Source organism: Marinococcus halophilus (assembly GCF_002265875.1).
GTDB classification, from domain to species: domain Bacteria; phylum Bacillota; class Bacilli; order Bacillales; family Marinococcaceae; genus Marinococcus; species Marinococcus halophilus.
In genome coordinates, this window is record NZ_NPFA01000006.1 from 114248 (window position 1) to 171918 (window position 57671).

Below are 57671 nucleotides of genomic sequence, written 5' to 3' on the forward strand. Positions count from 1 at the left end.
TTACAAAGTTGTAACCAACACGTAACCCCCTGTTCATCCGTGTAATCTTTTGGTTCCTTCCTGGCAGACTAAAAAAGCACGCCGTTTCTGCTGAACAGCGTGCCCCTAAGTATAGATTAGAAGCTTCCAGCTCCTATATAGCGAGGAGCCCAGTATGAATTGCTCATGCTGCTGATAGTCACACCTGTTGAGGACCCTGCGTGAATGAACTGATTATTCCCAATGTATATGCCGTTATGCGAGGCACCAGCTTTGTAGGTGGTGAAAAATACCATATCACCTACCTGCGGGCTTGATACTTTTTTACTCGCAGCATATTGCTGGGCTACCGTGCGTGGAAGGTTTGTGCCATTTTGCTTGTACACATATTGCGTAAACCCGCTGCAGTCGAAGCCTCTCGTCGTTGTCCCTCCCCAAACATAAGGAACGCCTATAAACTGCTTCGCTGTGCTTATCAGTCCTGATACGCTTCCCGAAGAGCCTGAGCTGACCTTTTCCGAAGATGTGCCGCTCCCATTTTTCACCGAAGAGTCGCTTAACGCTTTCCATGTATTAGGACCGACAACTCCGTCAGCGCTTAAGCCGGCTGCGCGCTGAAGGGCCTTCACGGCGCCTGCAGTCTGCGGGCCGAACTGGCCGTCCGCCGGTCCTGAAAGAAATCCCTTGCTTTTAAGTGTCTGCTGCACGCTTTTTACATCGTTGCCCGTATGTCCCTGCCGGAGCGTTTTGGATCCAGTTTCAGAAGCAGAGCTATCTGGTTTGGCAGTACTTGAATTATCTGTTTTATCAGATGCTTTGAAGCTGTTTAACGCTTTGAACGTGTTCGGGCCGGCCACACCGTCGACGCCGATTCCAGCCGCCCGTTGAAATGCGATAACTGAAGATTTCGTCACAGGTCCAAAATCCCCATCCAGCGCCCCGCTATGAAACCCTTTGCTTTTCAGCTTGGCCTGCAGGTCACGGACATCACTGCCTGAAGCACCTATTTTCAATACACTTGAAGACGCGCCTGAAGAGCTTTCAGAGGCTTTAGAGCTCTGAGGGAACGAAGCTTTTTCCCCACCTAGATTCATCTTCGAAAACGTGTTTGATCCGGCTATGCCGTCAGAGGTGATTCCCGCCGAGCGTTGAAAAGCCTGGACAGAACCTGCTGTTGCTGGCCCGTATATCCCGTCAACTGCTCCATTGTGATAGCCGTTTCCCTTTAACCATTCCTGCAGTTCTTTGACTTCCGAACCCTTCGAACCTTGACGCAGTGTTTGATCTCCTAACGCAGCATCCGCTGTAGCAGGAACTGCAAAAACTACCGTGGCTGCAGCAACGATCGTTGCTGGATATGCATAATTTTTCATATACCTTCGCCTAAAGCTTCGGCACCATAATTTACCATATGTGTGATGCAAAAAGCTTCAGCGAATACACCCCCTAATTTGATCATGTGCTGCGATGTCTGATTCTTCTGTTGTGTACAAGTAGTATATAAGTGCCAGGGGTATAGACAATATACTCAATACATTTGTATCAAAACTGTAATATTGGCTTTAACAAGAATAAAATGTAAATTAACAGGGCCTTTAGTTTCAATAAAGCTATTTATCAAGACTTTTGACTGTTTTTATTTTTCACCACTGTATTTCTTCTAATAACAATTACCTATCAACTAATACCTATTTTCAATTTCAGATGTTAAATATTCTTCGACTGCTTTCACTACTTCTTCGGTAGAGGCATTGCCTCCAAGGTCTTTTGTAACTATTCCGTCTTTGATTACATGTTCAATAGCGTTCATTAATGTCTGCGCTGCCTTGTTTTCTCCGAGGTGCTCAAGCATCATCTGAGCTGTCCACAACTGGCCGAGGGGATTAGCCAGTCCTTGGCCTTCAATATCCGGCGCGGACCCGTGCACCGGTTCAAACATTGACGGATATTTTCCGTTAATATTAATGTTGGCTGCCGGGGCAATGCCAATGCTTCCCATTAAAGCAGCTCCGATATCTGTTAAAATATCCCCAAATAAATTGCTCCCGACAACAACATCCATTTTCTCCGGCTTAGTAACAAAAGCCGCGGCCAAAGCATCAATGTGTTCTGCCTTTGTCCCAATCTCCGGATAGCGCTCTTTTACTTCGTTGAACACTTCATCCCAAAAGGGCATAGAAAATACGATGCCATTGGATTTTGTCGCAGAGGTGACGTGACCCTTGCGGGCTTCAGCCATTTGAAAAGCATAATCCATAGCTGCTTTTACTGCTTTTTTGGAAAATACATTGTTTTGAATCGCAATTTCATCCTCACCGCTGTACATCCTACCGCCAACTTCGCTGTACTCGCCTTCACTATTCTCCCTGACCACCATTAAATTAAACTGGTTCGGATTTGCGAGCGGAGAAGTAAGTCCTTCAAACTGACGGGAGGGCCTCACGTTAATCTGCTGCTCGAAGCCGCGACGAATGTTAATCAAAAGCCCCCATAAAGAAATATGGTCCGGTACAAGACTGGGATTGCCTACCGCTCCTAAAAACACGGCGTCAAATGCTTCAAGCTGCGACAAACCATCTTCCGGCATCATTCGACCATGTTCAAGGTAATAGTCACAACTCCAGGGAAAATCTGTAACACGCAGCTCGAAGTCTCCCTGCACTCTCTCAAGCGTTTTCAATACTCTCCAGGCAGCCGGAACTACCTCTTTGCCTATGCCGTCTCCTGCAATTGATGCAATAGTATATGTATTCATTCTGTCATCTCCTTTTTAATGTATGCACTTTCATTTTTCCATTTCTTTTTGTATTTGTCATCTTTTTTTATTTACTTTACGCTTTCAGTAGTAAATATTCATGGTGAACAAAAATAAACCCATAAGCAGTTTTGCAGCACACGAGGCGGGCAAAAAGCTTATGGGTTTTCATTTGTTTCGTTGACTAAAAAATCTCTGCTTAATTTTCTTCCAAAAGGCTTTCTACCTGTTCAGTCAAATTCTCCGCAGCATCATCGGACAGATGACTTTCCTGTTTAATGAGCTTCTGTTTAAATTTTTCCAGAAAATCCAGCGCTTTATCTTCCCTGCCTTTTTCCTGGTGATGGACAGCCTGTTTCAATGTATTTGATAGCTGCTTGGCCGCCGGGCGTCCCACTTCATCATTCTCTATATACTGCTTCAGCGAGGCCTGCAGACTTTCGTATGAAACAGAACTGCTTTCGGCTAGAGGGACCTGCTCCCAGTCCATGTCCGAGCCAAAATAAAAGCTTGGATAGGCGGGCTGATTATAGGCAGTATTCTGCCAGGCGATGCCAGTACGGTACTGCGCATCCTCCATCAGGCTGTACATTTTCGTATCCGTCAAGCTGGTGTTGGTATAAATACGCACGGCAGAGCTGTCCTCTGTTCGTACAAGCAATTCTTCACGCCAGTCCCCGTAGACGTCAGCCACCAGGCCCGGGTTTCCTTTCGTACCATTATTTGTTCTTGTTCCTTCCGCTTCCAGCACTGTTTCCCCGTTTCCATCCACGATCCTTGGCGCCTCTTCTCCGGATCCTTCAATGATCTGGGTGGTACCGTCGCCTGCCCATTTAATATTCATATTTGTACCAGGGGTATCGTCATCCAACACTTCGCCATCCGCAGCCCGGAGATCCACGGCCCACGTTTCCATTCCTCGAGAGCCAGGCACTATATCTCCAATCATTCCACGGCCGGTATCTTTTCCGGTATATTCCCCGTACAGCACTTCTCCATTTTCCGCTGCACGCAGAGCGTAGCCGTAGGGAGCATTAGCAGCCCCTTCAAATACAGAAAAAATTTCAAGACCATCACGTTCCGGGTCGATATCTGCCACATGCATCGCATCCCCGTGTCCAAACTTCGCTTCTGCTCCCGGATCTGCACTCCCTTCTGGAAGCTCGGCGGAAGAGCTGTATAATAGTGAACCATCATTGTCTACGGTTGCTCCCCCGTAAATGATTTCCTGGCTGCCGTCACCATCAACATCGGCAGTGCTGAGTGAATGATTCCCCTGCCCGGCTAAAGCTCCCAGTTCTTCATCGGTACCGTCCGTGCCGTGCGGGGACGCATTAAATGGATTATCCATCGGTGTAAAGCCGCTGTCTGCCTCCCAATGCTTCGTTAAAGAACTGCCATCCCATTCATATGCGGTAATTCCTGTCCGCGTATAATAGCCTCTGGCAAATACGGCGTAAGGCTTGTCCTCTTCTAAATAAGCTGGAGCCGCCAAAAACCGGTCCACACGGTTTCCCGGTTCAATACGCTCCATTGCATAATCCCCCCAGCGCAGCCCATCATCCTCGCGTCCAGGTTCATAATCGACAGTATCCATTTCTTCTCCCGTTTTTCCATTAAATACAGTTAAGTATTCAGGCCCGTCTACAATAAAGCCTTCAAATTCCCGTAAATTATTCCGGTCGCTTCGCTCCGGAGCATATTCATCCATGAAATAGTCTGCCAGTTCTTCAGCTTCTTCACGTTCGAGCGGATAATCGTACCGCTGCTCAATACCGAAGGCTTCTTCAAGTGTTTCCGGCCACTGGCCGCTTTTTACTTCTTCATACTCCGGCCACTCCATAAACATGTCCACCACGTGTTCATAATAATCCTCACTGCTCAGCCGGTAATCATCTTCATGGGAATAACCGGCCTCTTTGTCCTTTTCCGGCATCGTAATAAATTCCTCCGAGACCTGGTTTCCATCTTCATCGTACTGTAGCACCTTGGTGCCAGGCGCTGTCTTCATCATCAGCTCGGCCTGGCCGTTTTCATCAAAATCGTATGCCAAAAACTGCGTATAGTGGGCCCCCGAGCGGATGTTTTTCCCCAAATCCACACGGTAAAGCAACTTTCCTTCCATGGTGTACACGTCAATGTATGTGTTGCCAGTATATCCGTTCTGTGACACGTCCTTAGAATTGGTAGGATCCCACTGAACCACGTATTCATTTTTCCCGTCATTATTCATGTCAGCTACGGCCATATCATTGGCTGTGTATTCATAATCCTCTCCGGCCGGAGTTGTTCCCCCTTCCGGTTTTTGCAGCGGAAGCTCATAGTATCTTTCATTTTCAGGGACGACCGCTTCGCTTTTTTCATCTGCAGCCTCTGCTTTCACTCTATATTCAGCATCGCTGCTTCCTTGTTCATCAACAAAATTAGTGCTGTTTTCCACTTCCGCGATTTTTTCACCGTCGCGGTATACAATAAAATTTTCGCCCTCCAGGCCGTTTTCAGCTGCAGCTGTAGCTTCTTCCTTAAACAGTCTCCAGCTTAAAAAGACTCCTTCTTCCGTTTCGTGGGCAATCAACCCCCGGTCTGTGCTTTGAATTTCCTGCGTGTCCTTCGCAGAGACTGTTTCTCCATCTGTAAAGGCTATAGCGCAGACAGCGGCCGCTGCAATTCCTAATACGCGAAACTTCATCTAATCCCCCCGTAAAATTTGTAATCGCTTACATTATTTATCTTATAATTTCTACGGAGGCGAGTCTTATTATTTAAAGAAATTATTTCTCAATTCAGGAACGATATTCCTCCTATTACTTATAGAGGGTTTTTCAGCCATTTGGGAATAAAAAAGAGCCTTTACTCAGGCTCTTTCGCGTGCAAGATGAATAACGTCTTTCCAGGCGGCAGCGGCTGCTCCTGTTGGTGATGATGCTCCGCCGGAAACGAGAACTGTGCCCATCGTATCCGTGGAAAAAAGCACCGCCTTCTCGGCTCCATCCACGTGGAAGAAAGGATGCTCCGCTGTCAGCAGCTTCGGCTCGACAGACACTGTAGTCCCCTGCTCTGTTTTGCGTGCTTTTCCGACTAATTTCCACTTTGTTTTCCCTTGTTCTGCCTGCTTCCATTCCACAGCGGAGAGCTGGTCCAGACCGCGTATTGTAATACTTTTCCAGTTTATTTCTGGTGTGAGACAGGTTTTTGCCAGAAAATACATTTTCAGCGCCGTATCTTTTCCTCCAATATCCTCAGAAGGATCTGCCTCAGCTTTGCCTTCTTTTTTTGCTGTTTCCCACGCTTTCTGCAGCGTGATATTTTCAGCTGCGACCCTTGTCACAATCAAGTTGCTTGTCCCGTTCAGCAGTCCTTCGATGGTGTGTACTTCCGCCCCGGCTAAGCTATACAGAGCTGTGTCCACGGTAGGAAGAGCAGCAGCTGCCGCTCCGCTGTATTTTATTGTTCTTCCACACGCTTCAGCGAGCTCATGCAGGTCATCCCAGGCGTAGGCAAGCGCTCCTTTACTGACGCAAACCACGTCCAGCCCGTGCTTTAATGCCGACTGTATTAGCGGCAGCCCGGATCCTCCGGTAAGTGTATTTGTTTCTGCTGCATCAATAAATATATCAGCCCGGCTGTCCACCCACAGCTGATCCACATTTCTCGGGGGAAGCGCCCCGTTATCCACCCCGCCGGTTTCCGCTTTCATCTGCAGCAGTTGTTTTAGATCCAATCCACTGCTATGCACTACTGCCCCGCTGCGGTCGAGCACGGCAGTAATTTTTATATGGATTCCATACGTGCGCTCCCATTCCTTTGCTTTATTCATTAATACATGGGTTGCTGCCTGTCCGACAGCCCCGAACCCGGATAATACAATATTCATGCATTTGCACACCTTCCCTGGTTTTAAATAAGGTAATGACGGAAACATAAAAGTATCGAAGCATAAAGGAGACTATTAATTATGGACATGAAAAGCGCCGGCCTGGCCGCCGTACTCAGTTTTTTCATTACCGGGCTGGGCCAGATTTACAACGGACAGTTTATGAAAGGCATTATCTTTATTGTTATTCAATTCATTAATGGTTTGCTTTTATGGGTGGTCATCGGATTTGTCACGATGCCGGTTATGTGGCTGATTGGCATTATTGATGCCTATAAATCAGCTGAAAACCACAATAAACGGCTGACCAGATGATAAGTTCAGGCGCTCTGCTTTTACTGGCAGGGTGCCTTTATTATACTAGAAAATTTTTCGGTATTGAGCACCTTTTTTGAATAACAGCATAGAGGAGGCGTATAATTTTTTATGATTCAATTACCAGCAGGACGTGTCATATAAAGGAGAGATATTCATGCCAGCATTTAAAGATATGCCGCTTTCGGTATTAAATTTGTCCCCAGTAAATGAAGGAGAAACACCTGGGGATTCGTTCAAAAAAAGCCTGGAATTGACCCAGCATGCTGAAAAACTCGGCTACAACCGCTTATGGGTGGCAGAACACCATAACATGGAAGGCATCGCAAGTTCGGCTACATCTGTATTAATCAGCTATCTGGCCGGGGGTACATCAAGCATCCGTCTCGGTTCCGGCGGCATTATGCTTCCCAACCACGCTCCGCTCGCAATTGCTGAACAGTTTGGCACACTCGAAAGCCTCTATCCCGGACGCATTGATTTAGGACTCGGCCGGGCACCAGGCACTGATCAAACGACAGCGGCAGCCCTTCGCCGTCATGTAAACAGCGGAGAAGACTTCCCAGCCCGTCTTGAAGAGCTGCAGAGATATTTCCAGGACCCAGCCAGCATGGCCGTGCCCCCGCAGGTAAAGGCCGTGCCGGGCGCAGGCCTGGATATTCCTATTTGGCTGCTTGGCTCCAGCGGATTCAGCGCCCAGCTCGCCGGACAGCTCGGCCTTCCGTACGCCTTCGCCGGCCACTTTGCGGCTGAGAATATGAAGGCAGCCCTGCAGCTGTATCTGGATTCATTCCAGCCGTCTGAAGTGCTTGATGAGCCTTACGCCATGACCGGCATCAATGTGATTGCCGGCGAAACAGACGAGGAAGCCGATTACCTCGGCACTACGATGAAACAGCAGTTTCTCAGCTTGATCCGCAACCGCCCGGGCAAAATACAGCCACCGGTTGAAGATATGGACGCGCTTTGGACGTCGCAGGAAAAAGCGATGATGGCACGCTGGGAGGCCGGCACGATCCAGGGCGGGCCAGAATCAGTACGCCAGCAGCTTGAAGAATTTTCGTCGAACGTTCCGGTTCACGAAATTATGATTAGCGGCAGTGTGTACGACCAGACTAAACGCCTTCGTTCCTATGAACTTATTAAAGAAGTACAAAAGCAATCAACCGCCACTGCAGCTTCCCTCTAATAAAAAGCCGCAACTGTTTCCTTAAAGCAACAGTTGCGGCTTTTTTCTATTTTGGCCGTTCGAGCGTAAATAACTCCCCCAGCTTTGAATAATCATTTCCAGCCAGGCGGGCTACCGGCTTCAGCTTATCAGGCAAAATATAATTATGTTCCCTGTCATATACACCTTCTGAAACATGAATACATACAATTTCTGCAAATATAACATCCTGGGTAATATTTCCGCCGGCATTTTGAAGCGGCACATGCTTGTGCAGGCGGCATTCAAAGCGGATATTGGCCTCTTCAATCCCCGGTACTTTCACCATTCTGCTTGGCACCGTATGTAACACAGTATGCTCGAGTTCATTTTCCTCCGGCGGAAGCGTTGCAGCCGTAATGTTTAAATCCTCTACAATACCTTCATCGCTTATATGAACTACTAATTCTTCCCGGTCTAAAATATTTTTCGCGCTGTCCTTTAGTTTCCCGTCCTTTCTCGTGATCGATATCATTAATACTGGAGGATCGGGACTCACTGCATTAAAAAAGCTGAACGGTGCTGCGTTTAGTGTTTCGTTCTCTGCCATTGTGGTAACAAAAGCTATCGGACGGGGAATGACCGATCCCGTCAGCAGCTTGTACACTTCTTTTACCGGCAAGTCGCCTGGATGCAGTTCATGCATAGTACGCAGTCTCCTTTTTTCGAATATTTTATACTTATTCCCAGCCTTGCTCCCTTTCAAAAGAACAATTGCAAAATATTTCTTTTGGATTTTTATGCGCAGTTGATATAATGAAATAATGCGCCTAAAGGAGAGTATAAAAATGATAGGAAAAATTGCCTCTACAGCTGTATATGTAGAAGATCAGCAGCGGGCAAAAGAATTTTGGACAGAAAAAATAGGATTTGAGATCCGCAGCGAGGACCCGCTTGGGCCGAATGCCTACCGGCTGGAAGTTGCGCCCCCCGGAGCGGAAACAGCGATCGCTATTTACCCTAAATCCTATGTCCTGAACTGGCAGGAGCTTAAGCCATCAATTGTTTTTGACTGCGACAATGTGCATGCCTCCTACCAGTGGATGAAAGCCCAGAACATTGTTTTTGACGAAGAACCGACAGAAATGAACGGCATTACCTATGCCAGTTTTCGCGATGAAGATGATAACGTGTTTCTGTTAAAAAGCTGAAAGGCGCTGCCATATCCGGCAGCGCTTGTTTTATGCCCGGCCCCATTCGGCTGCAAGCATGCCGTACATATCTACATCCTCATACCGGCTCCATTTCCATACGTCCTGGCGCAGGGTACCTTCGTAACGCATTCCAATTCGCTTTACTACCTTGGCTGAAGCCTGATTTTTACTCATTACGGGGGCAATCAGCCGGTGCGCTTCCAATGAACGGAAACTGAAGTCCCTTACCAGCTCTGCTGCTTCACTCATATAACCGCTGCCCCAGTAGTCCGTGCCGAGCCAGTACCCAAGCTCACCGCGCTGGTGTTCAGGCTGCATGCGCACCGTAATGTTTCCCATTAATTCGCCTTCACCTTTTTTAGTGACAGCAAACGGAAAGCGGGAACCCTCTTCAATCCAGCCTGGATGATGGCCAATCCACCACCTTGCATCTTCTTTTGTATAAGGGTACGGGAGCTCGATGGTGGTTTTCGCAATACGGTAGTCATTTGCAAGCGCCGCTAACTCATCTATATCATTTTCTAAAAATGGCCTCAAAAGCAGCCGGCTGCTCTCTAACTGCACGGTGCTCCCCCCTTCTATGCTTTCCTCATGGTCATCTCGGCCTCGCCGCGGTCAAAACGAAGATTCGCAAACGCCCCGTTAATAAATGTCCACTGCGGAGGCATGTGACCAATATCAGCGTCGTACCACACTGGGAGACGTCCGCCGAATAATTCCCGCAGGCTGTCTTCCATGGTAAAGTCTTCTGTATCGCTATATCCTTCAGGGCGTCCGATAATTAAGCCTGCCGCATTGTCCAGCCAGCCCGCCTGCTGCAGCTGCCACAGAGAGCGATGGATTTCAGCTGCATCCATGCCTGTGGATTCCAGGTACCAAATGAGCTTCTCTGAGCGCCACTGCTGCACCCGGTCCAGAGGAGTACCGACAAGACGTGTCAGCGTATTCAGACATCCTCCGAGCAGGCGCCCGCTCAACTCATCTGTATTCGCTCCCTCTAGGTGTTTCCAGGACGTTCGTGTATCCAGGGCAAAACCCGACCCTGGCTGTTCAAACGCCTTATCCCAGGATGATTGATAATAGGGGCTTGAATGCTGATAAATGGCTTCTTCCAGGGGAGCTTTTAAAGCCTGTTCCCATTTCTTTGTGGTATCATCCCAAATAGGTGCGGCCAGGTCAAACAGGTTTGTGCCATGGGCGGAAGCTGTTCCGGTCATCATCGTATAGGCAAAGGCAAGCGTACTCGTATCAGAATAACCAATGATCCAGGTAGGCGGCAGCTCACGCAGCCACTCCCATTCGAGCAGCGGCAGAATGTCTACGATTCGTTCCCCGCCCCACGGCGGCATCACTACCCGAATCTCCGGGTCTGCAAGGGCCATCATCAGCTCCTCGGCCCTTTGAAAACGATCGGCGCTTGCTGCTTTGTGCTGCATCCATGCTGTTTCCCCCACCCGAACGTGAAACCCTCTCGTTTTAATTCTTTCAACGGCCTGTTGAAGCACCCCATGTAAAGATGCAGGCACTCCGCTCGATGGCGCTGTTACGTAAATTGTATCTCCTTTTTTCAGAGCTTCAGGGTACTTCATGCTCCACCTGCTTTCCTTACTGAATTTTTCAGAACCACTGCGGACCGTCGTCTTATTCAACAGAATATTGGGAAAAATTTTTAGCTGTGATACAATAATCAGATATTGTATCGAAGGGGGTCCACTTAAATGAAAGCTATTTTACTGGGTCTTACAGCTGCCCTCTTCTTTTCCGTAACATTTGTTTTAAACCGCTCAATGGAACTTTCCGGCGGCCACTGGGCCTGGAGTGCGTCGCTTCGTTATTTTTTTATGCTCCCCATGCTCATAGTGATCGTGGCAGCCCAAAACCGGCTGCGTCCTGTTTTCCATCACCTTCGCAGCCGTCCGGCAGAATGGCTTCTTTGGAGTACTGTCGGCTTCGGGCTGTTCTATGCACCGCTTGCCTTTTCCACCGTTTACGGTCCCGGCTGGCTTGTTGCTGCCACTTTCCAGATTACTATCATTGCCGGATCGCTGCTTGTGCCTTTCTTACATAAAACCCCGGGACTTAAGCAGCGTATTCCACTGCAGAGCGTCCTGATCTCTTTAGTGATTTTGACAGGAGTGTTTATTATGCAGGCTGAACATGCTTCGGCCGTTCCGCTTTTAAACGTGTGGCTCTGCGTGCTGCCACTGCTTCTGGCTGCCTTTGCCTATCCGCTTGGCAACCGGAAAATGATGCACATAGCTGGAAACGGGCTCACTACTTTCCAGCGGGTGCTTGGCATGACGATTGCGAGCATGCCCTTTTGGGTTATTTTAGCATTGTATGGGGCTTCCGTACACGGACTTCCCGGCAGATCCCAGATTTCGCAGTCTTTTATCGTAGCTGTTTCTTCCGGCATTATCGCTACAGTGCTGTTTTTTTACGCCACCGAGCTGGTTAAAAACGATACTGCCAAATTAGCCGGCGTCGAAGCCACACAGTCAGGTGAAGTGCTTTTTGCCCTTATCGGTGAAATGCTTCTGCTTCATACCGCAGCACCTTCAGTGTTGACCTTCTCTGGTATGGCGCTCGTGCTCGCAGGCATGATTCTTCACAGCCTCCGTGCTGCTTTAGCCGCAAGAAAAATAAAAACCGCAGATATTTAAGAAGCTTCGCCTGTTTCCAGGTGAAGCTTCCTTATTTAATACAGCCTGATTTTTTTAAGATCAAAGGAAGGGATTAATTCTTCTTCCATCGCCCGCCCGAGCAGCGTCTCTACAGCGGCGTACCCGTCTTCACCAAGATTGCGCGTGAATTCATTGACATAAAGCTCGATATGGGACTGGGCCACCTCCGGTGACATTTCCTGGGCATTTTCCATGACAAAATCACTTGATGCCTCCGGATGCTCCCATGCATATTCCACGGAGCGACGGGCATTATCTGCAAGTGCCTGCGTCTCTAAATGACGGCGGGCAATAATGGCTCCAAGCGGAATCGGAAAGCCCGTGTCTTTTTCCCACCAACTGCCCATGTCTTCTACGAGCGACAGGCCGTAATTATGATACGTAAATCTAGCTTCATGAATGACAAGGCCCGCGTCTATTTCGCCGTCTCTGACCGCCGGCATAATATCCTCGAAGGGCATCACTTTAATTTCTCCGACTCCTTCAGGGATCACTTTGGATGCCCATAAACGAAAAAGCAGATAAGCCGTGGACCGTTCACTCGGCACCGCTACCGTTTTACCAATCAAATGTTCCGGCGTTTTTTCCCCTTTAGTTAACACTAGAGGCCCGCAGCCGTATCCAAGAGCTCCGCCGCTTGGAAGAAGAGCATAATCTTCAAGCACCCACGGAAGAGCCGCGTAAGAAATTTTCATCACTTCCGGCCCTTCTTTGTTCGCTGCCCAGTGGTTGGTAATATCAATATCTGCAAATGTAACCCCCGGAGCGGGAGTATCTTTTAACAATCCATGCGTCCAGGCATGAAAGACGAATGTGTCGTTGGGACACGGAGAAAAAGCTATTTTCATGATGATATAACCTCCTGCAATATAAGTACAGCCGACCGCAGGGACCGCAGGGCTCCCGGGATGTCCCAGGCGTCCCTGTCCCTCGGCCCGACTTCATTTGAGATAGCGCGCAGTTCCATTACCGGAACATTGAAATAGCTGGCGGCTACAGCCACACCATAGCCCTCCATTGCTTCTGCCGCTGCGTCTTCATACAAAAAAGCCCGTTGGTTGACCGTCGCCTGGGTGCCAGTGACAGTAGACACCGAAAGCACGGGGGCTTCCACAGCCGAAACTCTCTGTTCCACAAGCTTCTGGAGTAACTCGGGCGTATACGTTTTTTCTGTCGTAAAGTGTGTCGGTCCCAGGCCGAGCTTTTCAAGCGGCGCAAAGCCTTCTTCCGTTTCTGCACCCATGTCTGCTGCAATAATTTCGCTGGCCGCCACAATATCACCCAGCCAGGCTTTATCCGGAAATGCACCTGCAATGCCGGCGCTTATAACTAAATCATAGTCGCGTTCCGCAAGCAAAAGCGCTGTCTGGGCACTCATCGGCGCTGCCCCCACGCCGCCTACCTGTATGTTCCAGGAATCCCGGGCTTCTGCTGCCGCCATCAGAGCCTCTTTTTCCGCCTCTACAGAAACCATTATCAGTACAGATGGTTCTTTTCCCATACTTTTCCCTCCAAGCCGTAGTCAAGCCGTTACTGCTCTTCATAAAAAAGACAAGAGCACAGCCGGCCCCTGTCTTTTTATTATGAACCTTCCCCTGTAAAATTTCCAGAAATGAGTGTAACAGCTGTCCCCAGCGATCAGCGCAGCTTCTCCCATTCATCTTCGAGCATACTCATCTCCACCAGGGACCAATACGTGTTACCTACGAGACGGAGGTCTCTTTTCAACCCCTCCCGTTGAAAGCCCGCCCGCTCATAGCAGCGCAAAGCGGAAACATTAAAGTCAAAAACTCCCAGCGCCACCCGGTGCAGCTGTAATTCATCAAAAGCGGTGCGGCATACCTCCCTGACCATCCACTGTCCGAGCCCCGTACCGCGCATCTTCTCATCTCCGACGAGCACCTTGCCTATCCGGCCGGAACGATCATGATAATTAATAACTCCAAGTGATATATGGCCGACCGGCTCGCCCGTCGCCTGGTGCAGCGCAGTATAAATGAGCCGTTCAGGCTTATCCCCCTCCTGCTGTTTTCGGTACTCATCGAGCTGTTCTGCAGTCAGTGGGTATGTAAAAGCTTCTCCGCTCCACTGTTTTAAAAAATCAGCCGTTGGCACCCATTCGATTAACTTCTCATAATGTGCCTGTTCAAAGGGAACCAACTCCACCTCAGCCATTGCATTATTCAATTCAAACACCTGCCCCGTGGTAATGTTATCTGTCTATCATATGCGATACAGATAACAGCCCGCAACCATGTACAGACAAAAACCAGCGCACATAGCGCCGGTTTCATTTAAAAAGCTTCTTCTTTGTTTAAGGAGGCGAATACGTCTATCCCCCTTGCCTCGAGACACTCAATTGCTTTTCGTACAGGCAGTTTTTCGAGTCCGAATTCATGCTGCACCACTTCCTCGATCTCTTTAATCGACTGCAGCTCTCTTTTTTCTGTAGTTCCATCGGGGTGATAAATGCGCACCCGATTATTTTTCAGCGTAATATTTCGCGTCGGCTGCCATATCTGCAGCCTCAACAGTGACATAAACATAGCGCCTTGCTGGTGGGAACGGGCAACCATTTCATCAAGATAGCTTTGGCTTCTTGGCTGCCCGGCGTCGAATACCCACTGGTCTTTTGTCAGCGTTCCTTTGATATACCGTTTAAATTCATACAGATTGTTTTCCTTATCCATCGGGCTGATCACAATTTTTTCGTCATGATATATATAAATATTCCGGTCGGATCTTTCCAGGCGCACCGGCGAAAAAATCGGTGCTGAAACGGCACAGTCCACGAGAATATGCTCGCTCTGCAGCCGGACAACAGTCGCGATATGCTCTGGCCCCATATTAATGTTATAAGCATCAAAGCCTAAATCCTGAAGTATAGCCGCCACCTTTTGATTAACGGTAAAGCACGTTCCGCCAAACTTGTATTTTTCAAAGTTATCGACGAAGCTCTGTGTGTCCGGGGTATAATTTTCCCAGGCATTTTCCTGGTAGTATATTAATTTGCTCACATTTTCAAACGGCAGAGTAAATAAATGAGCGTTCATGATTTTTGCCAGATAAGAAAAAGAAGGCTCCTCCACCGTCAAACGCAGGGCATTCAAATACCGCTTCGTGCTGTTTTTAACCATGTTCACCACTCCCATTTATCTGTATTATCTAAATATAATTTCTCTTGTCCGCCTATTTAGATGTTTATCATATCATTGTTTTCTGAAAATTTCGAGTAATTCAGCGACTCAAAAAGAAAAACTTTGTTAGGTTTTCTCTCATTTTCTTCTCTTAGCTATATTATCCCTACGCTTTTTTCCGTTGAACCCTGTTTTAAAGAAAGAATATGTAAGATTAAATTACATTAGCGTAAAAAGAAGCCGTTCGCCGGCTTCTTTACTGGTCAGGCACTCGGATCCCCAAAGCGGTGACAAAGCTGAGGGCATAAATTAAAGCCAGCACCCCAAAGGCCCATTCAACAGATACGGTTTGACTGACCGCGGTGCTAAGCACCGGGCCGATACTAGCACCGATAAATAAAATAAATGTATACAGCGAAGTCGCCACGCCTCTCACTTCAGCACCAACCTGATTGATTAGCGCAATAATAGCAGGCACAATTAACCCAGCACCGACCGTAAACAGCACGCTCCACGTAACCAGCAGCCACAAGCTGCCAGACACGACCATCAAGAGAAGCGACAGCGCTCCCACGCCAAGGCCGGCACGGAGAATAAACGGACTGCCCACCCGCCTGCTCCATCTGCCGGTAAAAAAAGCAACACTAATGCCGATCAATCCAGCTGCGCGAACATATAGAATATCGCCCTGACTTAACTCAAACGTTCCCTGCAGGTACTGGCCGAGCGAAGAATACATTCCGACAAAAACCATAAGCACAGAGAGCGTGACTAAAAAGCAGAGCATCAGGCTTTTATTTTTGACTGCTCTCTGCAGCTGGGAGAGGAAAGATGGTTTTCCGCCCGTTTTTCCTTTGGATGGGTCTACCGGAAGCAGTCGCCACATCAGCACGAAGGTGAGCACATAGACGAGGCCAAGCAGCAAAAAGACCCAGTGCCAGTTGGCAGCCTGAACGGCAGCACTGCTCCACGTCTGGCCGAAAATCCCTGCAATTAAAAAGCCAGCACTGATAAAACCAATAACGGAGCCTCTTTTAGCCGGGGCAAACATATCTCCAATATATGCAAGCGCCACCGGCGAAAAGGAAGCAGCCGCGAGTCCCTGGAAGGCCCGGCCGATGAGCAGAGCAGAAAAGGTCGGCACCATACCGAGGAGAAGCGTTACGACGGCAAGTACGAGCAGGCCCGCCACAATGGTCCGTTTCCTTCCCACTCTTTCTGACAGTGGACCGTACACCAGGCAGCCAGCCGCAAAAAAGATTGAAAAAATACTACCCGCCCAGGCGGCTTCTCCAGCAGAAACTTGAAAGGCATCTGAAAATGTAGGTATCAGCGGAATAGTCATATACAAACTCGACATCACAATCAGCCCAGCCCAGAATAACAGCCCCGTCGTCAGTCGTTCTTTGCTAAATTCACTTGTTTCATACTGCATGCGTTGTTCCTTCTTTCCAGTAATAGTTTCCGGCGTGATGCTCCGTTTTATTTCTTCCATCAAAAGGAATAGTAACGAAGAGATCAAAGGAGGTAAATACTATGTATGACGTTATCGTAATCGGAAGCGGGTCGGCGGGCATGACCACTGCTGGAAGTTTAAATGAGGCCGGGTGGAAAACAGCGATCATAGACGAACGTCCTTTCGGCGGCACCTGCGCCCTGCGCGGATGCGATCCGAAGAAAGTGTTAATCCACGCGTCAGAGGTCCTCGAGCAGGCCCAGCGCCTGAAGGGCCTCGGCCTCGAAGGTAGTTTATCCATTCACTGGGAGGATTTAATGAATTTCAAACGTACTTTTGTCCAGGAAGTACCCGAAACAATTGAACAAAGCCTAAAAGACAGTGGTATTGATACCCTGCACGGGCGCGCCCGTTTCATCGATCGTGAAACGATAGAACTGGACGGCCGGCAGATTAAAAGTAAAAAATTTGTGCTCGCCACCGGGGCCAGTCCGGCGGAGCTTCCAGTTGAAGGAGCCGGGTACATGCTCAGCAGTGACGATTTTCTTGAGCTTGACCATCTCCCGTCAAGCATTGTTTTCATCGGTGGCGGTTACATTTCTTTTGAGTTTGCCCATCTTGCTAAACGGGCAGGCGCCGATGTTCATATTCTACAGCGCGGGGGACGTGCTTTAAAAGGATTTGATACTGAGCTTGTAGAAAAGCTGATCGACTACTCTGAATCTATCGGTGTTCATGTACATTTATACACCGAAGCAGCAGAAATAATTCCCGAAGGCCAGGGCTATAAAGTTCATGCTGAAAAGGAAGGAACTGCCGAAACGTTTTACGGCGATATTATCGTTCACGGCAGCGGCCGGACGCCAAATGTAAAAGCCCTGGAGCTGGAAAATGCCGGAGCTGCCTATGATGAGAAACACGGAATAACCGTCAACGAGTACCTTCAAAATACGACCAATGAAAATATTTACGCTGCAGGCGATTGTGCTGATACTTCCGGGAGCCCGTTAACCCCGTTAGCCGGATTTGAGGCAGGATATGTTTCCACTAATCTGCTCGAAAACAACAGCACCCCCATTCACTATGGCCCAATTGCTTCTGCAACATTCACTGTGCCTGGCCTGACTGCAGTTGGGATGACCGGAGAAAAAGCTTCAGCCAATGGTTTGTCCATCGTCACCGAGGATGTCAGTTCCTGGTTTACGTACAAGCATAAAAACGAAAAAACGGCTTTTGTAAAATTGATTATTGATAAAGAAAGAGACACCGTGGTTGGCGCGCACGCATTGAACAGCGACGCAGCCTCCTTCATCAATTACATGACACTTGTCATTCAGCATGAAATCCCGGCGAGCTCCTTATCCCAAACGATGTTTGCTTACCCTACAAATGCTTCCGATCTTCAGTATTTCGTTTAACCTCTTTTAGGGAAAAATATATGCCGGGCTTCAACGTGGCCCGGGCTAAGATCAAGCAGCCCGTAGGAAAACATGGCCGCTTTTCGCTTATCTGTCGGCGACCCCGGGTTAAACATCAACGTTTTTCCGGCATAGCGCAGATAGGGAATGTGAGAATGACCGAAAATGATAATGTCTTTTTGGCCCGGGGCGAAGGCTTCCCCGGCCCTTTTTTCCGTCGTCCCCTTTTCACCATGACCGTGTACAATCCCTATACGCCATCCTTCCAAAACAATTTCCACCCTATCACTCATGAGAGCTTTGATATCCTCACCGTCAACATTTCCGTACACGCCGGCAACCGGGGCATACTGCTTTAATTCTTCCCATACTTCCGGGCTCTGCCAGTCTCCAGCGTGGATAATATAATCAGCTGCATTGAATTCCGGGTACAGCTGCCCGGGCCACTCTTTGGCCTTTTTCGGCATATGGGTGTCTGCAATCACCAGTACCCTCATCCAATCCTCCTCATAAAAAAGAGCTCCGAAGGTCTCGGAGCCCGTTTCTGTTATTCTGGATATTCCTGAACGTCTGAAGAATTATCCGTCGGCTCAGCCGGCTTGCGGACAATAGCCATGACGCCTGCCACAACGAGCAGAATAAAATGAACGATGGCAAATATATTGACTGCTATAAATCCCGCGATCGCCGCAAGGAAAAACAAAATGCCCGAAGCGACAGCGCGTTTATTGCGTTTAAGCATAAAGACGCCTACCACTGCAAGAATCGTGGCGATCGCTGAAAAGATAATCAGGCTAATACCAATGGCAGTAAATTGAGCAGCCATATCTTGAGTATTCAATGTTTCTCCACCTTGCTCTTGAACCATCTGATTTGCTTCCTCCAAGGCAGAAGCATCTACAAATAGAAAAACAATTCCTAAAATAACCCCAAGGCCGCTTAAGACAGCCGCAATAATTCCAAGCGCTTTTTCTGCCGTACGTTTCACCATAGACGCACACTCCTCTTCATTTACTCTCAATATTTTTGTTCCCTGTCTACACTGGGATTCAAACAACTTTCCTTAACCGGTGACGCTGATTTCTCTCTTTTTGAACATCCATACTGCAAAACCCATGAAAATCAGCCAGTACACAATCAGGACCGTAACGGAAAAACCAAGCGTCATGCTTTCCACCGGCGGGCCGCTGCTGGTGAAATACTGGTTTAGATTCGTATTGGCAAACAGCAGATATTTCGGCCAGTTGTAGGCGATGGCCAAGGTGCTTGTTACACCCGCTCCCACCACATACAGCAGAACGCTGATAGCAATCGCCATTGCTTCACTGCGGAAAATGGCTGAAATAGCAAATGCGAGTGTGGCAAGCATGACGAAATTTACCGAGCCTGTCAGGTAGTCGATTGCAAGCGCAAGCACCTGCGGCCGTTGTTCGACCTCTCCGTCCGTGTAGATTAACTCTGTGGACGGCTCGCCAAATCCAAAGAAGAGGGCCCCCAGGACAAACGAGGCCCCAAACAGAAGCGCAAGCATACCTACAGCATACAGGATAACCGTAACGTATTTGGACATCAGTATCTTGATCCGGGACGGCGGACGCACCAGCAGAAGCTTAATCGTTCCGCTTTTAAATTCTGAGGAAATAATGGTCGCTGCTACGATGATAACGAAAATACTCAATAGATCGAGCAAAGCAGTATTTGTGCTCATGAACGACCAGACGCTTTCTCCAGTTGCGCTCTGCGGCGGCAGATCATTTTGAATGCGGTATTCGTTCTCCGCGATCCTCTGCTCGTAAAATCCCTCTGCAGCACCGCTGTCCTCGAGTGCCTGACGATCTTCAACAATTTGCTGCTCCAGCTGAGCCTTCCACTGCGCTTCCGACGGCAGCTCATCCGCAGATGGCTGGTTGGTGGCGGCATAGATAAGAACGCCTACTACTCCAACAAGCAGAATGGCTGCCATTACCCACGTACTGATGCGCCAGAAGAGCTTCATCCATTCGTTTTGAATCAAACGGATCATGAGGAATCCTCCTTCGACGTTGCCTGAAGAAACCGGTCTTCGAGCGTTTGTCTATCTTCTTTTGCTTCATACAAGTCAAACCCGGTTTCCATTAAATAGCGCAGAAGAGCAGGCACTTTCTCTTTTTCTATGTATACCGTCAGCCGCTGGTCTGCTTCTTCTATTTTCAGATCGGGATAAGCTTCTTTTATTATCTGCACAGCCGCTTCCGTTCTTTCCGGCCCAACGTCAACCCGGTACGGCAGCAGGCGTCCTTCCCCTTGCGAGAAACGCTGATCTTCAATGTTAATCAATTGACCGTCCTGAATAATCGCAAAACGGTCGCACATGAGCTCCATCTCCGACAACAAATGACTCGAAACAATTACCGCAAGTCCTTCCTCCTCCGCAAGCCGGCGCAGATAAGCCCTCACCATTCGAATCCCTTCCGGGTCCAAACCATTCGTCGGCTCATCCAAAATCAACAGCTTCGGCCGGTGAAGAAGAGCCTGGGCGATACCAAGACGCTGCTTCATTCCTAAAGAAAACGTCCGTACTTTTTTCTTTTTCACGTGCCCGAGCTTTACCAGATCAAGCAGCTCGTCAATGCGCCCGTGAGATACTTTTCCATTCATGCGGGCAAAATGAATCAGGTTTTTTTCTGCCGACAAATGATTGTACATTTCCGGATTTTCCACAATGGCTCCAACCTGCTTAATTGCCTTCGCATATGATTTCTGAATACTGTGCCCGTCAATAAGGATGTCTCCCGACGTAATGGGGGAAAGCCCTACCATCATACGAATTGTGGTCGTTTTGCCAGCGCCGTTCGGCCCAAGAAAACCAAACACTTCACCCGGCTCAACAGAGAACTGCAGTCCCTGAACAATTTCTTTACCGCGAATACGCTTATGTACGTCATTCACTTCTAAAATCGATGACATGGTTTCCTCTCCTTAATTATCTGCATTCAACCCGTTCATTTTCCTATTTTTGGAACGAAGGTGTCAATGTTTTCTTTCAATTTTTACGTGAAAGATATACATACGTTTCAAAAAAGCCGGAAACCACTGGGAGGGCTCCGGCTTAAAAAATTTATCTGCTGAACGTCAGCTGCTTTTTCCATCTGCGGCTGATCGATTTGATGCTTTGGCGCCACTTCCCGGTCTCTTGCTCTTCCAAATTCCACTCAGCCCCGGCTGCAAGGAACAGCTCCACCGCGTCCTTCCAATCGCTCCAGCCTGCAGCATCGCTGTGAAAAAGCAAATAACCATCCGGCCGCACAAGCATAGACTCCCCCGGTCCGATTAATCGGCGGAAATCCCTGCTTAAATATCTTTCACTCCAACACAGAATATCGTCAGGCTGCCCCATTGTTGGTGTCGGTGCCACTAATGCAGGCTGTACCATGTCACCAAAATACGGGGCAGATTTGCGGAGCCAACGCTTGATAAACGCGTATTCTTTATCAATCCGGCTGCCGCTCGTCCGCATCACAAATAAAAACTTCCCTTCCTGCAAATGTTCATATAATCTGGTTGTTTGGTTTTCAAAATCTGTCAGTACTGCATCCGGCACCCGGTCTCCCGGGCGCAGAACCCCTTCACGCCTGAGCTCTTCTTTTAGGGCCGGCGCAGATGCCCGGTATCGTACAGACAAATGTGACAGCCGCCGGATAAAGGCTTCGGGGAGCCGTTCGATCATTTCTACTATTTTCAGCGTACGGTCTCTTGCCTGTACAGCGACAGGCTTATGAACGGTCAGGCTCCGGATCGTCCAATCTGTTGTGCGGTTAACTTTTTTTGCGACCGGAAGCCGCTCGGCTTCATATGAATCAAGCAGTGTTTCCGGGCATGCCCGGACGCATACCATACCAAGCTTCCAGCTTAAATTAATACTATCCTGAATACCGAGGTTTACACTCTGGCTAGTCATCGGGTGATGAGCATGGGCAGCTTCACCTACTAAAAAGACATCCCCTGCACGAAATTCTTTCGCCTGATGGAAAACAGCCTGCTTCGACTGCATATTTACTGTCGTTTGCATTGGAAGGATATGTCCGGTGATTTTCTGGTAAAGTTCCTGCAGAGAGACTTCCGTATTCTCCCGTCGGGCATTGGGCTTGCCACGGTCGACCATCATCACCCTTGCCTGATGACCGGGAAGGTCTACAGCAAACATAATCCCTCTTTTATTAAATGTCATGGTCGGAGCATTATTTGTCAGCTGCTGCTTTGTTTGAACATCCGCCATCATTAACTCCGAGCCTTTATCCATTTTGCATTTAATGGCAGCCAGCTGCCGCACAGCGCTTTCAATTCCATCAGCTCCAACAATATAATCAGCCACCACCCGCTCGTCCATATTGTTTGATTCAATTATCGCTTCTGTTTTTAATCCGTTCTGTTTTAGGTGCGTAATGCGCGTCCCCCATTCCACAGACGTTTTCAGCAGCGCACGCCGCAACACACGCTGCATATCACAGTTAGCCATCGATAGTACTAACGGATAATACGATTCTTTTTTTAAAAAATCAAAGGCAGGGGTAAAAATCTTTTTTCCTTCGTAATTGAATTCCAGGGAACGATAGGCCGCCCCTGTCTCCATTAATGGTTTTGCCAGGTTAATACTATCGAGCAGTTCAAGCGTTCGTGCATACAGGAGCAGCGCTTTTGGTTCATGGGCAGGAGCTTTCTCTGCTTCAAGCAGCCGGACGTCTACATCGTAGCGCTCCAGAGCTCGTGCCAGCACAAGTCCTTCAATGCTTGCTCCGACGATAATTATATTAGTATGAGTCGTTATCATTTCCCCGGACCCCATCCTTTCAAAGCTCCTTATGCACAGTTACCCGTTTTGATTCATACCCGATTTTCTTATAAAAAGCTTCCGCTATATAATTCTGCGCCAAATAGTCCAGCTCAAGCCTGTCTGCCCCGTAGTCACGCGCTACGTATTCCGCTTCTTTCATTAAAAAAGCTCCAATGCCCTGGCCCTGATGCTGCTCTTTCACTACGATCTGGTAAATATAGCCGTAATGTGAAGGTCTTTTAAAATCATTTCCTTTTTCTTTGCGTAATTCAAGCCAAACGTAGCCGAGCGGCTCTTCGTCTTCGACAGCAATAAAAAACATGTGGCAGTCGTCCGCCAGCTTGTTTTCAAAATACACCTGGGTTGAAGGCTGATCGTAAGGAAAAAACAGTTCAGGATGAAGGTTTACGTGCCATTCATGCAGCGACTGGTTCAGCCGGCTGAGCAGCGCCGAGTCTTCCGTTCTTTTAATATACATAACCATGCCTCCTTTTCAGTATCCTACTTATCCTTTTCCATTACTACCTTCTTTCCGGACTTTTCCATATCCTTCTCCTGCCAATAAAAAGGATCCATGGGCACGACCAATGTATGATTTTTATACATATCTGGAGAAGGCTGTATGAATAGATTACCATTATTATACATAATTCTGTTCGTCATGTTGGCATTTACAATATATTATTTTTGAATGGGAATAGATTAAACTTTTCTCCCGGCTAGTGGCGGGAATAGGAGAAGCATTTTTGAAAAGCAAAAGCCGCTTAGCTGAGACTGAATACGCCGCTGCCATTGAAATCGCCGGGACCAATAATAACCATGGGATTGTAGAAAATCTGTGATGTGTATGCTTGACACTCTTTCGCTGTCTTTATCATACCATGCGCTCAGACACTTTCGTCTGGTTTTTAAAATATGGAAGCTGGGTCCCGGGATTTTTTACATAAAAAAATCCCGTGCCTAAAAGGCACGGGAACAAGTTGTGAGTGGATGATGCATAAAATTGAAATCGGTGATTGCGCAAAACGCTGGTACTGCTTACGCTTCTTCTTGTGGTACTTTATAGCCAAGTCCTTCTGCAATACGACGGCCGTAATCCGGGTCCGCTTTGTAGAAGATTTCCAACTGGCGTTTAATAATTTCTTCTTTACGGACTGGTTTCATGTGGCCTACAAATGCATCAACGAGACGTTGCTTTTCGTCTTCGCTCATCATGCGGTACAAGTCGCCAGCCTGCGTATAATGATCGTCGTCAGGATAAGGAGTGCTTGCCACCTTGCCTTCTACGTCAAACGGGCTGATTTCAGCTGCAGCGTCTTCAGTCGGTCCGCCGTAGCTGTTCGGTTCATAGTTTTTCGAACCGCCGCCGTTGTCGTCTGTACGCATGAAGCCGTCACGTTGGTAGTTGTTTGTGCCGCTTACTGGTTTGTTAACCGGAATTTGTTCATGGTTGGCACCTACGCGGTAACGGTGGGCGTCAGAGTATGAGAACAAGCGTCCCTGCAGCATTTTGTCCGGAGAAGCCTCGATACCAGGAACGAAGTGTCCAGGCGAAAACGCAGCCTGCTCTACTTCTGCGAAGTAGTTTTCAGGGTTTTTGTTTAATGTCATACGGCCGACTTCCACACGCGGATAGTCTTCTTTCGACCAGATTTTTGTTACGTCAAACGGATCCCACTTGTACGCAAGCGCGTCTTCGTAAGGCATAATTTGTACATACAGCGTCCAGGAAGGGTAGTCCCCTTCTTCAATAGCGTTGAATAGATCTTCTGTATGATAGTCCGGGTTTTCTCCTGCCATCTGATTTGCAGTTGGCTCGTCCAGGTTTTTAACGCCCTGGTCACTGACAAAGTGATACTTTACCCAGAATGCTTCTCCCTGATCGTTAATCCACTTGAACGTGTGACTGCCGTAGCCGTTCATGTGGCGCCATGTTGCCGGAATACCACGGTCACCGTGCAGATACGTGATCTGGTGCAGCGATTCTGGAGAAAGGGACCAGAAGTCAAAGGCCATATCCGGATCTTTCAAGTGTGTCTGCGGATCACGTTTTTGGGTGTGAATGAAATCCGGAAACTTAATAGCGTCACGGATAAAGAAAATCGGTGTGTTGTTACCTACGAGGTCGTAGTTACCTTCTTCTGTATAGAATTTCACTGCAAAACCGCGCGGGTCACGTACGGTGTCTGCTGAACCGGATTCGCCCGCCACTGTGGAAAAACGGATGAACATTGGTGTTTCTTTGCCTTTTTCACTTAAGAAATCAGCTTTAGTATATTTGGAAATTTCGTCGTTTGTCACTTCAAAAACACCATGCGCGCCGCCGCCTTTTGCGTGTACAACACGCTCAGGGATACGCTCACGGTTAAAGTGAGCAAGTTTTTCTAAAAGGTGTACGTCTTGAATAAGAGTAGGACCTCTAGTACCTGCTGTCAACGAGTTCTGGTTATCTCCTACAGGAGCACCTGAACCGGTTGTTTGTACATTTTTACGATCAGCCATGCTTTCATCACCTCTTAAGTATTTTCATATTCCATATGATAACATAACCCACATAAAAATCAATATTATTTTATAACAATTTTAATCTGGAGCTTAACTCTTTTACTATTTTACACTTTAAAAGCAGCTTCAAGCCTTTGAATACCGGCTTTTTTATCGACTCAATTGAATATCTACTTTCTTAATTGAAAATGAGAGCGGCTCTCGAACTCTCTGGGCGAAAGAGCAAGCTTGTACGTTGGGTAATCGTGTTCTGCTCTTTTTACTTACCTTTATTCCAGAAATTCTCTGATTTCTTTGACGAAGCGTTCATGTTCTTCAACATTTATGCCATGGCCTGAATGTTCATATTCCACGAAACGGCAGGCAGGAATAAGGTCAGCTATTTCTTTTCCATATTCCGGAGGGTTTAACCCGTCATATTTCCCGCTGAGCACGAGCGATTCTGCCTCTACAAAAGGCAGCTGGGCACGAAAATCGAACCCCTTCAAAGCGTCGGATGCCGCCTGCTCCTGCTCGGCATTCAGCTCAACCGCCCGGCCCTCGATCTGCTTTGACCAATCCCGCACTTTACCAATATCGTGATAGATATACATCGAGGCTTTCTCTAATTTTTCCTGGTGGGAAAGACCGCTCAATTCAGCTTCGTGCTCGGCAAACAAACGGGCAGTGGACGATGTTCTACCGTGTGCTTTAGGCGCTGTTAAAACGAGTTTTACTACTCTTTTCGGAGCTTCGACAGCTACACCCTGAGCAATATAGCTGCCCATTGAAACACCAACGAGATGAGCTGATTCAATGTTAAGCTCATCCATCATTCGCAGCACGTCCTGTATGTGATCTTCCAATGTATACACTTTAGGCTTGTCCGACCTTCCGTGCCCTCTCATATCCAGGGCTATAACACGGAATTGGCCTTTTAACTGATTCATTTCACGTTCAAACATTGTATGGTCCCCAGTCAGGCCGTGCAAAAAAATGACAGGAAAGCCCTGGCCGGCTTCTTCATAATACAGAGTAACTTTGTCCGCACTGCTCATCGTCGCCATTTCTTCCATCCCTTCTAACTACTACATTGGGAAAATTGTACCATAGGACATTTCCGGAGTGATAGCTCGAAGCGCTTTTATATTCACTCCTTATCGGCAAAATAATTATCCTCCAGTGCTGGTTCCCACCAGTAATTAAAGACCCTCCTCGGCCGCCAAACTGCTTCTTTTCCATGTCCGGGCCCGTGCTGCCACATCCTCCGGCTGCACATTATTCACCCTCCAGGAGGCGCCTCCGATAAAAATATTCTCTCCCGCCGCCTGCCTACGGTTCAGAGAGCGGGCAAAGTCCGCTTCAGGACTCGCCCCCTTTTCAAACTCCTTATGTATTCTGTTTTCTTCCTTCAAACTATTGTACACTAATGACAGATGGAAAAAAGATGTATAAATGAAAGCGGGGAATGACTATTATGAACCCTATGCGGCTGTTACCTTTGTTTACTTCGCCACGAAAAACGTACAAACAATTAAGCGATGACCCCAGGCTCCACCTCACAGCTCTGTTAGTCATTATTATCGCAGGGCTTTCTCAAGCCTTCGCCCAGAACACACGCGACATGTCTCCGCTCGAGACCAATTCTCCCCTGTATACCACCTTGGCAGCTGCAGGAGTAATTGCCGCCTTCCTTCTATTTCAAATCATCACCTTTTACTTGAACGGACTGATTTTAAAGCTTGTTATATTAATGTTCCAGGGCAGAATAAAAGCCCGCGAAGCCCGCACGATTTACGGGCTCTCCCTTTTTCCTCAGGCCTTTATTTTTCCGCTCATTTTTTTGCTTTTTCTTGGCCAGCTGGGAGGCGGCAACGATACAGTCACCATGCTTACAGGAGTCGCAGCGGCCCTCGTTACGGTAGCTTCTGTTTGGACTGTTGTTATCCAGGTGAACTTAATCTCCGCTGCATCCGGCTTCTCCGGCGGCAAATCTTTCGGGGCATTTGTCGTTTTCGCCTTGTTATTGACTCTTCTTATTTTTATTATTGTCCTGCTCTTAGCCGTAACCGCCATCTTCACTTTCGGCGTCTTTTCCGGTTAAACTACAAAACAGCTGCGTTTAAAAAAGACGCAGCTGTTCGTAATTCACTGTTTTGTAAACTTTGCCTCTTCCTCCTGTCACCTCTCCCGGACCGTAAAATTCCGAGGCGGTGACTCCGAGCAGACGGACAGGCTCTCCTCCGGAGGCGCCTTCTTCGAGCAAAAGATGAAGGGCTTCAAGCAGCTCCGCACGATCATTGCTTGCGTGCTCAAGAGTGGCCCGGCGGGTAATTTGCTGGAAATTCGCAAATTTTATTTTCAATACGATACATTTAGTCCTGATGCCGTCTTTTGTCAGCCGCGCAAGCACCTGATCAAGCAGCTCTTCAATGACCGGCAGCATATCCTGCACAAGCAGAAGATCCTGGGAGAGCGTGGTTTCTTTTCCGAGCGACTTTCGCTCTCTCTCCGGGTTTACCGGACGTTCGTCGAGCCCCCGGGCCTGACGGTAAAAAACGTGGCCCTGCTTATGAAACAATTCCACGAGCCGCTCTTCGCTCAGCTGCTGTAAATCTTCTCCGGTCTGAATGCCGAGCGAATCGAATTTCCGTTTGGTCACTTTTCCCACCCCCCGGAAATCCCCGATGGGAAGAGCTTTCACAAAAGCATCCGCACGATCCGGAGTAATTACCGTCAGGCCGTCCGGCTTATTGTAATCTGAAGCGGTTTTTGCAAGAAATTTATTGTATGAAACACCGGCTGAGGCAGTGAGACCAGTTTTTTGATATATCCTTCTCCGTATTTCCTTCGCTGCGTGCGTAGCAGACGACATGTTCCAATGGTTTTCCGTCACATCCAGATAAGCTTCATCAAGAGAAAGGGGCTCCACTAAATCTGTACAGTCGTGAAATATGCCCATGAGTTCACGTGAAACTTCCCTGTATTTTTCCATATTTCCTTTAATAAAAATGGCTTGCGGACATCTTCGGTATGCTTCATAGGAAGACATGGCTGAGTGAATACCATATGGCCTGGCTTCATAAGAGCACGTAGCCACCACCCCTCTTGACCAGGGAGAACCTCCAACTACCAGGGGCTTGTTTCGCAAATGGGGCTGATCGCGCTGTTCAATAGATGCAAAAAAAGCATCCATATCAATATGAATTATTTTTCGGAGTTTTTGTTTTTCCTTCTTCATTTCCTACGCCCCCTTATGCGCGCAGCTTTCTGTTTCTTCTATTATACCGTTTCCCAACGCCTTTCACAAACGTATGTTCTTGTTTGATGCCGAGTCAAAAGTTTTCCTGAGGCAGGCTACAGGCCTTTCCATTGCGTTCTAAGGCACTTTGATATACTATCATAACCGTACAAACACAACGGCGTCGTACTACAAGCATGCCCGATTGGAGGAATGTATATGAATTATGAAGTTCAGATTTTCACCCAGCCCAACTGCTCCTCCTGCGCTAAAGTCAAAGGCTGGTTTCAGGAAAACCGCATTTCTTATATTGAGAAAGATATTGTAAACGACCCTCAGGCGAACCAAGAATTCGGCGCATTAAATGAAAAATTTGTTCCTATCACTATTATTACTGCAGATGACAAAAGACACCAGGTTGTTGGCCCAAATCTTAAAAAAATAAAAACGATTGTCACAGCTACAGGCATTTCTGGCCAAAGCCACTAATGCCATTAGCGTACTGCGCTGGTTTTTACGCCAGTGCTTTTTTATATTATCGAAGATGAAAGCATACAAACTTCTTTTCGGCACAGCACAGAATTAAAACCTCCTGTGCCACCGTTTAAATAAAGAGGCTTGTCAGTTTATTCCCGGGGGTAAACAACAATAACAGGGAAAATCTGTGTAGAGGGGGAGTGAGATTTGTGCCTACAGTGCTTTTTGTCCTGACAGTAATTGTTGCCGGCATAATCCTGGCTTCTATTGGTTTTTATTTCCTTCGTAAATTTTATGACAAATTATAAAGAAGGACCGTTCACTGGATGAACCGTCCTTCCTTTGGCATTTTAATATTTTTATTTTTAGCAGCCAGCTTTTCCAGAAATAATGATTCGTCCTTCGGCGTTATATGCTGGTGACGGGCCCCTTCCTGGTAAACCACCTTCAGCCTCTCCGGTGTCGCTCCTTTAATCCATCCTGGCACTTCCTCCACCCGCTCAATTGAATCGTAAGGAATTCGCAGGCGTATCAGAAGAGATGCATGAACCGCCAAGTGCTCTTTACGCAGTTCATATTTTGTGAAAAACACAATCTGGGTAATTAAAATAATAATAACTGCGTCCACTATAGCCCGCAGAATAGTCCCCGGACCGCCGTCGTACATAAACAGGGCCTGAAAAATGGAATAACCCAACAGTACGATGGCTATGACCGCAAACGCGGACAACAGTCTGCTTCCTTTCGCTCGAAACACCATTCGCTGGTCTCCTCTAATTTTTTTTATCAGTGTCATTCGGTTTTAATCCATACTTATAAACAATCGGCATCAAAATTATTAAAAGCATCGAATTCGTGAATAACGGCAGAGAAATCGCGTGCGCTTCTGTTACGACTCCAATAAACGAAACAATCAATACCGGAGCTGTCGCTACCAGAATAGTGATTAATTCGCGTTTTGCACTCCATAACTGTCTGCTGTCCGCTATCGATAAAATAAGCATCCAGTACACCATGAACGCAAGCGGCATCATAGCGTCGATAAGCGGCTGGTCCAGCACAAAAAAGAAGACCAGGCGCACAGTCGAAAGTATGGATAAAATGACAATAATCAGTTGACGAAATGACGACTCCACGATGTATTCGCTCCCTATTTCCTGCTTTTTGCTGTTCTGGGCTTCGCAGCAAACAACGCAAGGCCCAGAACGGTCCCCATCACACATTTCACTCTGCTATTCTTCCTTCCATTACGTGCGGAATTCCAAATAGACTCCATTTGGGTCCTGCACCGTCTCTGTATTTTCCGCTCCCTGAATAACCACTTTTTCAAGCTCGAATGCACGCTTTTCCTCCCAGGAAGGCACCACCGCTTCTGCACCCAGAACAGTCAGCCAGTCGTCTGAATCATACGGCTCGGGGCTCGTAATGACGACGGACTGCAGTTCTTCTTTTCCGCCGATAGGGAGCTCTTTAGCCCAATCCAGCTGAATCTTCGGGCCGGTGGACGGCTGCAGAAAGGTTCTGCGTTCTTTTTTGTTAACGCCCCATCCGTGTTCTTTTGCACGCTGAAGAACGCTGGCATGCTCTTCGTTGTTCACACGGTAGCCAAAGTAGCCGAACGTATTTATCCTTCCCGTACCGAAGGTAACCCGGACCTGGCCAAGACTCATTTCTATCATCCGAAACGTTAACTCTTTATGACGGAAATCATCCCACATAAGCGGAGGGTCGTAACGCTTGATGCGGTAATTTTCCAGCGCAAAGCGTCCCACTACTTCAAACCCGTGGCTGCTGTAAAATGATTCTGTTTTTTCTATTTCTGTCGTCCAAAAATGGTAATGGAACAGTTCCATATTGTTCACCTCTAATGTCCTTCTGCAAGCCGGCTGTGCTCGTGCTGGAAATAGTTTTTGTATTTTGATTTTAAGGCTGGTTCGCTTTTTTCGGCGTTCCCTGATGAAACACAAGCTCCCAGCCTGAATTCGTCTTTCGCCATATAGAGCTCCGCAGCGAGGTGCCCAGTTCGCTCGTTACCGTATAGGTCGCTAAATATAAATGTTCCGAAAGCGGTTTTGTTTTATAGTCAGCTACTGCTCTATGCACGGGACGCTCCTCCTCCAGGCCGAAAATCACATCCTCCCGGGTGAAAATCCGGCCGGACGCTCCGATTTCCTGGAAGTCTTCTGCCAACAGCCGGCTCACTTCCACCGCTGACCGCCGAATACTCGGCTTTAATAAGTCTTCCTCGAGCTGGCGTATGTCTTCCATCCATTTCCACCCTCCTTGTCGGCACGATCTGAGCACACGTAAAACCCGCATCTATATCAAATGATACGGGTTTTTCCACAAACTTTTCAACTTTTATTACCGATTCATAACGATTATTTTGGTTTTCAGCTGATGAAACCGATGAAAAAGCTGCCCGTTATGAATATTTATTAACGATATCAATTACCAGGCGTGCTTCCTCGAGCGGGATTTGTCCCGGGGCGGAACTCTCTTTTCCAGAAGCAAATATCATCATAGAGCCAAATGAATGCCCAACCAGGCGGGAAGCGATCCCAGCAGGGCCCATGGCCATTGCTGCGGTACAAATAGTCAGCTTTTCGCTCAATTCAGCAAGCACTCCTAAAAGATTCAATACGTCTGATTTACGGTTTGGCATAACCGCCATTTTTACAATGTCCGCCCCGTTTCTTTCAGCCTCTTCACCCCAACGATTCATTTCACGGGCTGCCGGCGTTCTTGAGAAATCATGATGTGAAATTAACATTTTCACTCCGCATTCCCTGGTTTTTTGATAGACAGCTGCTATATGTTCACTGCTCATTCTGCCTTCTATATCCACTATGTCTGTATTTTTTGAATGTACTGCCTCTAAAATTAACTCTATCGTTTCTTCATCAGTCAGGCGGCGGTCAGCACCGCCTTCCTGGGCAGATCGAATAGTAAATAAAAGCAGGCACCCCGGAGCTTTTTGCTTCAGGATCTGCAGCACCTGACGCACAGCTTGTATGTCTTTTAAATTCTTAAAATGGTCAGCGCGCCATTCAATGGCATCCGCCTGCGCTAAGTTTATCGTTTGCAGCTCTTCAACTAAGTTTTCTGTCGTCTCTCCTGTTAAAGGCACGCAGATCATCGGCCGAGAAGCACTGTAGGATTTGTTTCCTATTTGCAGCGTTTGATACTTTCGATTGGTCATATGCTCCCCCACTCAAATGATAAATGTTTAGATCGTCTCCATATATGTAACTAATATGCTATCATACTCTTGCGTGTCATCAACTGGAAATTGGAGGAACAGCATTTGCGCTTATACATATATTCTTTATTAATCTTCGTATATATTCTTTCACAGTTTTTGTCTATACCGGGCTTTTCTTTATTTACCGGTATACTTGCAAATATTGTTATATTTATTTCCCTGTTTTTTGCGAAAGGGCTGTTCTTTTATTCCGGTATTGCCTTCTACGCCATCGGGACTATTTTATTTTTTCAGACCGGCGCTTCCTGGCAGGATTATTTTCTGTCGTTTCAAACAATGCTCGGCATTCTTTCATTCTTTTTCATGCTTCCCTTTCTCAATTCACTCATACGGGTAGGGAAGTACGATCACGGCCTTCGAAAATTTATGGAACAGGGCGCAGATACCGTTACTCAGTTGTACAGGCGGAGTTTCTTTGTATGCCATGTGCTCGGGCTTTTTTTAAATATTGCTACATTTGCTGTATTGATGCGCACATTGGATCGGACCTTCACCTCGATTCCTCAAAAAGTAAAAGCAAAGTTTTATACACAGAACCTGCTCCGGGCTTACGCCCTTTGTCTCGCCTGGAGCCCCCTGGAAATCATGGTTATTACAGCTTTAAATATAACCGGGCAAAGTTACATTTACATTTTCCCATTTATTATTACGATCGTTATCATAGTCATTTTGTTTGATATTCTGACAGCTTCTTTTAAGTATCCTAAATTGCGCCTCCAGTCTGAAGATGATCAGGCTGATCACTCCGGCACCACTGGCAGAAAGATCAAACAGTTGATCGTTTTGCTTTTGCTTCTCGTCACCTGTGTCAGTATTGTTAATCAGTGGTCCAGTTTTGATTATTTATTTACTCTCGTTTTGTTTATTGCTCCTGTATCTTTTTTATGGGCAGCTTTCATTAAACGCCTGCGCCGATACGCCTTTTTTGCTTTTAACCAATGGAAGACAAGAACCAAAGGGATGGCGAATTTCTTTTTCATGTTTTTGAGTGCCGGACTATTCGTTCAAATGCTTGCAGGGACTTCTCTATTTGAGCTACTGCAGCAGCTGTTCACGTCCATGCATCAGCAGGTTTTTATTTTTTACCTGCTGGTTGGTGCTTATTTTCTCATTTCAAGCTTTATCGGCTTTCACCCGCTTGTGTCTGTTATTCTGCTGGCAGAAATTATTGCTCCTTCACTTGCAGACCTCCAAGCGATCCCACTGGCTCTTGTTCTCATTGTCTGCAGCTTAAGTCCTGTCATGTTCAGCCTGTTTAATATTTCTGTTTCCATCGTCGGTTATCATCTCCATACCAACCCGTACCGGCTGGGCTTGTGGAATCTGCCGTTTGTGATTGGATACATGCTGTTTACGATGAGCTTCGCCTATATTCTTCAGCTCCTCATGTAGTGCCTGGTTTTTACTTTTGCTGAAAACTGTATTATAATCACGGTACATTTCGCTGACTACCTCATTTTATTAACGAAAGAGTGCAGACATATGATGATAAAAGAAAAATCTTTACGGGAAAAAAGCATAGTATTTATAGGCTTTATGGGGGTTGGTAAAACAACCATTGGAAGATTGGTCGCTCAAAATCTATACAGATCCTTTATTGATATCGATGAACAGATTGAAAAAAAGTTCCAAATGCCTGTGCCGGATGTATTTAAATTGCTCGGGGAGCCTGCGTTCAGGGAGAAGGAGAAAGAACTGGTGAATAAATATGCCAATCAAAGCTTGAAAGTTATTTCTCTTGGCGGCGGAGCTTTCATGCAGGAAGAAATTCGGGATGTTTGTTTAAACAACTGCACTGTTTTTTATCTGGATATGCCGTGGGATTCCTGGAAAGAGCGCATTCACCTGCTAATGGCGGACCGCCCAGTTCTTCAAGGACGTTCGCTCGAAGATATTGAAGAATTATTCTATAGCAGGCAGGCGGCTTACGCCAGCCACCATTCCAAAGTGACTATCGGCAAAGACTCCCCAGAAGAAATAGCAGATTATATTACTAATTCCTTAAAAACAGCCTGGAAATTATACGAATAAACAAGCAAAGCTCCAGCCGACAATTTAAATGCGGCTGGAGCTTTTTGACTGCTATTCATCTGCATCAATCGTATTATCACGCTGCAATTTCCACTCTTTAAAGTCCTCCAGGTCCTTTTGCACCTGTTTAAAGACAAACGAGATAACGGCGGCATCATCAATCAGGCCGCCTGGAAGAAAGTCCGGTACCAGGTCAATTGGAGATACAAAGTATATGAGACCCGCAATAATGGCTACAATCGATTTGTATGGCACATGCTGGTACTCTTTTTTCCACCAGGCACGGAGCATTTCGAGCATCAGCTGCAGTTCCTGCCAAACGTTTTTCAGCGGACTCTGGTTTTCATCCGCTTTTTCTCTCGCCTGACGCAGCAGTTTCTCCGTCTCTTTTGGGTTTTTCGCGTATTTTTTTGCCCGTGGATTCAAGCGCCTTAAACGCTCCCTCAGCGTTGATTCGTCAATATTTTTCTTTTTTAAAAAGCTCCGCCGCTTTTTCTCTTTTGCCATGTCCCAAGCTCCTTTATTAGTTAATATGGATATGTACCGCTTCTCCGGAGAGGAACCGGCGTCCCCGGAGGAAGCTTTCCTGCAGGATATCGCCTGTTTATTCCAGGCGGTCCTTATCCCGCTGTTTGATTTCTTTTCGGTATTCTTCCATTTCTTCCTTCGATGGCAGCGTTCGTGCTTTCATATTATATTCCATTTGAAGCTTCGGTGCGTTTTCGCCTTTTCCAAACGTTCGTTCTTCTGTACGCTGAACCTGCGACTTCTCCTGGTTCTGCAGGTCCCGTACCAGTTGGCCGATATCTTTAGACAGATCACGGAAAATCACGTACGTTCACCTCACTTTTCGGCTTTGTTTTTATTCTGTGCTGTCGCCTGCTGCTCTTCGCTTTCCGTCTGCTGGTTATCTTCGAGCTGCTCGACCCGCTCAAGCAGACGCTGGTTTTCTTCTTCGAGCCTTTTAGCATTGGAAGAATAGTGCGGGTCTGTTTCCCACCAGTCGATGCCCATTTCTTTTGCTTTATCCACCGAGGCGACGACCAGCCGGATCTTAATTGTCAAAAGCTCCACATCTGCAATATTTACTTTAATGTCCCCGGCAATGACGACGCCTTTATCCAGTACTGTTTCCAAAATGTCTACGAGACCGCCTGAGGGTCTTTCCATTTGCTCGGGCACTGAGCGTTGTACAGGTTTTTCAGCCATAACATAATCCCTTCTTTAAACTATATTTTGAAGCCTACAGTAAGTTTCCTAAAGGTCCAAGATCAATGTTCAAATCTTCTGTCGTAAGGCCAAAGATTTCTTTCATTTCTTCCATCTTGTCTTCCAGCTGCATGAGCGCTACACCAAGCTGCTCGACTTGCTCCTCTGTTAAATCGCCGCCTTCGACTCTTCGCATCGCTTGGCGCTCCACCAGCTCACGCAGCAGCTCCACTACCGTCATCACTAGCTGTGTGAGACCTTCTTCTGCTTTGTCTGGATCTAATGATATGCGCCCGGTCGGCTGCTGGGCTTCCGTTACTTGCGGATTATTATTTTCCATCTGTATTCGGCCTCCTTTATTCGACTTGGGAAGGTTCTGAAGAATTAGAAACAAATTCTTTCTGCGTCTTCAATTCCGACTGTCGCAGGGTTTCTACAGAAGCGATTAGTACGCGTAAATCCAAATAAACAAGGTCAATCCCTGCAATGGATATCGTTAAATCGCCCTGAAGCACAACCCCTTTATCCAGCACGGAGTCCAAGACGTCGAGCAGGGAAACTTCCCGGTTTTTAAGAGTGTCTTGGGGCATTTTGTTCCCTCCTGTCTGTCAGGCCTGAAAAATGAAATGCTGGCCATGGGCCTGTACACTCTAAATCCATTCCGGTCTCTTCTGCTTCTTCTTTTTCCTGACGCTTTTCAATTAATTGAATAAACGCCTCCCGGTCTTCCGAGTGAATCAGATATACGGCGTTCCATGCCATTTCTTTTTCCCGGTCTGTGACGCGTTTTTCCCAATTCTTTTTTATTTCCGTGCCTTCGCTCCGGGCGGCTAACTCATCATGAAACGATTGGCAGTGCTTCTCAATCTGTTCGTCTGCCTGCGCTTCAATAAACTGGTCCATTTTCTTTTTTTCAAAAAAGCGCCGGCCAGCCGGCATCGCTTCAAGCTCTGCTTCCTTCGCCTGAATTTCTTCGCTGTTCTGCACGACGGCTTCAGTGAACAGCTGCTGATCAGCGTAGGTTTTGACGTTCCATTCTTCTTTGCCCTTCAAATAAGAAAGCTGAGCCGTTACGCTCTCGTGATATTTTTCAATCATTTCCGCAAGGTTTGCTTCCTGTTCAAAAATCGTGCCGAATTTTAACGGGATTGTGGTATAGCGATCATGCAGCTGGTTCATCGTTTCATGATGGTGAAAGGCTTTTGCCTGCAGCCATTCCATTTTTTCTACATTCTTTTGCAGTTTTTCCTGGGAAAATTCTTCTTCCGGAACATGGGTTACTACTGCAGTAATACTGCCATGTTCAATAAAGCTGATATTATTGCCCGGCTCCATGCCTTCCATTGGCTCCATAGGAGCTTCCTCATATTCGCTTGTGGGAATCAAGGCATACAAATACAAAAGAGCCGGTGCGCCCGAGTTTGTCTGCACTGCCGGTTCACTCCTTTAATCCTTTTCCTCTAACTCTTCCCGTAATTCTTCCTGTTCAATCTGCTTCGCTCTGCGATACCGTTGCAGCAGCTCTTCCTCCTGCTCTGTGAAGGCATCTTCAGATATTTCTTCCATTTCATACATGATCTGCAGATTGGCGAGTTTTTTTTGAATCTGGCGGACATCGAAGTATTCTTTATCCGCCTCTTCTTTTACCTTTTTACCAGCCCAGACGACCGTATCGAGCGGCCAGGTAAATAATTTATGAATCATACGCTGTTCCCTGCCTTTATTTTCAGGTCAATGAAGTTGTATGCCGGCCATGGACCCGTATACTTGAAATCAGCGTGTTCGTTCCAGTTATTAAAAATTTCGTTTACTTTTGCATCAAACGCTTCTTCGTTTTCTTTATCTATTAAAAAGGCGGCATTCAACAGCATCCGCTCATTGATTACTTCGTTGCTTTTGGCTGCGTTAGCGATCTCTGCGAGCGGCTGGAAAACCTCTTCTTCAAAGCGCTCGTGCAGCCGTATCATGAATTTCTGCGCCGATTCTCCGAGCTGCATGCGCTCGTAATAGCTGGCGTTTTTACCTTTCGTATCCGTTTTTTTGCGCAGGTCTTCCATCCCCGGCTCCTGACGGATTTGTTCATTCAGCCATTCTTTCTTTCCGATAATTTTAAGTCCAACTTCCATTTTGCCGCGTATCTTCGGAAAAATTTCTTCAAATTGATCCTGCAGCTTTTCCATTAAAGCAAAAACTTCTTTTTGGTCCTCAAGGACGTTCCCAAAACTCATCGGAATGACATCGTATTCTTCCATTACTCTGGCCACTGTATCTTGATGAGCCCGCAGGTTTTTCCTCGTTGGATCATAAATCTGCATCGGAGCTTCTGCTACCACCATCGCCTCCTGCCCGCGCTGGAGGGTATAAATTTTTCGCTCTTTGCCCTCGAGTTCCACGGTACCGAAGGTTGGTTTTTCCGTAGTTTCAATAACCCCAAACATATAAATTCCCACGGTTACTTTGCCTCCTAGACCTTTTTCAACTCTTCCTTCATTCTTTTTTGTGCTTCGCTGACATCTTCACCCTGAATATTTTCCAGGAAATAATGCCCCATCACATCAAAAAACAGCTGTTGAAAATCGTCGTTTTTTACATCTATTTTAACCTCATGCTCCGAGCTTAACATCGCGGTCATAACAGCGAGACGGAAGCTTGGCACATGCGTATCATTTTCCCTGCTCGTGGATTTCGCCCAATCCAATGCTTTAATAATGGTTTCGGCTTCTTTTTCACTGATGGATGCTCTTTCAGTCAGGATAGAAACTTGAGCTTCCTTATTAGGGTCCTCCACCGGAATCGTAATCATTCTATCAAGTAGGGCATCCTGGGATTTATGCACACCAGCATATTCCTCCGGATTGCTTGTGAAAATTGCTTTAAAATTCGGGTGCACGGTAATGAAGCTTTCATTACGCTGCGTGCCGTAAAGAGGCAGTATACCTTCTTCAAGCACGGAAAGAAATAAATTATTCGTAGACGGCAGCGAACGCGTAAATTCATCATAAATAAGCGTGTGGCCATTTTTTACTGCTTCAAGCAGACGGCCGGTGCTCCACCGTTCTGTAATTTGGTCTTCACGTTTGTACACTTTCCGGACATAATTGTCGATTAATTTGTCACTCGTATAACCGATTCTTCCACCAAGAAGATCCGTGTTCGAAAGGCTTTCATTTCCATTAAGCAGCGTCACAGGCTGGTTAAAACGACGTGCAAGCTGAAACGAAAGAGTGGTTTTCCCCACCCCGGCTGCGCCTGTGAAGTGTACAGGGTACCCGGAAGTTAAATACTTTTCGGAACGCTCTAAAATCGACTGCATCTCGTCAGTCTCTACGATTTTATTAATGGTGCTGATTTTTTGCTGTTTTGACTGCCCTTGTTCTTCAGAGGTCGTTTGCTTCGATTTCGTATTAGCAGGTGCATTGATTTTTTTCGACTGGCCTCTGTTATTTTGGGAGCTGTTTTTTTGCTGGCTTGTCCGGGAGTTCCCTGACGTGTTGGATGACTTTTTCTGAGTCTGTTGCTTTCTTCCGTTAGTAGTCGCCATGTTTTTTACCTCTCTTTTTTCTCAAAAGGAGTACTTCTCGGACGGGTGTTCATCCTTTGATAGGAAGTGATCTTTTGATCTTTATTCATTGTCGCCTTATAAATCCCGATCAATTGGTCTCGACCGTATTTTTGAGTATATTCTTTTTCTTCCACTAGTTCCACTTCAATATCCCATCCATCTTCTGCATCCATGATAGCCGTAATACGGACGGGAGAATTCATCGTTTCTTCGAAAAACGAACGGATGGTTTCAAACATGTCACTTGTGATAGGCGCAAACGACTCTTCGCCTTGCTCTTCTTGCGGAGCTGTTTCTTCATTAGCTCCTTTTTTTGTTTGCCTCGATTTAGCTGTATTATTTTTACTGGCAGCCGTCGTAGTATTCACTTCGTCATTTCCTCCCTTATCGTCCGCTTTTTCGTTCTCCCCGGAGGATTTCTGTGAAGATGCACTCGAAGAACCCGATTTCGCTGGACCTTTAATCTGCTCTTTCGGCTGCTCTTCTTCATCAGAAGAGAAAGGTTTATACGAGCCACTTTTACTATTTTTCAGCTCCTGGCTCTGGTTCTCTTCTGTTTTTTCTTCTGTTTTGGTCGTTGATTGTTTGGCCGCCATCAATATCTATCTCCTTTCTGCTGTTTCTACATGAGCACTTCTCGGTCTCAAATTCACACGTTCAAAGGATCCTACCTGCCGATTGTTGTTCAGCTTTACTTCATATACACCCAGAAGCTGATCATGCCCGTACTTCTGCATATACTCATCTTCTTCGATAACTTCCACTTCCGCAAACCAGCCGTACTCCTCTTCGGAAACCGAAGTAATTCGAAACGGAGGCTTTACGTTCTCCTCAAAAAACTCATTCAGTGACTTCATTACTTCCTTCATCGTATCCCCCGCTTTCTTCTTACAATAGAAATATATCCCGCCATGCAGTCATACGCATGACGGGATTAGAGAAATTTAAGCAAAGTTTAACTGCCCGGCACGCTCATTAGAGTCTGCATCCTCATCGATTTCGCCCTGGACATCGTCACGGAGCAGTCCGACTGCTTCAGCGTAACGGAGCCAAGTATCAACACTTGCAATAACGATACGTGCTTCAATTGTAATCAGTTCAATTCCTACCACAGAAATACGGGCGTACAGGTCGATAACAATACCTTTGTCCAGTATACGGTCAATAACCTCTGCCAAGCTGGAAGAATCTGTACTTTTTTCAATTGTTGCCATAATCTTTCACTCCTTAATCATAATGCTTAATATTTTCTGTTCCTTTAATGGCATTGATGCCTTTGATGTCATCATAGCTTTTCAGCTTCGATTCCTTGTAGCTTTTGATGTCAGATAAGCCTTTCAATTCGCTTATACCCTTGATATCATCAACGCCCTTAACCTCATCATAGCTTCTTAACCTGGACTCGCTGTAAGTCTTGATGTTCGACGGTCCTTTAATATCTTCCATTCCTTTTAGATCGCTCAACCCTTTTTCAGGCAGCGAGCGAAGGATTTTACCGCCCCCTTTCCCGGACTTCTTGGAGCCGCCCTGGACATTTTCCTGCAGCTGTCCTGTAGCTTCCCCCAGTTTTTCCTGGGCTTCCTGGCCTTTTTCTTTGGCCTGCTCGACAGCTTTCTGCAGTTTTTCCTGGGCTTCTTCTCCTTTTCCTTCCAATGCCTGCTTTGTTTCCTGTACTTTTTCCTGCGCATGTTCCTTTGCCAGCCGGGCGCTCTCCAGAGTATTAAAAAACTTTTTGCCCATATAGGCTGCAGCTACGGCATTGGCAGCCTTAGGATTATTCTTCACCCCTTCTGTAGCGGTTTTCACCAGCTCTTCTTTGGCGTTTCCCTGAATCATATTTTTCGTTGTTTCCACGGGGTTCAAGTCAGCAATTTCTTCTGCCGTGTCTTTAACAGGCTCAATGAACGTATCTTCTGTCTGCTCATCGAGGACTTCCTTCGGTTTTTTAAAGGACGCCCATTTAGCGGCTTTTTGACCGCCGCCTTTTACCTTATCCAAAAATGATTCTTCATCCGTGGAACTCTTTTTTTCCTCATTATTGGACTGTTCTTCACTGGATTGCTCACCGGATGATTTGTCCCCGGATGACCCTCCTTTAGAATAGGAGGAAAAGTGAGTTTTCTTCCAGGCTTCGTCCGGAACGGAGAATGTTTTTCTTACCTTTGGCTTTGAACCATCAACATATTTTCCGCCTTCAGTTAATAAAATCTTTTTTGCCATAATTTGATCTCCTCAAACCGAAGCATTATTTATTTTCGTCAATTCGCTTATAGGAGGTTACCTCTAACTGATCATCCACCTGCACCTGATACGTTTCTTTTTTCGACTTTCTGCCTTCTTTATTCAACGCTTCAATTTCTACCAGCCACTGGCCTTTCTGTTTTTCCGTAGAAGTAATCCGCTGGGGCTCAGCCACATAGTTCTCAAAGAAATCGTTCACGGTATCCATTACGTCGGTCAGGCTATGGTTCATTTTGCCTCCATTTTGCTTCTCGGATTGGTAGGCATTAACTTCAGCTTCATCCACTTCTTCCGGCCGGCGCTCTATTTCCTGAGTTAACGTCGACTCTTCTGCGTTTTCCATCCCCGGCTCTGCTGAAGCTGCGCTCTGTTCAAGGCCGGTCGCATCCGTCAATCGTCGTGAAGATTTTTTAGAAACCCTTTTCGCCTTTTTTGGAGCACTATCTGCTTTCCCGGTTGACAGTTCTGTCTCTTCTTCGTCTTTATTAGTAATGCTTTGAGCATTTTCTTGATCTTGTATTTTCCTGCCGGTTTTTTCTACCTTTTCACCAACAGTGTTTTTAACTCCATTTATCCTGCCTTTTGTTTCTTTTACCTTTTTGTTTCCTTTATAAACAACTTTACTCGCATCAGCTGCCTGCTTGGCCCCTTTAGCTTTTCCCGAAACAGCTTCTTTAGCCTGTTCTCCTGCTTTTTTTGTGTTATTTTCAGCACTTTTCGTCTTGTTTTCCACGGTGCCTTGCAGTTGTTTTCCCGATTCCTTTACATTGTCTTTCGCCTGCTTTGCTTTTGTAGCAGGCTTTTTAACTGTCTGTTTGAGCCGGGGAGCTTTTTTTTCTTTTTCCTGGCTCTCTGTGGACTCAACAGCATTTTCTTCGCTGGAGGAGTCTTCCGAAGAATGGAGTTTATTTTTCGTGCCTTTAGTAATTAGAGGGAGCGCACCGCCAATAAGGCTGCCGGCGGCCATCAATCCGTACGTAACTTTATCTTTAGCGTCGGTCACTGTACCTCACCTTTCTTATGTGAAAATTAATCTATACGCAAAAACCCTCACCCGGCCGGAAGCTCTCATGCTTTTCCAATAAATTGTTTTGGAAGTAAACAGTCATGAATTCGCTGGGCTGGAGAGGGCCTTTTAATGTAATCATTTAAGCAATTTCTTTTAAATTAGATTAGGGAGAGGATTGCTCCAATTACAACAATAGCTCCAATAACCATCAAAATAGTACGAATCATGACTAACACTCACTTTCTAACTCTAAATTTAATAACTACTTTAATTCGTTTTACCTTTTACCTACCGGGTTCAAACTTTTTATTGCGTTTATTTTTAAATAAAGTTCTAATTACCTATATTTCCGATTCATATTTTTAACAATCTCTTGAATTTTTCTTTCCCCACCGGTATTCAACACGTTACTGTCAGATTTACTTACAGAGGTAATGCGGTTTTCGTACTATTATTTATGAAATTTTCGCCAGCGTGCGTATGAATAAGTCCGATAGTACGAAAAGAGAAAAAAGTACGTTAAGTTTTCTTTCACATATACTGCTTTGCCCTCTAGCTTTACCTAGAATAAAACTCGTAATCAAGAAAATAACTACTTCCTGTACATATTAAAAGGAAAGAGGTGCAGCATGGGCAGCAATTATACTGGAATCGTTTCATTTGTAGGCGCCGGTCCAGGTGATCCTGAATTAATCACCGCTAAGGGGCTGCGTAAATTACAGCAGGCAGACGTAGTCATTTACGACCGCCTGGCTCACCCCGGGCTCCTGCTGCAGGCTTCTCCCGATGCAAAATTTATATACTGCGGTAAACAGCCGTGCCGGCATACGCTCCGGCAGCATGACATTCACCACGAGCTTCGGGTCCATGCCAGACACGGCAGCCGGGTCGTCCGTTTAAAAGGAGGAGATCCGGGAGTCTTTGGAAGAGTCGGAGAAGAAGCCGAGGAGCTTCAAAAGCATCAGATCCGCTTTGAAATCATCCCCGGCGTGACTTCCGGAAGCGCCGCCCCGGCTTATGCCGGTGTTCCTTTGACCCACCGGGAACATTCCCGCTCTTACACCGTGGTGACCGGCCACGGCAAACAGCAGGACGGCATGCCCGACATCCAATGGCACGGGCTTGCTGCCGGCTCCGATACGATTGTTTTTTATATGGGCGTCAAACACGCCGGGTGGATTGCAGAGCAGCTGACCCAGCACGGCCGCTCCCCCGAAGAGCCGGTGCTTATTGTGCAGTGGGGCACTTACGGTAAACAGCAATCAGCCGCCGCTTCGCTCGCCAGACTTGAAGAAACAGTTAACAAAGAACAGATTGCAAATCCTGCCATTATTGTGGTTGGCTCTGTTACAGCAATGCATGCCCGGACGCAGTGGTTTAACCCAGGCAGAAAGACCGTCCGAAACATTGCAGCCTTCACCGACGGGGCCCCGGGGCTCCAGCAATTTACGGATTATCTGCAGGATGAGCAAACCGCTATCTGTCATACGGAGCAGCCCATTGACGCTGGATGCCTTTCATCCAACGCTGAACACGCTCTTTGGCGCCTGCTTGAAGAAGAGCTTGTCGATACCATTTTTGTTCCCAATTATGCATCCTGCAAACGGCTGAAGCCGAACGTCAACCGTATGATCAGCGAACTGCACACCACCGCTTCTCCTGTTTACATTATTTTTGATAAGGAGGCTTTCCCTTCTGATGAAGAAGACGTGTTTTATATAGATCCTTCATTATCATTTGAAAAAATGACGGAACAGTTAAACAGCCTTACTTCTTTTCCTGTAAAAACTCCGGCTGGTATTTAACACGACGAAAAAAATTCAGAATTATCTAAATTATATGAGGAGGTTTCATCTATGAATAAAGAACGTCTCGTTTTAATCGGCAACGGCATGGCTGGCATGTACACCATTGAAGAAATTTTAAAGCAGGAGCCGGACCGTTTTGAAATTACAGTTTTCGGCAAGGAACCCCACCCAAACTACAACCGCATTCTTCTTTCTTCTGTCCTCCAGGGGGACAGCGAATTAAAAGATATCGTTTTGAATGATTATGACTGGTATAAAGAACATAATATCACCCTTTACACAGGCGATGAAGTCACTCGTATTGATACGAATAACAAGCAGGTGGAAAGCGCCGGCGGGATTGTATGTGCGTATGACCATCTGATTGTTGCTACCGGTTCCAACCCTTTCATGCCTCCTATTCCCGGATCTGATAAAGAAGGGGTCATTTCCTTCCGGGACATAAAAGATACTGAAACGATGATTGAAGCTTCCAAAAAGTATGAAAAAGCGGCCGTTATCGGCGGCGGCCTGTTGGGACTTGAGGCCGCCCGGGGCCTGCTGAACCTAAACATGGAAACAGAAGTGATCCATCTCCAGGATCAGTTAATGGAACGCCAGCTCGATCCTAATGCCTCCAAAATGCTGAAGCGTGAACTTGAAAACCAGGGCATGCGGTTCCATATGGAAAAGCAGACAGAGCAGATTTTCGGCCGCAAACGCGCACAGGGTCTTCATTTCAAAGACGGCGAATCGCTTTACGCCGACCTTGTTGTTATCGCTGTCGGCATCCGTCCAAATATCGGCCTTGCAGAAAACTCCGGCCTGAAGACAAACCGCGCGATTATCGTGAATGACTTTCTTGAAACGAGCGCTCCCGATGTGTACGCCGTTGGCGAATGCGCAGAGCATAACGGCATCGCTTACGGACTAGTAGCTCCCTTGTATGAACAGGGAAAAATTCTGGCTGAACGGCTCGTATCCAAAGAACCCGCAGGAACCGGCTACCAGGGCTCGCTTACATCAACCAAATTAAAGGTTTCAGGCGTCGACGTGTTTTCTGCCGGTGAATTTGGCGAAGCGGACGATTTAAAATCTGTGCTCGTCCATGACGATTTTGACGGCGTTTATAAAAAAGTAAACATCCGTGATAACAAGGTGGTCGGAGCTGTTTTATTCGGAGATACCACTGACTCGCCGAAGCTTTTAAACCTTATCAATAAAAAAGAAGACATCTCCGAGGTTGGTAAAGGGATCATTCTTCCTTCTGAAAGCAACGCCCCGATGGAGAGCCCGGTGGTGGATATGGCAAACGAAGAAACAATCTGCGGGTGCAACGGTGTCTGTAAAGGAGAAATCGTTTCTGCTATTAACGAAAAGGGCCTTACCTCCGTCAACGAGGTCAAACAGCACACGAACGCTTCCCGCTCCTGCGGCGGCTGTAAACCGCTCGTTTCCGACCTGCTGAATGCCACGCTCGGCGACGGGGCTGCCGTCAATGAAGTGGAGCCACTGTGCGGGTGCACCGACCTCTCCCACGAGCAGGTTATCGAAGAGATAAAAGCCAAACAACTTTCCCATACACGGGAAGTGATGAACGTGCTGGGATGGAAGGAACCAGAAGGGTGCTCCAAATGCCGGCCGGCCCTGAACTATTATCTAAGCGTATCAAAACCGGAAGAATATGAAGATGACTATGCCTCCCGCTTTATCAATGAACGCGTGCATGCCAATATCCAAAATGACGGTACCTATTCCGTTGTACCAAGGATGTACGGGGGAGTCACTAATTCAGACCAGCTTCGAAAGATTGCCGATGTAGCAGAAAAATATGAAGTGCCTCTCCTTAAGCTGACAGGCGGCCAGCGTATTGATCTGCTCGGTGTCAACAAAGAGGACCTTCCGGCCATTTGGGGAGACCTTGACATGCCTTCCGGCCATGCCTATGGAAAATCAATACGTACCGTAAAGACATGCGTAGGTGAAGATTTCTGCCGTTTTGGCACCCAGGATTCCATTGGAATGGGAATGACCATCGAGCGAAAATACGAGCGGCTTAACACCCCCCACAAGGTAAAAATGGCGGTCTCCGCCTGCCCGAGAAACTGTGCAGAATCCGGTATCAAAGATATTGGAATTGTCGGCCTTGAAGGTCACTGGGAAATGTATGTCGGTGGAAATGGCGGCGTGGATCTCAGGGGCGGTGAACTGCTTGGAAAAATGAACAGTGACGACGAACTGTTGGATGCTATCAGCGCTTTTCTTCAATATTACCGGGAATCCGCCCACTACCTCGAGCGCACCTCTCACTGGATCGAACGGGTCGGTCTCGATCATGTAAAAGCGGTGGTTCTTGAAGATGAAGAGGAACGGGCAAACTTAATTGAGCGCATGGAAGTGTCCCTCGAGCATAAGGGCGAAGACCCGTGGAAGGAACTTACCTATAACGAAAAGAAAAAACAGGAGCTGTTTGAACAGCGCAAAGTAGAGCTTGTTTAATATGAGGGAGGCACAAAGATGAATAGTATAAATAAGCAAAAAGAAATAGCAGTAGCCACCGTTGATGAGATTGCAGTGGACATTCCTAAAGAGGTAATTATTGAAGAAACCTCGATCGCTATTTTCAAGACGAAAGACAGCACTATTTTCGCCCTGGAGAACAAGTGCCCTCATAAAGGAGGGCCCCTTTCCCAGGGGATAGTCAGCGGGGAGCACGTCTTCTGCCCTCTCCATGACTGGAAAATCAGTTTACACGACGGGCGGGCCCAGGGGGCGGACGAAGGCTGTACCGCCTCCTATGGCACAAGAGTGGAAAACAATACGGTTTATCTGCTTTTAAAATAAAGCTTTTTCTGCCGCACCGGTGAACTTCCTGAGAAATAAGTATGCGTGCGCGAACTTTCCAATGTTTTTTGAATAAACCAAAAATAATTACCCAACCTTAGGAGGTTCCCCTTTTAACTATTAAAGATCTTTTCCGCTTTAAGGATGAACGCATTAAGATTCTCCATTTCTGTTGGTTTGCGTTCTTTATCTCATTTTTTGCCTGGTATAACATGGCTCCACTTGCCACTACCATGATGGCTGACCTTGGATGGCTTACGACAGAACATATTGCCGCTCTCGGAATTATGAACGTCGCTTTGACTATTCCGGCCCGGATTATTATCGGGTCTCTCCTTGACCGCTTTGGCCCGCGGGTCGTCTTTTCCACCCTACTGATTATTATGGCTGTACCTACTTTTATTTTCGCCTTCGGAAGCACCTGGGCGCAGCTTGCCATCAGCCGGCTTGTGCTCGGGAGTATTGGCGCAAGCTTCGTAGTCGGTATCCGCATGATCGCAGAATGGTTCCCGCCCAAGCACGTAGGCTTTGCTGAGGGGATTTACGGCGGCTGGGGCAATTTTGGTTCGGCAGCGGGGGCTATCGTTCTTCCGTGGCTCGCCATCACCCTTATCGGCGGCGATGACAGCTGGAGATACGCCGTCGCTTTCACCGGGGTTGTCTGCTTTATTTATGGTATTGTGTTCTACTTAAACGTTCGCGATACGCCGGAGGGCCATACGCTTATCAAACCGAAGCGTTCCGGCGCCATGGAAGTGAGCTCCTGGAGAGATATGGCTCAATTGATGTTTTGGACTCTACCTATCGGTGGCGCCGTGGCTCTCAGTGCCTGGAGGGTGTTCGACATGGGCTTTATCTCTACTTCTGTTGTGTACGGCATTTTTATAGCTGTAGGATTCGTATTGATTTACCAGATGTATATGATTGTGAAAATAAACGTTCCTATTATTAAGCAAGGTGTAGCAAAGGACGACCAGTATAATTTCAAAAACGTCGGAGCTCTGAATAGTACGTATTTTGCCAACTTCGGCGCAGAACTTGCGATTGTGTCTATGCTGCCGATGTTTTTTCAGCTCACCTTTTCCCTTACTCCGGCCACAGCCGGGCTTATTGCGGCATCATTTGCTTTTGTGAACCTGCTCGCGCGTCCACTTGGCGGGGTACTCTCTGACCGCCTCGGAAGCCGCCGGAAGGTGATGCTCGTTTATATGTCCGGCATCGTGATCGGCATGTGCGGTATGGGCATGATTAACTCCGGCTGGCCGGTACTACTGGCTGTGCTCATGACAGTACTCACTTCATTATTTGTGCAGGGAGGCGAAGGCGCCACCTTCGCAATGGTTCCAATGGTAAAAAAACGGGTCACCGGGCAGGTGGCCGGCATGACCGGAGCATACGGAAGCATCGGCGCAAGTGTATATTTAACATTATATACGTTTGTCACCCCAAGCCAATTTTTCTTCATTTTGGCCGGAGGAGCTTTTGTAAGTTTTATCATATGCTATTTCACCCTCGAGGAACCGGAGAATTCCTTCGCTGACGACTATTATCTCTCCAAGGAGGACCAACTGCTTAAAGAAAAAGCAAAAGAAGCCGCGTTCCGTTCAAGGAAAGCCGTTTCCTACGTTAGCCAGGCTTCTGAGAAAGACCGCTGAGCCGCGGCCCTGGACCTGTTTTGACAGGCTCCTCGGGCTGCAGAGGCCATCGCCTGCCATGTCAGCCATAAACCCCGGCCAGCCCCCGTGCCTTTTACAACCAGGTCAGGGGCTGGTTTTTTTATTTTTTAAACGACCCTTCACCGCAAAAAAACACTGCCAATGCCGGCAGCGTTCATTATATCTGTTATATTTCTTGTTTTTTAGCTTCTGCCGGCTTCATGGAGACAGCTGCCAGCTTGAACCCAGGCATCTGGCAGACTGGGTCCAGGGTGCCAGCAATCAGCCGGTTTACGTTCTGTTTGCCAGCCCAGTGAAAAGGCACGAAAATGGTGTCCTTCCGGATATTTTCTGACCACTGGTTTCTAACCACAATAGATCCTTGCAGAGATTCCAAAGTAACAAGATCGTTTTCTTTAATGCCATACTTGTCTGCTGTTTCAGGATGAATTTCGACAAATGATTCAAAATAACGGGCATTTAACCTCGCGCTTTTTCCTGTCTGCACCCCTGTCAAATAATGAGACATAACCCTGCCGGTCGTTAAATACAGCGGTCTCGCTTCCGACAGCCGTTCTTTGATAATTTCTTCCCCGTGTTCTGGGGTAAAGCAGTGGGCTCTACCGTTACTGTGTACAAACGACTCGTCAAACAGGCGCTGCCTTCCTTTCTCTTCCAGGGAAGGGCATGGCCAGAAGACACCATTTTCCTGTTTAATCCGTTCATACGTGATTCCGTAATAATCAGCCGGCCCTCCCTTCGAAGCAAGACGCAGCTCTTCGAAAATTTCTTCTGCTGAGCGGTAGCTGAACCACTCTCCTTTGCCAAGACGTGAAGCTATCAGCGATAAAATCTCCCAGTCATGCTTTGCCTGGCCGGGTGCCGGGCGGCCTCCCTGTCTCCAGGTGACCCGTCCCTCCATATTTGTGAGTGTTCCTTCGTCTTCAATATAAGCAGTCGATGGGAGGACCAGATCAGCATATTCGGCTGTTTCGGATATGAATAAATCCACGACCACTAAAAAATCAAGTGCCTCAAGTCCCTCCTTCACAATAGAGGCATTCGGATTGGAAGCAATTGGATTCGAACCTACTAAAAACATTCCTTTAATTTCCCCGTTCTTTGTTTTCTGCATCATTTCGTAGGCGGACACACCTTTGCCGGGCATATCCTTCTCATTCACATTCCAAACCGCAGCCACGTGCTCCCTGGCTTTTGGGTCTTCAATTGAGCGGTACCCCGGAAGCTGGTCAGATTTTTGACCGTGTTCCCGGCCTCCCTGGCCGTTTGCCTGGCCGGTAATCGCTCCGTATCCTGCACCCGGCTTGCCAATATGGCCGCAGACTAGCGCTAAATTAATAAAATGACGCACAGCCTGGTGCCCGTCAATCTGCTGCTCCACTCCCCGCGCAGTAAATATCATGCCTGTCCCCGCTTCGGCGAAGATTGTAGCCGCCTGCTCAATATCACCCCGGGGCACGTCTGCCCGTTTCGCCAGTTCCTCTACGCTGTACTGGCGCACGTAAGCTTCAAGCTCTTCCGCGCCTTCCGTACGGTTCTGCAAAAATTCTTTATTCTGCAGATTTTTATCAAAAATCACTTTTAAAAGCGCGGTCGTCAAAGACCAGTCTTCGCCGGGCTTTAGCTGCAAATGCAGGTCTGCCATTTTAGCCGTTTCTGTCACTCTTGGATCAATCACAATAATAAAGGACCCGTTCTGCTTCGCCTGTTCAAAATAAGGCATAATAGTCGGCTGGCATTCGGCAATATTAGTACCGGCGAGTATGAGGCATTTTGCGTTTGGAATCTCTTCTATGCCGTTGGTAAAACCGCGGTCAACGCCGAACGTCTTTGTCGCCGCTGAAGCAGCAGAAGACATACAGAACCGCCCGTTGTAATCGATGTATTTTGTCTGCAGCCCCACCCGGGCAAACTTACCGAGCAGATAGGCTTCTTCATTTGTAAGCGAACCGCCGCCGTATACCGATAAAGCATTTTTGCCGGAGGTCTCCTGAATTTCCTTCGTCCGCTGTTCAATAATATCCAGCGCTTCGTCCCATTCAATGGGCTTAAAACGCCCACCCACTTTTTTCATCGGGTTGGTGATCCGGTCTTCATGAATCACGTGCTGATAAGCCGAGTGGCCTTTGACACATAACCGGCCATGCGTGGTGGGATTATCCACGCCAACGGTTTTATATTTAACGCCTCTTGTAGTAATCTGCTCCACTACTTCCTTTTTACACTGCATGCTGCAGAAAGGGCACTGAGCCTGGTGCCGGTTTTCTTCGAGCACCGCCGGCTCTATCGTTTGTCCGTAATTGGATCCGAAATCATTCATGAATTGTACTCCCTTCTGGAACCGAAAAATGATACGGCAGCGGTTTTTTCAAACAAGCACTTAACTGGTGGAGCAGCTGCTCTCTTGTCTCCGGATCGAATATTCCTTCCCGTATATGGATGATGGTCATACGTCCGCACCATCCGGCAAATGATTCCTTAAAAAACGCGGTTTCCCGGTAATATTGAAGAAGCGCCCAAATGTACTCTTTTATCTCCATAAAAGTGGGAGTTGAAAACAGCAGCACGGGCTTTTCCTCAAAGTAAATATGGAACTCCCACTTATCTTCCATCCTTAGCAGTCCTGCATCAACGTGATTGCCTTCAAGAATGGAAAAGCCCTCCAGCATGACAAAACGAAGTGTGTCAGGAAAAGGAACGGCTTCTACCGGTTCCTCGAGCTCCAGAGCGTACGGGACCATCCCAGGGTGGTGACGCTCCCGGATCTGGTCTTTAAACACACTCTGCACTGCCGTCATTTGAAAACCTGGAAAGTTGAGAAGAGGGATATCCAGGCTGTCACATACTTCCACCACGTCTTTGTCTTCCACATAGGGGAGCTGTATGCGTCCGCCCGCCGTAATGTGAAAATTGCTCAATTGGTGTTTTTCAATAACGGTATTTAGATTTTTGATTAGAGCTGGGGAAATAATTCCTGCTTTCATGATTGGCTGCAGGGTGTAGGTGCCATCTGCTTCCAAAGAAATGTACGGTGAATAGGTGAATGGCATCGTTTCATTGCTGGAGAGCTCTCCTTGCTTCATCTGAATCATATAGAGATAATACGCGATGGCAGGCCGGCACATTCCGCATCCTTCCGGCGTTTTCCAATTCAATGCCTTCATCGCTTCTTCCGGCGTCGATGGTTTTACTTCCATCAGCCGGCTAATCAACGCAGGGTGGTCAAGCCCCGTGCAGTCGCACAGCGCTTCTGCTTTGTTTTCTGCCTCCACCTTCCCTTCACAGGCAAGCTTCAGCAGTCCCTCTGCCATACTGCTGCAGCCCCCGCAGGAGGTAGAAGCCCCCGTACAGGTTTTAACTTCCTGCAGCGTGGTCAGTTCTTTTTCCTGTACGGCCTGAATAATCGTGTTTTTATTTACATTATTACAGGCACATACCGTGTCAGAGCCCGGCATTTCCAGCAGAAAGCCGAACGGCTCACTGCTTGCTGACAGCAGTTGTTTTTTCTCTGAGGCGTTGATCGGTTTATCCGTCATCACCAAACTCTTTAGCAGATCGCTGTTGGACGTATTACCGTAAAGTACAGCTCCCTGCACCGTTTTATGACGAAAAACAATTTTTTTATAAAGCTCGTTTTCTTCATCGTGAAGTACCCATGACTTTGTAGCTTCATCTTCGCTCAAAGACCCTACAGAAAACAATTCCACTCCAGATATTTTCAGCTTTGCCGAAGTACTTGAACCTTTGTAGTAGGCTTTATGCTCGCCGCTCAAACGCCTGGCCAGCACATCTGCCTGTTCGTTCACCGGCTGCACCAGGCCATAGGTCCGTCCGTCATGTTCGATACATTCGCCTATCGCATATATGTGCTTTTCACTCGTTTCCATTCGGTCGTTCACGATTACCCCGTGGTTCGTCTTAATACTTGACGCTTCTGCAAGCTTCAGCTGCGGACGGATGCCAATAGCAAACACCACCATATCTGCCTCCATGTGTGTCCCGTCGCCAAAACTAATCCCCGCTACCTTACGGAGCCCCAAAATGGAAGTAACGGCCTTCCCCAGCAAAAATTTCACCCCGCGCCGCTCCAGCTTTCCCTGCAGCATAGCAGCAGACTGCCGGTCAAGCTGCCGGTCCATAATATTGTCCGCCCGCTGTATTACCGTTACTTCTGCCTCGAAGCGGCTCAATCCATTCGCCGCTTCCAGTCCCAGCAGACCACCGCCAATGACCAGTATCCGGCGCTTATGCTCCGCCGCGTCTACAAGTCTCCGGCAGTCCTCCAGCGTGCGAAAAGGAAATACCCCCTCTTTTTCTACACCTTCCACCGGCGGAATCAGCGGTGATGAGCCTGTAGCAAAAACTAAGTAGTCATAGGAATGCTCCCCCCCACCTGCTGTAATAATTTTCTTTTCTTCCTTTAATACTTCCTCTACCGTTTCTCCCGGATGAAAGGAAACATTATTCTGGTGGAACCATTTATTTGTATAGGTGGTTAAGCCCTCTTCTGTTATTTCTCCGTTTAAATAGGATGAAAGCTGGATCCGATTATATGGGAGCGTTTTTTCTTTACTGAAAATAGAAATATGCACCCGGGCAGACCGTTCACGCAGCTGTTCCATCAAACGGATAGCTGCAGGTCCTCCTCCAATAATGACTACATGCTGTTTTTTCATATCAGACACCGCCCTCCCGCAGAGCGAAATATGTTTTCCGAACTCTTCACAAACTACTCTCAGTTTGTCGAAAAATTACGAATTCTTCAATTACCTTGTAAGATAAGCTGTCGATGTTTTTCCTTCTTCCGCGCTTCTGCTGCAGTTAAAAAAGTTGATGACTTGGAAAAAGTGTTCGATAATAGAAAGTAACAATTAAAGAGGCTAAACAGATCGAGAGCATATCGGAGGAAAAGAAATGAAACTAATTGCAACGGATATGGACGGAACCTTACTGGATCAAAACGGAGAAATCAGCAAAGACAACGCCGAAGCACTGCAGGCAGCTTCGGCACAAGGCATTGATATCGTCATCGCTACCGGGCGGACATATGAAGCCGCAAACAGGCCGTTGAAATCGGCAGGACTCTCTTACCCAATTATCAGCATGAACGGTGCGGTTACTTACAAAAACCGACAAGAAGTACAACGCTCTGCCCCAATCACAGAAAGCTCCTGTGAACGAATTTTAACTGTACACCATGCTGCCGGTTCCTACATTGAATTATTTACCAGCCAGGGCATTTTTGCCCCGTCAAGAGAAGCATATATGAATGTCGTCGTAGGGATGCTGCAGACAGCCCACCCAGAGCTGACGACAGCTGCAGCAGAACAATATGCTGCACGCAGGCTCGAGGATGAAAACTTTCAGTTCGCAGATGATTTCTTTTCAATTCTCGACTCCAAGGACCTCGAAGTGTATAAAATGCTCGCCTTCTCTTCGGAAGCTTCCGTACTCGAGCAGATGAAATATGAACTTCGGGACGATAATGAGCTGGCCCTTACTTCTTCAGGGATAGGAAATCTCGAATTAAACCACGTACGTGCTCAAAAGGGCTTCGCTCTTCAGGAGTTTGCGCTCGAGCTGGGAGTTTCCCTTGAGGATGTTATGGCCCTGGGGGACAATTTTAACGATTTAAATATGCTCCAGATGGCAGGCCGGAGCGTTGCCATGGGTAATGCTGTCTCGGAAGTCAAAGAGGTCTCACGCTTTTCTACAAAAACAAATACCGAACACGGCGTCGCTCACGCTGTGCATGAAATGCTCCATGAATTAAAAACAAAACACAGCTGATCCCCAGCCGCCCATCATTTGGGCGGCTTTTATGACGGCAGGGCAGAGTATGAACAATTTTCTTTTTTTACATTTGCCTCCGCTGCTGAGCAGCCGGTAGGTAACACTTGCCAATATGCAGTTAATGTGAGAATATAATTTTGTTTGCTAAAAGTACGAAGTACGTATCACAGGGATGAATTTGTCATGAATCGTTCACAAACAATTGACAAGATAGCGAACTTTTTCGCCAATATCTCTAATTTTAACGATATATGTGGTACATTAGTATCGGATGAACACGGTTGGGGGGAATAAAATGAAATCGGAAAATATCGAACGAACTGTTCAACAAGGAACCCTCGCTGCCCCGAAACAGGCACTTCGTAAAGTACTGGCGGAAACGATTAAAACAGGGATTATTAAATCCAATTTAATCGTTATGTTTGCAGGGATTACCCTTGCTTTATATATTCACAATATCGCTTTTTTCGATAAAATTGGAGCGATAGTCCTTGCCACACTTGGCTCGGGTCTCGTTATCGGTGCTGCCGGCACGTTTAACAACTTGTACGACCGCGACATTGATAAAATTATGGACCGGACGAAAAACCGCCCTACGGCAACTGGCCGGATGCAGCTGAAAAATGCACTTATACTGGGAAGTGTTATGACACTTACGGGGTTAGGATTTTTATATGCAGCTTCACCGCTCGCAGCTTTTTTTGGTTTTATTGGATTATTCTTTTATGTTGTCCCTTATACGATGTGGAGCAAGCGACGCACGATTTATAATACAGAGATCGGAAGTATTTCCGGAGCAGTGCCGCCTCTTATCGGCTGGGCTGCTATATCCAATGATTTTTTCCATCCGGCAGCTCTCGGGCTTTTCGTTATTATGGTTTTATGGCAAATGCCGCACTTCTATGCTATCGCTATACGCAGGCATGATGAATATAAAGCAGCAAGCATTCCAATGCTTCCGGTAGTTAAAGGGAACCGCAGAACCTATATACAGACAAACGTCTACCTTGTATTGTTAACCCTCTCGAGTTTTCTTTTTCTCCCCGTCAGCAGCTTTATCGTCGGTGTTTCCTTCGTATTAAGCGCAGCCTGGCTTGCAGCAAGCTTTATATGCTACCGGCGGATGGACAGCAAAAAATGGGCCACTACAATGTTCATCTTTTCGCTGAATCATATGACGGTTTTATTCACCGTCGTAATTGGCTTTTCTCTATTCGCCCTGCTTTTTAACTAAAACATGTCCCGGCACCTGTATGGGCCCGGACATGTTTTTCTTTGCCGTTATTTTTACACGGGCACTGGGATTCATTCGAATTCCTGCCCATAATTCTGTATAATGCTTCAAAGAATAGTGAGAACGCTATCAAATCAATATGGATAAAAAGAGGTGAAGAATGACACAACGCATAGCCCTTATCACAGACAGCACCAGCTCTATCGATGCAGAAACAGCCGCGAGGTACAATATACATATCGTTTCTTTATCCGTAGTTTTTGATAATGAAAGCTACAAGGAAAATATTGAAATTACAACGGATGAATTTTACAGGCGCCTTCCACATGAAGAAGTTTTCCCAACGACCAGCCAGCCGTCTGTCGGCAGCTTTGCCGAGCTGTTTGAACAGTTAAAGGGTTCTTACGATGCAGGAATTGCTGTACATATTAGCAGCCATTTGAGCGGCACTCTTCAGACAGCGGAACTTGCAGCTGAGATGGCCGGCTTCCCGCTTTTCACGGTAGATTCAAAAATGGGGGCTGGGAGCATTCGCCCCCTGCTGGTGAGGGGAGCCCAATTGGCAGACGAAGGCAGCACCCCAGGGGAAATACAGGAACAGTTAAAAGAGATGGCGAGCCATGCCAGGGGTTACTTACTGCTTGGAAGTCTCGAACAGGCCCATAAAGGAGGCAGGATCTCCCGGGGGAAACTGATTCTTGGTACTCTTTTAAAAATCCATCCTCTTCTCACCTTCGATGGAGGACAGATTATCCCCTTTGAAAAAATTCGCACCCGAAAACGAGCGGAGAGCAGGCTTCTACAGATTGCTGAGGATGCCATAACCTCCTTCCGTGTCGAAAATATGAGCATTATTTATACTACAACGAAAGAAAAAGCCGAAGTATGGAAAGAAAAGATTCAGGAACTGTCCCCCGGCCTCTCGATTCACCTCTGCCCTCTCAGCCCGGTGATCGGTGTTCATGGCGGAGCCGAAACGATGGGAATTATGTGGTATGAATACGGATAGATAACTTGTGACTTTCCCCTCAAAGCTCTATAATTAGACTGTTCGGCACCATACTTTTATTTTGGAGGACAACGCCCGTGCAATTTAACCAGGAAAAAGCTGACGACTCCTTATACGATTACTTGATCGAACATATAGATACCATGCGTGACTCATCATCCGGGAGTTCTTCTGACAATATTTCCGGGGAATATACAAACCAAAAGCTCGAAGAAATGAAAAAAGTTTTTGCCCAGGAACTTATTCATGTGTTCCGGGAGGAAGAAACCCAGTTTTATGAACACTTTGAAGAAAAAATAGGTGCTATTGTTGAAGAAAATAAAGAAATGTGGCAGCCGATGCTGACTATTCAGGAAGAATTCACCTATTACCGTAACGCTATTTTAGAGCAGATCCGCCTGTTTGTGCATCAATATGAGGAATCAATTCCAATCGATCATGTGCTCAACTGGCAGCGCAAAGCCCTGCAGGCTTTCGACTATGCCGGACGGGCGTTCATGAAAGAAGCCATTTATCATATGAACGAACAGATGCAGCTGAAAGAAGCGATGATCTTAGAACTTTCCTCTCCGATCATCTTAATTCAAAAGAAAACCGGACTTCTTCCGCTTATCGGCCACATTGACGAACAACGGGGGCAGGTTATTGTAGAGCATACGTTAAAGCAATGTACAGAAAGCGAATTAACGCGCCTGTATATTGACCTTTCGGGCGTTCGCGATATTACTACCTTCGTCGCGCAGCGCATCATGCAGCTCGCCACTGCTTTAAAGCTGGTCGGTGTAAAAACTACGCTGTGCGGTATGCGGCCGGAAATGGCCCAAACCGCTGTCCAGCTTGGTATCAGCTTTAAAGATATTGATATTGTTTCTGAACTGACTCACGCCCTTCGTTCAAACTACGCTTTATAAAAATGCAAAGCCTCTGAACCACTGTATGTTCAGAGGCTTTGGTCTGCCCAGGATGCATTCGCCGTGAGACTTTACTTTGCCCGCTCATTTTTGAACATATTTTATTTCC

60 protein-coding genes are annotated in these 57671 nt (G+C 47.1%); 17 read left to right on the forward strand and 43 right to left on the reverse strand.

The genetic code is table 11. The features are described from left to right. Window positions 1–116: 116 nt before the first annotated feature. The 4 genes from CHL76_RS17365 to CHL76_RS07880 all read right to left on the reverse strand — a co-directional run bounded on the left by CHL76_RS17365 (window position 117) and on the right by CHL76_RS07880 (window position 6608). Window positions 117–1352: a C40 family peptidase gene (locus tag CHL76_RS17365; RefSeq protein ID WP_094908242.1), complete on the reverse strand. Its 1236-nt coding sequence runs from the start codon at window positions 1350–1352 to the stop codon at window positions 117–119. 308 nt (window positions 1353–1660) lie between these two features. Then, a complete protein-coding gene (locus CHL76_RS07870) occupies window positions 1661–2734 on the reverse strand; it encodes a tartrate dehydrogenase (RefSeq protein WP_094908243.1) in 1074 nt (357 codons plus the stop codon). Between the two features lie 199 nt (window positions 2735–2933). Continuing rightward, the gene (locus CHL76_RS07875; RefSeq protein WP_158219104.1) at window positions 2934–5423 is read right to left on the reverse strand and encodes a rhamnogalacturonan lyase; all 2490 of its coding nucleotides are present in this window, start codon (window positions 5421–5423) and stop codon (window positions 2934–2936) included. A gap of 165 nt (window positions 5424–5588) precedes the next feature. After that, window positions 5589–6608 (reverse strand): hypothetical protein, encoded by a 1020-nt coding sequence (locus tag CHL76_RS07880; protein WP_158219105.1) that lies wholly within the window; start codon window positions 6606–6608, stop codon window positions 5589–5591. Between the two features lie 81 nt (window positions 6609–6689). On the opposite strand from CHL76_RS07880, the gene CHL76_RS07885 reads away from it, so the two are divergent. Next, entirely contained in the window at window positions 6690–6923 is a 234-nt protein-coding gene (locus CHL76_RS07885) for a hypothetical protein (RefSeq protein ID WP_079475269.1), read from the forward strand. A gap of 157 nt (window positions 6924–7080) precedes the next feature. Continuing rightward, window positions 7081–8112 carry an LLM class flavin-dependent oxidoreductase gene (locus tag CHL76_RS07890; protein WP_079475268.1) on the forward strand — a complete coding sequence of 344 codons (1032 nt, stop codon included), beginning with the start codon at window positions 7081–7083 and terminating at the stop codon, window positions 8110–8112. 46 nt (window positions 8113–8158) lie between these two features. On the opposite strand, the gene CHL76_RS07895 is transcribed toward CHL76_RS07890, so the two are convergent. Continuing rightward, window positions 8159–8776, reverse strand: a complete 618-nt coding sequence (locus tag CHL76_RS07895) for a flavin reductase family protein (RefSeq protein ID WP_079475267.1) — start codon at window positions 8774–8776, stop codon at window positions 8159–8161. Window positions 8777–8918: 142 nt separating this feature from the next. Between CHL76_RS07895 and CHL76_RS07900 the strand changes: the two genes are divergently transcribed. Further along, the gene (locus CHL76_RS07900) at window positions 8919–9281 is read left to right on the forward strand and encodes a VOC family protein (RefSeq protein WP_079475266.1); all 363 of its coding nucleotides are present in this window, start codon (window positions 8919–8921) and stop codon (window positions 9279–9281) included. A 30-nt stretch (window positions 9282–9311) separates the two neighbouring features. Here CHL76_RS07900 and CHL76_RS07905 read toward each other — a convergent pair whose 3' ends face one another. Further along, window positions 9312–9848, reverse strand: coding sequence for a GNAT family N-acetyltransferase (locus CHL76_RS07905; protein ID WP_094908245.1), 537 nt, complete (start codon window positions 9846–9848; stop codon window positions 9312–9314). 14 nt (window positions 9849–9862) lie between these two features. Then, window positions 9863–10873: a S66 family peptidase gene (locus tag CHL76_RS07910; RefSeq protein WP_079475264.1), complete on the reverse strand. Its 1011-nt coding sequence runs from the start codon at window positions 10871–10873 to the stop codon at window positions 9863–9865. Window positions 10874–11002: 129 nt separating this feature from the next. Between CHL76_RS07910 and CHL76_RS07915 the strand changes: the two genes are divergently transcribed. Next, complete coding sequence (locus tag CHL76_RS07915; protein WP_094908246.1) at window positions 11003–11947, forward strand: DMT family transporter; 945 nt, start codon at window positions 11003–11005, stop codon at window positions 11945–11947. Between the two features lie 35 nt (window positions 11948–11982). Here the strand turns inward: CHL76_RS07915 and CHL76_RS07920 are convergent, their stop codons facing one another. The 5 genes from CHL76_RS07920 to CHL76_RS07940 all read right to left on the reverse strand — a co-directional run bounded on the left by CHL76_RS07920 (window position 11983) and on the right by CHL76_RS07940 (window position 16600). Beyond that, on the reverse strand, window positions 11983–12816 hold the full coding sequence (locus tag CHL76_RS07920; RefSeq protein ID WP_094908247.1) for a 1,4-dihydroxy-6-naphthoate synthase: 834 nt from the start codon (window positions 12814–12816) through the stop codon (window positions 11983–11985). Then, window positions 12813–13469, reverse strand: coding sequence for a futalosine hydrolase (locus CHL76_RS07925; protein WP_094908248.1), 657 nt, complete (start codon window positions 13467–13469; stop codon window positions 12813–12815). Before CHL76_RS07925 ends, CHL76_RS07920 begins: the two co-directional genes overlap by 4 nt. A 137-nt stretch (window positions 13470–13606) precedes the next feature. Beyond that, the gene (locus CHL76_RS07930) at window positions 13607–14143 is read right to left on the reverse strand and encodes a GNAT family N-acetyltransferase (RefSeq protein WP_079476974.1); all 537 of its coding nucleotides are present in this window, start codon (window positions 14141–14143) and stop codon (window positions 13607–13609) included. A gap of 119 nt (window positions 14144–14262) precedes the next feature. Continuing rightward, on the reverse strand, window positions 14263–15105 hold the full coding sequence (locus CHL76_RS07935) for an arylamine N-acetyltransferase (protein ID WP_158219106.1): 843 nt from the start codon (window positions 15103–15105) through the stop codon (window positions 14263–14265). A gap of 256 nt (window positions 15106–15361) precedes the next feature. Continuing rightward, window positions 15362–16600: an MFS transporter gene (locus CHL76_RS07940; RefSeq protein ID WP_094908250.1), complete on the reverse strand. Its 1239-nt coding sequence runs from the start codon at window positions 16598–16600 to the stop codon at window positions 15362–15364. 41 nt (window positions 16601–16641) lie between these two features. On the opposite strand from CHL76_RS07940, the gene CHL76_RS07945 reads away from it, so the two are divergent. Then, window positions 16642–17979, forward strand: coding sequence for a dihydrolipoyl dehydrogenase family protein (locus CHL76_RS07945; protein ID WP_094908251.1), 1338 nt, complete (start codon window positions 16642–16644; stop codon window positions 17977–17979). Here CHL76_RS07945 and CHL76_RS07950 read toward each other — a convergent pair. The 9 genes from CHL76_RS07950 to CHL76_RS07990 form a co-directional block, all read right to left on the reverse strand. Beyond that, window positions 17976–18476 (reverse strand): metallophosphoesterase family protein, encoded by a 501-nt coding sequence (locus CHL76_RS07950; RefSeq protein WP_094908252.1) that lies wholly within the window; start codon window positions 18474–18476, stop codon window positions 17976–17978. The two genes, CHL76_RS07945 and CHL76_RS07950, sit on opposite strands and share 4 nt — an antisense overlap. Before the next feature lie 50 nt (window positions 18477–18526). Beyond that, on the reverse strand, window positions 18527–18970 hold the full coding sequence (locus CHL76_RS07955; RefSeq protein WP_079475256.1) for a DUF4064 domain-containing protein: 444 nt from the start codon (window positions 18968–18970) through the stop codon (window positions 18527–18529). A 72-nt stretch (window positions 18971–19042) separates the two neighbouring features. Further along, window positions 19043–20002 carry an ABC transporter permease gene (locus CHL76_RS07960; protein WP_079475255.1) on the reverse strand — a complete coding sequence of 320 codons (960 nt, stop codon included), beginning with the start codon at window positions 20000–20002 and terminating at the stop codon, window positions 19043–19045. After that, a complete protein-coding gene (locus CHL76_RS07965) occupies window positions 19999–20925 on the reverse strand; it encodes an ABC transporter ATP-binding protein (RefSeq protein ID WP_094908253.1) in 927 nt (308 codons plus the stop codon). The genes CHL76_RS07960 and CHL76_RS07965 overlap by 4 nt, the downstream gene beginning before the upstream one ends. 151 nt (window positions 20926–21076) lie before the next feature. Next, on the reverse strand, window positions 21077–22786 hold the full coding sequence (locus CHL76_RS07970) for an FAD-dependent oxidoreductase (RefSeq protein ID WP_158219107.1): 1710 nt from the start codon (window positions 22784–22786) through the stop codon (window positions 21077–21079). A 19-nt stretch (window positions 22787–22805) separates the two neighbouring features. Next, window positions 22806–23267, reverse strand: coding sequence for a GNAT family N-acetyltransferase (locus tag CHL76_RS07975; RefSeq protein ID WP_158219108.1), 462 nt, complete (start codon window positions 23265–23267; stop codon window positions 22806–22808). A gap of 560 nt (window positions 23268–23827) precedes the next feature. Beyond that, window positions 23828–25291: a catalase gene (locus CHL76_RS07980; protein ID WP_094908256.1), complete on the reverse strand. Its 1464-nt coding sequence runs from the start codon at window positions 25289–25291 to the stop codon at window positions 23828–23830. Window positions 25292–25563: 272 nt separating this feature from the next. Further along, a complete protein-coding gene (locus CHL76_RS07985; RefSeq protein WP_094908300.1) occupies window positions 25564–26340 on the reverse strand; it encodes an alpha/beta fold hydrolase in 777 nt (258 codons plus the stop codon). Between the two features lie 135 nt (window positions 26341–26475). Continuing rightward, the gene (locus tag CHL76_RS07990; RefSeq protein WP_094908257.1) at window positions 26476–26688 is read right to left on the reverse strand and encodes a hypothetical protein; all 213 of its coding nucleotides are present in this window, start codon (window positions 26686–26688) and stop codon (window positions 26476–26478) included. An 86-nt stretch (window positions 26689–26774) separates the two neighbouring features. Here CHL76_RS07990 and CHL76_RS07995 point away from each other — a divergent pair, with 86 nt between their 5' ends. After that, the gene (locus tag CHL76_RS07995; protein ID WP_158219109.1) at window positions 26775–27377 is read left to right on the forward strand and encodes a YIP1 family protein; all 603 of its coding nucleotides are present in this window, start codon (window positions 26775–26777) and stop codon (window positions 27375–27377) included. 18 nt (window positions 27378–27395) lie between these two features. Here the strand turns inward: CHL76_RS07995 and dinB are convergent, their stop codons facing one another. Next, the gene (gene dinB / locus CHL76_RS08000; RefSeq protein ID WP_094908259.1) at window positions 27396–28514 is read right to left on the reverse strand and encodes a DNA polymerase IV; all 1119 of its coding nucleotides are present in this window, start codon (window positions 28512–28514) and stop codon (window positions 27396–27398) included. A gap of 219 nt (window positions 28515–28733) precedes the next feature. On the opposite strand from dinB, the gene CHL76_RS08005 reads away from it, so the two are divergent. After that, a complete protein-coding gene (locus CHL76_RS08005) occupies window positions 28734–29003 on the forward strand; it encodes a glutaredoxin family protein (RefSeq protein ID WP_158219110.1) in 270 nt (89 codons plus the stop codon). Between the two features lie 307 nt (window positions 29004–29310). Here the strand turns inward: CHL76_RS08005 and CHL76_RS08010 are convergent, their stop codons facing one another. The 5 genes from CHL76_RS08010 to aroD all read right to left on the reverse strand — a co-directional run bounded on the left by CHL76_RS08010 (window position 29311) and on the right by aroD (window position 32193). Then, window positions 29311–29751, reverse strand: a complete 441-nt coding sequence (locus tag CHL76_RS08010; protein ID WP_158219111.1) for a PH domain-containing protein — start codon at window positions 29749–29751, stop codon at window positions 29311–29313. 13 nt (window positions 29752–29764) lie between these two features. Then, window positions 29765–30127, reverse strand: coding sequence for a hypothetical protein (locus tag CHL76_RS08015; RefSeq protein WP_143745409.1), 363 nt, complete (start codon window positions 30125–30127; stop codon window positions 29765–29767). Between the two features lie 111 nt (window positions 30128–30238). Continuing rightward, window positions 30239–30853, reverse strand: coding sequence for a hypothetical protein (locus tag CHL76_RS08020; RefSeq protein ID WP_143747450.1), 615 nt, complete (start codon window positions 30851–30853; stop codon window positions 30239–30241). A 61-nt stretch (window positions 30854–30914) separates the two neighbouring features. Then, window positions 30915–31259, reverse strand: coding sequence for a nuclear transport factor 2 family protein (locus CHL76_RS08025; RefSeq protein ID WP_158219112.1), 345 nt, complete (start codon window positions 31257–31259; stop codon window positions 30915–30917). Between the two features lie 157 nt (window positions 31260–31416). Beyond that, entirely contained in the window at window positions 31417–32193 is a 777-nt protein-coding gene (gene aroD / locus CHL76_RS08030; protein WP_094908263.1) for a type I 3-dehydroquinate dehydratase, read from the reverse strand. 105 nt (window positions 32194–32298) lie between these two features. On the opposite strand from aroD, the gene CHL76_RS08035 reads away from it, so the two are divergent. Both CHL76_RS08035 and CHL76_RS08040 read left to right on the forward strand, forming a co-directional pair. Continuing rightward, window positions 32299–33648 (forward strand): hypothetical protein, encoded by a 1350-nt coding sequence (locus CHL76_RS08035; RefSeq protein WP_094908264.1) that lies wholly within the window; start codon window positions 32299–32301, stop codon window positions 33646–33648. Window positions 33649–33738: 90 nt separating this feature from the next. Continuing rightward, entirely contained in the window at window positions 33739–34287 is a 549-nt protein-coding gene (locus tag CHL76_RS08040) for a shikimate kinase (protein ID WP_079475241.1), read from the forward strand. A 51-nt stretch (window positions 34288–34338) separates the two neighbouring features. On the opposite strand, the gene CHL76_RS08045 is transcribed toward CHL76_RS08040, so the two are convergent. From CHL76_RS08045 to CHL76_RS08110, 14 genes are all read right to left on the reverse strand, one after another. Beyond that, entirely contained in the window at window positions 34339–34794 is a 456-nt protein-coding gene (locus CHL76_RS08045; RefSeq protein WP_094908265.1) for a YkvA family protein, read from the reverse strand. A 97-nt stretch (window positions 34795–34891) separates the two neighbouring features. Continuing rightward, the gene (locus CHL76_RS08050; protein ID WP_079475239.1) at window positions 34892–35119 is read right to left on the reverse strand and encodes a hypothetical protein; all 228 of its coding nucleotides are present in this window, start codon (window positions 35117–35119) and stop codon (window positions 34892–34894) included. Window positions 35120–35130: 11 nt separating this feature from the next. Beyond that, entirely contained in the window at window positions 35131–35457 is a 327-nt protein-coding gene (locus tag CHL76_RS08055) for a gas vesicle protein (protein WP_198951236.1), read from the reverse strand. Window positions 35458–35530: 73 nt separating this feature from the next. Next, window positions 35531–35836 (reverse strand): gas vesicle protein K, encoded by a 306-nt coding sequence (locus CHL76_RS08060; RefSeq protein WP_079475237.1) that lies wholly within the window; start codon window positions 35834–35836, stop codon window positions 35531–35533. A 16-nt stretch (window positions 35837–35852) separates the two neighbouring features. Continuing rightward, window positions 35853–36086 (reverse strand): gas vesicle protein, encoded by a 234-nt coding sequence (locus CHL76_RS08065; RefSeq protein ID WP_079475236.1) that lies wholly within the window; start codon window positions 36084–36086, stop codon window positions 35853–35855. Next, the gene (locus CHL76_RS08070; protein WP_094908266.1) at window positions 36067–36927 is read right to left on the reverse strand and encodes a GvpL/GvpF family gas vesicle protein; all 861 of its coding nucleotides are present in this window, start codon (window positions 36925–36927) and stop codon (window positions 36067–36069) included. Before CHL76_RS08070 ends, CHL76_RS08065 begins: the two co-directional genes overlap by 20 nt. A gap of 15 nt (window positions 36928–36942) precedes the next feature. Next, window positions 36943–37200 (reverse strand): gas vesicle protein GvpG, encoded by a 258-nt coding sequence (locus CHL76_RS08075; protein WP_079475234.1) that lies wholly within the window; start codon window positions 37198–37200, stop codon window positions 36943–36945. Next, window positions 37197–37946 carry a GvpL/GvpF family gas vesicle protein gene (locus CHL76_RS08080; RefSeq protein ID WP_233133271.1) on the reverse strand — a complete coding sequence of 250 codons (750 nt, stop codon included), beginning with the start codon at window positions 37944–37946 and terminating at the stop codon, window positions 37197–37199. Before CHL76_RS08080 ends, CHL76_RS08075 begins: the two co-directional genes overlap by 4 nt. 14 nt (window positions 37947–37960) lie before the next feature. After that, window positions 37961–39037, reverse strand: a complete 1077-nt coding sequence (gene gvpN / locus CHL76_RS08085; protein WP_094908267.1) for a gas vesicle protein GvpN — start codon at window positions 39035–39037, stop codon at window positions 37961–37963. A 5-nt stretch (window positions 39038–39042) separates the two neighbouring features. Beyond that, window positions 39043–39654 carry a gas vesicle protein GvpO gene (gene gvpO, locus CHL76_RS08090; protein ID WP_094908268.1) on the reverse strand — a complete coding sequence of 204 codons (612 nt, stop codon included), beginning with the start codon at window positions 39652–39654 and terminating at the stop codon, window positions 39043–39045. Window positions 39655–39660: 6 nt separating this feature from the next. Next, on the reverse strand, window positions 39661–39975 hold the full coding sequence (gene gvpO, locus CHL76_RS08095) for a gas vesicle protein GvpO (protein WP_307725195.1): 315 nt from the start codon (window positions 39973–39975) through the stop codon (window positions 39661–39663). Between the two features lie 27 nt (window positions 39976–40002). Further along, window positions 40003–40272, reverse strand: coding sequence for a gas vesicle structural protein GvpA (gvpA, locus tag CHL76_RS08100; RefSeq protein WP_022794406.1), 270 nt, complete (start codon window positions 40270–40272; stop codon window positions 40003–40005). Between the two features lie 13 nt (window positions 40273–40285). Continuing rightward, window positions 40286–41278: a hypothetical protein gene (locus CHL76_RS08105; protein WP_094908269.1), complete on the reverse strand. Its 993-nt coding sequence runs from the start codon at window positions 41276–41278 to the stop codon at window positions 40286–40288. A 25-nt stretch (window positions 41279–41303) separates the two neighbouring features. Continuing rightward, entirely contained in the window at window positions 41304–42302 is a 999-nt protein-coding gene (locus CHL76_RS08110; RefSeq protein WP_094908270.1) for a hypothetical protein, read from the reverse strand. Between the two features lie 635 nt (window positions 42303–42937). Here CHL76_RS08110 and cobA point away from each other — a divergent pair. The 4 genes from cobA to CHL76_RS08130 all read left to right on the forward strand — a co-directional run bounded on the left by cobA (window position 42938) and on the right by CHL76_RS08130 (window position 48594). Next, entirely contained in the window at window positions 42938–44113 is a 1176-nt protein-coding gene (gene cobA / locus CHL76_RS08115; RefSeq protein ID WP_079475228.1) for a uroporphyrinogen-III C-methyltransferase, read from the forward strand. Window positions 44114–44164: 51 nt separating this feature from the next. After that, the gene (gene nirB, locus CHL76_RS08120) at window positions 44165–46594 is read left to right on the forward strand and encodes a nitrite reductase large subunit NirB (protein WP_094908271.1); all 2430 of its coding nucleotides are present in this window, start codon (window positions 44165–44167) and stop codon (window positions 46592–46594) included. Between the two features lie 18 nt (window positions 46595–46612). Next, on the forward strand, window positions 46613–46939 hold the full coding sequence (nirD, locus tag CHL76_RS08125) for a nitrite reductase small subunit NirD (RefSeq protein WP_094908272.1): 327 nt from the start codon (window positions 46613–46615) through the stop codon (window positions 46937–46939). A 158-nt stretch (window positions 46940–47097) separates the two neighbouring features. Next, window positions 47098–48594 carry an MFS transporter gene (locus CHL76_RS08130; protein WP_307725196.1) on the forward strand — a complete coding sequence of 499 codons (1497 nt, stop codon included), beginning with the start codon at window positions 47098–47100 and terminating at the stop codon, window positions 48592–48594. A 187-nt stretch (window positions 48595–48781) separates the two neighbouring features. Here CHL76_RS08130 and nasC read toward each other — a convergent pair whose 3' ends face one another. Both nasC and nirB (CHL76_RS08140) read right to left on the reverse strand, forming a co-directional pair. Further along, window positions 48782–50935: an assimilatory nitrate reductase catalytic subunit NasC gene (gene nasC / locus CHL76_RS08135; protein WP_094908274.1), complete on the reverse strand. Its 2154-nt coding sequence runs from the start codon at window positions 50933–50935 to the stop codon at window positions 48782–48784. Continuing rightward, window positions 50928–53291, reverse strand: coding sequence for a nitrite reductase large subunit NirB (gene nirB, locus CHL76_RS08140; protein ID WP_094908275.1), 2364 nt, complete (start codon window positions 53289–53291; stop codon window positions 50928–50930). Before nirB (CHL76_RS08140) ends, nasC begins: the two co-directional genes overlap by 8 nt. Before the next feature lie 238 nt (window positions 53292–53529). Between nirB (CHL76_RS08140) and CHL76_RS08145 the strand changes: the two genes are divergently transcribed. From CHL76_RS08145 to CHL76_RS08160, 4 genes are all read left to right on the forward strand, one after another. Beyond that, window positions 53530–54405: a Cof-type HAD-IIB family hydrolase gene (locus tag CHL76_RS08145; protein ID WP_079475222.1), complete on the forward strand. Its 876-nt coding sequence runs from the start codon at window positions 53530–53532 to the stop codon at window positions 54403–54405. Window positions 54406–54703: 298 nt separating this feature from the next. Further along, the gene (gene cyoE, locus CHL76_RS08150; protein WP_094908276.1) at window positions 54704–55642 is read left to right on the forward strand and encodes a heme o synthase; all 939 of its coding nucleotides are present in this window, start codon (window positions 54704–54706) and stop codon (window positions 55640–55642) included. A 160-nt stretch (window positions 55643–55802) separates the two neighbouring features. Continuing rightward, window positions 55803–56651, forward strand: coding sequence for a DegV family protein (locus CHL76_RS08155; RefSeq protein ID WP_094908277.1), 849 nt, complete (start codon window positions 55803–55805; stop codon window positions 56649–56651). A gap of 77 nt (window positions 56652–56728) precedes the next feature. After that, the gene (locus tag CHL76_RS08160) at window positions 56729–57562 is read left to right on the forward strand and encodes an STAS domain-containing protein (protein ID WP_079475219.1); all 834 of its coding nucleotides are present in this window, start codon (window positions 56729–56731) and stop codon (window positions 57560–57562) included. Window positions 57563–57671 lie beyond the last annotated feature (109 nt).

Bases quoted from the DNA above. Each gene is read 5' to 3' on its own strand.
- CHL76_RS07885 (WP_079475269.1), top strand. From the start codon at position 6,690: ATGGACATGAAAAGCGCCGGCCTGGCCGCCGTACTCAGTTTTTTCATT.
- CHL76_RS07985 (WP_094908300.1), bottom strand. From the start codon at position 26,340: ATGGCGACGATGAGCAGTGCGGACAAAGTTACTCTGTATTATGAAGAA.
- cobA (WP_079475228.1), top strand. From the start codon at position 42,938: ATGGGCAGCAATTATACTGGAATCGTTTCATTTGTAGGCGCCGGTCCA.
- CHL76_RS07965 (WP_094908253.1), bottom strand. From the start codon at position 20,925: ATGTCATCGATTTTAGAAGTGAATGACGTACATAAGCGTATTCGCGGT.
- CHL76_RS07930 (WP_079476974.1), bottom strand. From the start codon at position 14,143: ATGGCTGAGGTGGAGTTGGTTCCCTTTGAACAGGCACATTATGAGAAG.
- CHL76_RS07895 (WP_079475267.1), bottom strand. From the start codon at position 8,776: ATGCATGAACTGCATCCAGGCGACTTGCCGGTAAAAGAAGTGTACAAG.
- CHL76_RS07890 (WP_079475268.1), top strand. From the start codon at position 7,081: ATGCCAGCATTTAAAGATATGCCGCTTTCGGTATTAAATTTGTCCCCA.
- CHL76_RS07920 (WP_094908247.1), bottom strand. From the start codon at position 12,816: ATGAAAATAGCTTTTTCTCCGTGTCCCAACGACACATTCGTCTTTCAT.
- nasC (WP_094908274.1), bottom strand. From the start codon at position 50,935: ATGAATGATTTCGGATCCAATTACGGACAAACGATAGAGCCGGCGGTG.
- CHL76_RS08145 (WP_079475222.1), top strand. From the start codon at position 53,530: ATGAAACTAATTGCAACGGATATGGACGGAACCTTACTGGATCAAAAC.
- CHL76_RS07875 (WP_158219104.1), bottom strand. From the start codon at position 5,423: ATGAAGTTTCGCGTATTAGGAATTGCAGCGGCCGCTGTCTGCGCTATA.
- CHL76_RS08065 (WP_079475236.1), bottom strand. From the start codon at position 36,086: ATGCCCCAAGACACTCTTAAAAACCGGGAAGTTTCCCTGCTCGACGTC.
- CHL76_RS07950 (WP_094908252.1), bottom strand. From the start codon at position 18,476: ATGAGGGTACTGGTGATTGCAGACACCCATATGCCGAAAAAGGCCAAA.
- CHL76_RS07975 (WP_158219108.1), bottom strand. From the start codon at position 23,267: ATGTATATTAAAAGAACGGAAGACTCGGCGCTGCTCAGCCGGCTGAAC.
- CHL76_RS07945 (WP_094908251.1), top strand. From the start codon at position 16,642: ATGTATGACGTTATCGTAATCGGAAGCGGGTCGGCGGGCATGACCACT.
- CHL76_RS07980 (WP_094908256.1), bottom strand. From the start codon at position 25,291: ATGGCTGATCGTAAAAATGTACAAACAACCGGTTCAGGTGCTCCTGTA.
- CHL76_RS08060 (WP_079475237.1), bottom strand. From the start codon at position 35,836: ATGGAAAATAATAATCCGCAAGTAACGGAAGCCCAGCAGCCGACCGGG.
- nirB (WP_094908271.1), top strand. From the start codon at position 44,165: ATGAATAAAGAACGTCTCGTTTTAATCGGCAACGGCATGGCTGGCATG.
- CHL76_RS17365 (WP_094908242.1), bottom strand. From the start codon at position 1,352: ATGAAAAATTATGCATATCCAGCAACGATCGTTGCTGCAGCCACGGTA.
- CHL76_RS07910 (WP_079475264.1), bottom strand. From the start codon at position 10,873: ATGAAGTACCCTGAAGCTCTGAAAAAAGGAGATACAATTTACGTAACA.
- gvpA (WP_022794406.1), bottom strand. From the start codon at position 40,272: ATGGCAACAATTGAAAAAAGTACAGATTCTTCCAGCTTGGCAGAGGTT.
- CHL76_RS07915 (WP_094908246.1), top strand. From the start codon at position 11,003: ATGAAAGCTATTTTACTGGGTCTTACAGCTGCCCTCTTCTTTTCCGTA.
- CHL76_RS07880 (WP_158219105.1), bottom strand. From the start codon at position 6,608: ATGAATATTGTATTATCCGGGTTCGGGGCTGTCGGACAGGCAGCAACC.
- gvpN (WP_094908267.1), bottom strand. From the start codon at position 39,037: ATGGCGACTACTAACGGAAGAAAGCAACAGACTCAGAAAAAGTCATCC.
- nirB (WP_094908275.1), bottom strand. From the start codon at position 53,291: ATGAAAAAACAGCATGTAGTCATTATTGGAGGAGGACCTGCAGCTATC.
- CHL76_RS07870 (WP_094908243.1), bottom strand. From the start codon at position 2,734: ATGAATACATATACTATTGCATCAATTGCAGGAGACGGCATAGGCAAA.
- CHL76_RS08105 (WP_094908269.1), bottom strand. From the start codon at position 41,278: ATGGCAAAAAAGATTTTATTAACTGAAGGCGGAAAATATGTTGATGGT.
- aroD (WP_094908263.1), bottom strand. From the start codon at position 32,193: ATGACCAATCGAAAGTATCAAACGCTGCAAATAGGAAACAAATCCTAC.
- CHL76_RS07970 (WP_158219107.1), bottom strand. From the start codon at position 22,786: ATGATAACGACTCATACTAATATAATTATCGTCGGAGCAAGCATTGAA.
- CHL76_RS07940 (WP_094908250.1), bottom strand. From the start codon at position 16,600: ATGGAAGAAATAAAACGGAGCATCACGCCGGAAACTATTACTGGAAAG.
- dinB (WP_094908259.1), bottom strand. From the start codon at position 28,514: ATGAAGAAGGAAAAACAAAAACTCCGAAAAATAATTCATATTGATATG.
- CHL76_RS08040 (WP_079475241.1), top strand. From the start codon at position 33,739: ATGATGATAAAAGAAAAATCTTTACGGGAAAAAAGCATAGTATTTATA.
- CHL76_RS08075 (WP_079475234.1), bottom strand. From the start codon at position 37,200: ATGATTCATAAATTATTTACCTGGCCGCTCGATACGGTCGTCTGGGCT.
- CHL76_RS07935 (WP_158219106.1), bottom strand. From the start codon at position 15,105: ATGGTTAAAAACAGCACGAAGCGGTATTTGAATGCCCTGCGTTTGACG.
- CHL76_RS08155 (WP_094908277.1), top strand. From the start codon at position 55,803: ATGACACAACGCATAGCCCTTATCACAGACAGCACCAGCTCTATCGAT.
- gvpO (WP_094908268.1), bottom strand. From the start codon at position 39,654: ATGGCGGCCAAACAATCAACGACCAAAACAGAAGAAAAAACAGAAGAG.
- CHL76_RS07900 (WP_079475266.1), top strand. From the start codon at position 8,919: ATGATAGGAAAAATTGCCTCTACAGCTGTATATGTAGAAGATCAGCAG.
- nirD (WP_094908272.1), top strand. From the start codon at position 46,613: ATGAATAGTATAAATAAGCAAAAAGAAATAGCAGTAGCCACCGTTGAT.
- CHL76_RS08045 (WP_094908265.1), bottom strand. From the start codon at position 34,794: ATGGCAAAAGAGAAAAAGCGGCGGAGCTTTTTAAAAAAGAAAAATATT.
- CHL76_RS07960 (WP_079475255.1), bottom strand. From the start codon at position 20,002: ATGATCCGTTTGATTCAAAACGAATGGATGAAGCTCTTCTGGCGCATC.
- CHL76_RS08055 (WP_198951236.1), bottom strand. From the start codon at position 35,457: ATGGAAAGACCCTCAGGCGGTCTCGTAGACATTTTGGAAACAGTACTG.
- cyoE (WP_094908276.1), top strand. From the start codon at position 54,704: ATGAAATCGGAAAATATCGAACGAACTGTTCAACAAGGAACCCTCGCT.
- CHL76_RS07955 (WP_079475256.1), bottom strand. From the start codon at position 18,970: ATGGTGAAACGTACGGCAGAAAAAGCGCTTGGAATTATTGCGGCTGTC.
- CHL76_RS08005 (WP_158219110.1), top strand. From the start codon at position 28,734: ATGAATTATGAAGTTCAGATTTTCACCCAGCCCAACTGCTCCTCCTGC.
- CHL76_RS08010 (WP_158219111.1), bottom strand. From the start codon at position 29,751: ATGGTGTTTCGAGCGAAAGGAAGCAGACTGTTGTCCGCGTTTGCGGTC.
- CHL76_RS07925 (WP_094908248.1), bottom strand. From the start codon at position 13,469: ATGGGAAAAGAACCATCTGTACTGATAATGGTTTCTGTAGAGGCGGAA.
- CHL76_RS08025 (WP_158219112.1), bottom strand. From the start codon at position 31,259: ATGGAAGACATACGCCAGCTCGAGGAAGACTTATTAAAGCCGAGTATT.